Annotated in this window: 50 protein-coding genes and 2 tRNA genes; 32 read left to right on the forward strand and 20 right to left on the reverse strand. The window is 46.6% G+C overall.

What is annotated here, in order from left to right:
* The first annotated feature begins 574 nt into the window (after positions 1-574).
* The 4 genes from CBX96_RS04250 (at position 575) to CBX96_RS04270 (ending at position 5,028) form a co-directional block, all read left to right on the forward strand.
* Entirely contained in the window at positions 575-1,597 is a 1,023-nt protein-coding gene (locus tag CBX96_RS04250) for an IS110 family transposase (RefSeq protein ID WP_109285829.1), read from the forward strand.
* Positions 1,598-2,419: 822 nt separating this feature from the next.
* Complete coding sequence (locus CBX96_RS21745; protein WP_109285831.1) at positions 2,420-2,728, forward strand: DUF6980 family protein; 309 nt, start codon at positions 2,420-2,422, stop codon at positions 2,726-2,728.
* Positions 2,729-2,983: 255 nt separating this feature from the next.
* Entirely contained in the window at positions 2,984-3,961 is a 978-nt protein-coding gene (locus tag CBX96_RS04265) for a transposase (RefSeq protein WP_109285832.1), read from the forward strand.
* A gap of 626 nt (positions 3,962-4,587) precedes the next feature.
* Positions 4,588-5,028 (forward strand): hypothetical protein, encoded by a 441-nt coding sequence (locus CBX96_RS04270; protein WP_109285833.1) that lies wholly within the window; start codon positions 4,588-4,590, stop codon positions 5,026-5,028.
* Between the two features lie 314 nt (positions 5,029-5,342).
* Here the strand turns inward: CBX96_RS04270 and ylqF are convergent, their stop codons facing one another.
* Complete coding sequence (gene ylqF, locus CBX96_RS04275) at positions 5,343-6,284, reverse strand: ribosome biogenesis GTPase YlqF (RefSeq protein ID WP_109285834.1); 942 nt, start codon at positions 6,282-6,284, stop codon at positions 5,343-5,345.
* 136 nt (positions 6,285-6,420) lie between these two features.
* Positions 6,421-7,260: an isopenicillin N synthase family oxygenase gene (locus CBX96_RS04280; RefSeq protein ID WP_109285835.1), complete on the reverse strand. Its 840-nt coding sequence runs from the start codon at positions 7,258-7,260 to the stop codon at positions 6,421-6,423.
* Positions 7,261-7,636: 376 nt separating this feature from the next.
* Here CBX96_RS04280 and CBX96_RS04285 point away from each other — a divergent pair, with 376 nt between their 5' ends.
* Complete coding sequence (locus CBX96_RS04285) at positions 7,637-8,542, forward strand: bifunctional methionine sulfoxide reductase B/A protein (protein ID WP_109285836.1); 906 nt, start codon at positions 7,637-7,639, stop codon at positions 8,540-8,542.
* Between the two features lie 95 nt (positions 8,543-8,637).
* Here the strand turns inward: CBX96_RS04285 and hemB are convergent, their stop codons facing one another.
* Positions 8,638-9,636: a porphobilinogen synthase gene (gene hemB / locus CBX96_RS04290; protein WP_109285837.1), complete on the reverse strand. Its 999-nt coding sequence runs from the start codon at positions 9,634-9,636 to the stop codon at positions 8,638-8,640.
* A gap of 375 nt (positions 9,637-10,011) precedes the next feature.
* Here hemB and tsaB point away from each other — a divergent pair, with 375 nt between their 5' ends.
* The 7 genes from tsaB to rnd all read left to right on the forward strand — a co-directional run bounded on the left by tsaB (position 10,012) and on the right by rnd (position 16,759).
* Positions 10,012-10,722: a tRNA (adenosine(37)-N6)-threonylcarbamoyltransferase complex dimerization subunit type 1 TsaB gene (gene tsaB / locus CBX96_RS04295; protein WP_109285838.1), complete on the forward strand. Its 711-nt coding sequence runs from the start codon at positions 10,012-10,014 to the stop codon at positions 10,720-10,722.
* Between the two features lie 143 nt (positions 10,723-10,865).
* Positions 10,866-11,174 (forward strand): hypothetical protein, encoded by a 309-nt coding sequence (locus tag CBX96_RS04300; RefSeq protein ID WP_109285839.1) that lies wholly within the window; start codon positions 10,866-10,868, stop codon positions 11,172-11,174.
* Entirely contained in the window at positions 11,167-11,874 is a 708-nt protein-coding gene (locus CBX96_RS04305; RefSeq protein ID WP_023265577.1) for a M50 family metallopeptidase, read from the forward strand. The genes CBX96_RS04300 and CBX96_RS04305 overlap by 8 nt, the downstream gene beginning before the upstream one ends.
* A 130-nt stretch (positions 11,875-12,004) precedes the next feature.
* The gene (locus tag CBX96_RS04310) at positions 12,005-12,817 is read left to right on the forward strand and encodes a class I SAM-dependent methyltransferase (protein WP_109285840.1); all 813 of its coding nucleotides are present in this window, start codon (positions 12,005-12,007) and stop codon (positions 12,815-12,817) included.
* A gap of 21 nt (positions 12,818-12,838) precedes the next feature.
* A complete protein-coding gene (locus CBX96_RS04315; RefSeq protein WP_011717316.1) occupies positions 12,839-13,705 on the forward strand; it encodes an alpha/beta hydrolase in 867 nt (288 codons plus the stop codon).
* A gap of 199 nt (positions 13,706-13,904) precedes the next feature.
* Complete coding sequence (gene fadD / locus CBX96_RS04320) at positions 13,905-15,578, forward strand: long-chain-fatty-acid--CoA ligase FadD (RefSeq protein ID WP_086904114.1); 1,674 nt, start codon at positions 13,905-13,907, stop codon at positions 15,576-15,578.
* Between the two features lie 71 nt (positions 15,579-15,649).
* Complete coding sequence (gene rnd / locus CBX96_RS04325) at positions 15,650-16,759, forward strand: ribonuclease D (protein WP_181382146.1); 1,110 nt, start codon at positions 15,650-15,652, stop codon at positions 16,757-16,759.
* Between the two features lie 162 nt (positions 16,760-16,921).
* On the opposite strand, the gene minE is transcribed toward rnd, so the two are convergent.
* From minE to minC, 3 genes are read right to left on the reverse strand one after another with little or no spacing between them, the layout of a single operon-like run.
* Positions 16,922-17,179, reverse strand: a complete 258-nt coding sequence (gene minE, locus CBX96_RS04330; RefSeq protein ID WP_011622938.1) for a cell division topological specificity factor MinE — start codon at positions 17,177-17,179, stop codon at positions 16,922-16,924.
* A 2-nt stretch (positions 17,180-17,181) separates the two neighbouring features.
* The gene (gene minD, locus CBX96_RS04335) at positions 17,182-17,991 is read right to left on the reverse strand and encodes a septum site-determining protein MinD (protein ID WP_011717313.1); all 810 of its coding nucleotides are present in this window, start codon (positions 17,989-17,991) and stop codon (positions 17,182-17,184) included.
* A gap of 27 nt (positions 17,992-18,018) precedes the next feature.
* A complete protein-coding gene (gene minC / locus CBX96_RS04340; RefSeq protein WP_011622936.1) occupies positions 18,019-18,684 on the reverse strand; it encodes a septum site-determining protein MinC in 666 nt (221 codons plus the stop codon).
* Positions 18,685-18,807: 123 nt separating this feature from the next.
* On the opposite strand from minC, the gene CBX96_RS04345 reads away from it, so the two are divergent.
* The 3 genes from CBX96_RS04345 to CBX96_RS04355 are packed head-to-tail and all read left to right on the forward strand — an operon-like array spanning position 18,808 to position 20,610.
* The gene (locus tag CBX96_RS04345) at positions 18,808-19,086 is read left to right on the forward strand and encodes a YcgL domain-containing protein (protein ID WP_089067656.1); all 279 of its coding nucleotides are present in this window, start codon (positions 18,808-18,810) and stop codon (positions 19,084-19,086) included.
* A 24-nt stretch (positions 19,087-19,110) separates the two neighbouring features.
* Positions 19,111-20,112, forward strand: a complete 1,002-nt coding sequence (locus tag CBX96_RS04350) for a lytic transglycosylase domain-containing protein (protein WP_109285841.1) — start codon at positions 19,111-19,113, stop codon at positions 20,110-20,112.
* A gap of 57 nt (positions 20,113-20,169) precedes the next feature.
* Entirely contained in the window at positions 20,170-20,610 is a 441-nt protein-coding gene (locus CBX96_RS04355; protein ID WP_109285842.1) for a YcgN family cysteine cluster protein, read from the forward strand.
* Positions 20,611-20,817: 207 nt separating this feature from the next.
* Here the strand turns inward: CBX96_RS04355 and CBX96_RS04360 are convergent, their stop codons facing one another.
* A complete protein-coding gene (locus CBX96_RS04360) occupies positions 20,818-21,318 on the reverse strand; it encodes a peptidylprolyl isomerase (RefSeq protein ID WP_086904117.1) in 501 nt (166 codons plus the stop codon).
* A gap of 45 nt (positions 21,319-21,363) precedes the next feature.
* A complete protein-coding gene (locus tag CBX96_RS04365; protein WP_109285843.1) occupies positions 21,364-22,839 on the reverse strand; it encodes a DEAD/DEAH box helicase in 1,476 nt (491 codons plus the stop codon).
* 311 nt (positions 22,840-23,150) lie between these two features.
* On the opposite strand from CBX96_RS04365, the gene CBX96_RS04370 reads away from it, so the two are divergent.
* Complete coding sequence (locus tag CBX96_RS04370; protein ID WP_109285844.1) at positions 23,151-24,941, forward strand: DUF885 domain-containing protein; 1,791 nt, start codon at positions 23,151-23,153, stop codon at positions 24,939-24,941.
* Between the two features lie 199 nt (positions 24,942-25,140).
* Here the strand turns inward: CBX96_RS04370 and CBX96_RS04375 are convergent, their stop codons facing one another.
* Positions 25,141-25,461, reverse strand: coding sequence for a hypothetical protein (locus CBX96_RS04375; RefSeq protein ID WP_109285845.1), 321 nt, complete (start codon positions 25,459-25,461; stop codon positions 25,141-25,143).
* A 219-nt stretch (positions 25,462-25,680) separates the two neighbouring features.
* Here CBX96_RS04375 and CBX96_RS04380 point away from each other — a divergent pair, with 219 nt between their 5' ends.
* From CBX96_RS04380 to CBX96_RS04390, 3 genes are read left to right on the forward strand one after another with little or no spacing between them, the layout of a single operon-like run.
* On the forward strand, positions 25,681-26,175 hold the full coding sequence (locus CBX96_RS04380; RefSeq protein ID WP_109285846.1) for a putative 4-hydroxy-4-methyl-2-oxoglutarate aldolase: 495 nt from the start codon (positions 25,681-25,683) through the stop codon (positions 26,173-26,175).
* A 42-nt stretch (positions 26,176-26,217) separates the two neighbouring features.
* A complete protein-coding gene (locus CBX96_RS04385; RefSeq protein ID WP_109285847.1) occupies positions 26,218-28,038 on the forward strand; it encodes an AsmA family protein in 1,821 nt (606 codons plus the stop codon).
* A 2-nt stretch (positions 28,039-28,040) separates the two neighbouring features.
* Positions 28,041-28,700, forward strand: coding sequence for a BsuPI-related putative proteinase inhibitor (locus tag CBX96_RS04390; protein ID WP_109285848.1), 660 nt, complete (start codon positions 28,041-28,043; stop codon positions 28,698-28,700).
* A gap of 249 nt (positions 28,701-28,949) precedes the next feature.
* On the opposite strand, the gene CBX96_RS04395 is transcribed toward CBX96_RS04390, so the two are convergent.
* Together CBX96_RS04395 and gloB are read right to left on the reverse strand one after the other, a co-directional pair.
* Complete coding sequence (locus CBX96_RS04395; RefSeq protein WP_109286027.1) at positions 28,950-30,497, reverse strand: LysM peptidoglycan-binding domain-containing protein; 1,548 nt, start codon at positions 30,495-30,497, stop codon at positions 28,950-28,952.
* Between the two features lie 262 nt (positions 30,498-30,759).
* On the reverse strand, positions 30,760-31,563 hold the full coding sequence (gene gloB / locus CBX96_RS04400) for a hydroxyacylglutathione hydrolase (RefSeq protein WP_109285849.1): 804 nt from the start codon (positions 31,561-31,563) through the stop codon (positions 30,760-30,762).
* 183 nt (positions 31,564-31,746) lie between these two features.
* On the opposite strand from gloB, the gene CBX96_RS04405 reads away from it, so the two are divergent.
* Positions 31,747-32,481 (forward strand): class I SAM-dependent methyltransferase, encoded by a 735-nt coding sequence (locus CBX96_RS04405; protein ID WP_088211290.1) that lies wholly within the window; start codon positions 31,747-31,749, stop codon positions 32,479-32,481.
* 23 nt (positions 32,482-32,504) lie between these two features.
* A complete protein-coding gene (locus CBX96_RS04410; RefSeq protein ID WP_011717298.1) occupies positions 32,505-33,404 on the forward strand; it encodes a LysR substrate-binding domain-containing protein in 900 nt (299 codons plus the stop codon).
* Between the two features lie 48 nt (positions 33,405-33,452).
* Here the strand turns inward: CBX96_RS04410 and rnhA are convergent, their stop codons facing one another.
* On the reverse strand, positions 33,453-33,929 hold the full coding sequence (rnhA, locus tag CBX96_RS04415; protein ID WP_109285850.1) for a ribonuclease HI: 477 nt from the start codon (positions 33,927-33,929) through the stop codon (positions 33,453-33,455).
* A 70-nt stretch (positions 33,930-33,999) separates the two neighbouring features.
* Between rnhA and dnaQ the strand changes: the two genes are divergently transcribed.
* The 5 genes from dnaQ (at position 34,000) to CBX96_RS04440 (ending at position 38,989) form a co-directional block, all read left to right on the forward strand.
* Complete coding sequence (gene dnaQ, locus CBX96_RS04420) at positions 34,000-34,728, forward strand: DNA polymerase III subunit epsilon (protein WP_109285851.1); 729 nt, start codon at positions 34,000-34,002, stop codon at positions 34,726-34,728.
* Positions 34,729-34,738: 10 nt separating this feature from the next.
* Positions 34,739-36,313, forward strand: coding sequence for a TIGR03503 family protein (locus CBX96_RS04425; protein ID WP_109285852.1), 1,575 nt, complete (start codon positions 34,739-34,741; stop codon positions 36,311-36,313).
* 167 nt (positions 36,314-36,480) lie between these two features.
* Positions 36,481-36,557, forward strand: a tRNA-Asp gene (locus tag CBX96_RS04430).
* A gap of 56 nt (positions 36,558-36,613) precedes the next feature.
* Positions 36,614-36,690: transfer RNA gene (locus CBX96_RS04435), tRNA-Asp, on the forward strand.
* Between the two features lie 286 nt (positions 36,691-36,976).
* Positions 36,977-38,989, forward strand: coding sequence for a sodium:proton antiporter (locus tag CBX96_RS04440; protein ID WP_109285853.1), 2,013 nt, complete (start codon positions 36,977-36,979; stop codon positions 38,987-38,989).
* Positions 38,990-39,128: 139 nt separating this feature from the next.
* Here the strand turns inward: CBX96_RS04440 and fadE are convergent, their stop codons facing one another.
* Entirely contained in the window at positions 39,129-41,576 is a 2,448-nt protein-coding gene (gene fadE, locus CBX96_RS04445; RefSeq protein WP_109285854.1) for an acyl-CoA dehydrogenase FadE, read from the reverse strand.
* 243 nt (positions 41,577-41,819) lie between these two features.
* Here fadE and CBX96_RS04450 point away from each other — a divergent pair, with 243 nt between their 5' ends.
* Positions 41,820-42,599, forward strand: coding sequence for a class II glutamine amidotransferase (locus CBX96_RS04450; RefSeq protein WP_088211317.1), 780 nt, complete (start codon positions 41,820-41,822; stop codon positions 42,597-42,599).
* A 163-nt stretch (positions 42,600-42,762) separates the two neighbouring features.
* Here the strand turns inward: CBX96_RS04450 and CBX96_RS04455 are convergent, their stop codons facing one another.
* Together CBX96_RS04455 and CBX96_RS04460 are read right to left on the reverse strand one after the other, a co-directional pair.
* The gene (locus CBX96_RS04455; protein WP_109285855.1) at positions 42,763-43,575 is read right to left on the reverse strand and encodes a DUF3108 domain-containing protein; all 813 of its coding nucleotides are present in this window, start codon (positions 43,573-43,575) and stop codon (positions 42,763-42,765) included.
* Between the two features lie 129 nt (positions 43,576-43,704).
* A complete protein-coding gene (locus CBX96_RS04460) occupies positions 43,705-44,145 on the reverse strand; it encodes an MGMT family protein (RefSeq protein WP_109286028.1) in 441 nt (146 codons plus the stop codon).
* A 210-nt stretch (positions 44,146-44,355) separates the two neighbouring features.
* Here CBX96_RS04460 and def point away from each other — a divergent pair, with 210 nt between their 5' ends.
* The 5 genes from def (at position 44,356) to CBX96_RS04490 (ending at position 49,110) form a co-directional block, all read left to right on the forward strand.
* Positions 44,356-44,847: a peptide deformylase gene (gene def / locus CBX96_RS04465; protein WP_011622905.1), complete on the forward strand. Its 492-nt coding sequence runs from the start codon at positions 44,356-44,358 to the stop codon at positions 44,845-44,847.
* Positions 44,848-45,057: 210 nt separating this feature from the next.
* Positions 45,058-45,906, forward strand: a complete 849-nt coding sequence (rhlP, locus tag CBX96_RS04470; protein WP_109285856.1) for a rhombotarget lipoprotein — start codon at positions 45,058-45,060, stop codon at positions 45,904-45,906.
* Positions 45,907-46,029: 123 nt separating this feature from the next.
* Complete coding sequence (locus CBX96_RS04475; protein WP_109285857.1) at positions 46,030-46,470, forward strand: DUF4274 domain-containing protein; 441 nt, start codon at positions 46,030-46,032, stop codon at positions 46,468-46,470.
* A gap of 358 nt (positions 46,471-46,828) precedes the next feature.
* A complete protein-coding gene (locus tag CBX96_RS04480) occupies positions 46,829-47,458 on the forward strand; it encodes a hypothetical protein (protein WP_109285858.1) in 630 nt (209 codons plus the stop codon).
* Between the two features lie 149 nt (positions 47,459-47,607).
* Positions 47,608-49,110, forward strand: a complete 1,503-nt coding sequence (locus CBX96_RS04490) for an ATP-dependent endonuclease (RefSeq protein ID WP_109285860.1) — start codon at positions 47,608-47,610, stop codon at positions 49,108-49,110.
* Positions 49,111-49,148: 38 nt separating this feature from the next.
* On the opposite strand, the gene CBX96_RS04495 is transcribed toward CBX96_RS04490, so the two are convergent.
* From CBX96_RS04495 to CBX96_RS04515, 5 genes are all read right to left on the reverse strand, one after another.
* Entirely contained in the window at positions 49,149-49,358 is a 210-nt protein-coding gene (locus CBX96_RS04495; RefSeq protein WP_109285861.1) for a hypothetical protein, read from the reverse strand.
* 208 nt (positions 49,359-49,566) lie between these two features.
* A complete protein-coding gene (locus tag CBX96_RS04500) occupies positions 49,567-49,950 on the reverse strand; it encodes a VOC family protein (RefSeq protein WP_109285862.1) in 384 nt (127 codons plus the stop codon).
* Positions 49,951-50,068: 118 nt separating this feature from the next.
* A complete protein-coding gene (locus tag CBX96_RS04505; RefSeq protein WP_109285863.1) occupies positions 50,069-52,198 on the reverse strand; it encodes an alpha-amylase family protein in 2,130 nt (709 codons plus the stop codon).
* A gap of 87 nt (positions 52,199-52,285) precedes the next feature.
* A complete protein-coding gene (locus CBX96_RS04510; RefSeq protein WP_109285864.1) occupies positions 52,286-54,283 on the reverse strand; it encodes a glycoside hydrolase family 13 protein in 1,998 nt (665 codons plus the stop codon).
* Positions 54,284-54,412: 129 nt separating this feature from the next.
* Entirely contained in the window at positions 54,413-57,238 is a 2,826-nt protein-coding gene (locus CBX96_RS04515; RefSeq protein ID WP_109285865.1) for a TonB-dependent receptor, read from the reverse strand.
* Between the last annotated feature and the right edge of the window lie 433 nt (positions 57,239-57,671).

Consider the following 57,671-nt stretch of genomic DNA (forward strand, 5'->3'; position numbering starts at 1 on the left):
TGCATACCAACCTTCGTTACATTGTCAGAGCCGCTACTTTATTCAGGCTCCTAGGTTCATCTGGTGATACAGATGGTTCACTCATTAAGCGGTGAACAGCACTTCATACGACTTCACGTCGCACGCCCCATTCCGTGTTTCGGCTCGTTAGCTCAACCGAAAATTCCCACACCTGCTGCGATACATATTCTTATCTATTTGCCTATGTTTGGCCTTACCAGAAATCGGCTAAGAATGTATGGGTATACAGTCGTATTTAAATTTAGGTATTTTGGTATGATTTTTAGACAAAATCAGTGCGCACTAATTCCATCCGAAATAAATAAAACTCTATAAAATCAGGTGAATATAGTAACTGAATTTTAGTTAATAGGTTTGGAAAACGCGCATGCGCGTTTTTCCAGATGGATTACTTATATGAAAAGCGGCAGAAAGCTGATAACTTCTTTGCATACAGATAGTTAACCGTGCGCGTTTTCACTGGTCTAACGTGATAAACGCGCATGCGCACTAATAAAATAATGAAATGGACACCCCTTCTATACTGAGGAAGTCAGTTTAAAAGGAGACCGTCATGAGTGATATTTATACAATCGGAATTGATCTAGCAAAGTCTGTTTTTCAATTATGTGCGTTTGATAAGACAGGGAAAAAACTGATTAATAGATCACTAAAAAGAAATCAAGTCATTAAATTTTTGAGCAATATTGCTCCTTGTCTGATTGGAATGGAAGCATGTTCTAGTTCTCATTATTGGGCACGAGAAATAAAAAAGCTGGGTCATGAAGTCAAACTCATGCCACCTCAGTATGTTAAGCCTTATGTAAAAACAAATAAGAACGATATGGCTGATGCTGAAGCGATTTGCGAAGCAGTTCGCCGCCCCACGATGCGATTTGTTTCAGTTAAAAGTGAAGAGCAACAAGCTTTATTGCTGCTTCATCGAGAAAGAGAAGGTGTAATCAGAGACCGTACCGCATTAATCAATAGAATCAGGGCAAGCCTTCAAGAATTTGGTGTTAGTGTTCCTGCAGGAAGATTTCAGCTAAGAAAATGGTTTAGAGAAGGTTTTAGCTTGGTCGAGCATAAGTTGCCAAAGCTGCTAGTTGAGCACATTAGTTTAATGCAAACACGTTTGAGGGAGCTCGAACAGTATGCAGAATATTTGGATAAGCAGATAGATCTCACGAGTGAAGTCAGTGATGAGTGTCAGAAAGTAAGACAGATCCCAGGTGTTGGTCGCTTAACATCATCCGCATTAATTGCCAGTATTGGTGATGCAAAAGCGTTTTCATCAGGGCGTCAGTTATCCGCTTGGATGGGGTTAGTACCAAGCCAGCACTCTAGCGGAGGTAAGTCACTACTGCTAGGTATCAGTAAGCGAGGAGATACCTACTTAAGACGCATGTTTATCCATGGTGCTAGAGCGGTGATTAGGCATTTAAAAGAAGGAAAACCGTTCTTTGAATGGGTAACCTCGTTGCTCAAGAGAATGCATAAAAATAAAGTGATTGTAGCATTAGCAAATAAACTGGTTCGTATCTCTTGGGCCATATTAGCCAAAGAAGAAAGTTTTAGCGTAGGACGAACCTATTAAGTAAATAAAAGTACATCCAGTTTTGCTAAGTGAAAGCAAGTGATGACAAGACAGGTTAGACCGTGACTTGGAAACTCTGTGCCTAACATCGTTTCTTAGAAAACGATAAAATGATTAGAGCCAAGTCAGCGAAGTTCATCGGGGATCAAGAGCGAGTCTCTTACAAGGAATCCGAATAGATGGCTGCAAAACCACATTTGTTATCGGTTGATTTTTCTTGCAAAAAATGGGGTGTCCATAGATGTTAAAAGCCTCTAGGAACTATGGCTCGAAGAAATGAATTAGGAAGTATAGCTAGTGGATTAATCGGCTCTTTCAATAGCCGAAATAATGATGTGGATGGCTATTGGGGAATTGGGAAGCTACACAAGTTTGTCGAGAATGCTTCTAAAAAGGAAGTGTCAATCGAACTGCTATCAGAAAGCATCAAGCCTGAAACCAATGAGTTCGACTCGCTTATCAAGTTTTATCGAAATAGGCTAGAGGCTCACTTGAAGGCTAGGTCAATTCCCAGATCTTGGATAGTTGCAGTAGAGTTTACCGCGTTATTCGAGACTGAATATGAAAAGAAGCACCACTATTGGCGCTCCGGTTTAGGTAAGCCTTACAAGTTAAAGTGCGATATCCTAGATGACAATGGTAGGCACCATATTGCATATGCATACAATAATAGTCGGCCACATGACCCTAAAAGAGAGACAAGGAGCTGTCGTTAAGTCGGCTTTTAACAAGCAGCAACGAACTGTCAAACCTGTCACTCAAATTGCTGCGCAATTACGTGCCAGCTTTGCCAGCCGCAGTGCTGGGCGTTAAGTGACGTTTATGAACAAGCATTGTTGCAGAGACATGGAAGACGCAATCACATTAGATTGTGATCAACATATAGATGTACTCGAATGTCCTGATGTATTGGTTAGCTACATTCCAAAGTTCGATGAGTATGGGTTAATTATCCACGATGGTGGCAGTTCGTCGTTAGAGATACGGTTTTGCCCATGGTGTGGTTCGAAGCTGCCGGAGTCGAAAAGAGAGGCGTGGTTCGACAGGTTGGAAGAGCTAGGGGTCGATGATCCTAGTGAACAAAACATACCAGAGGAGTTTGAAAGTGATGCGTGGTATCGCAACACTTAACAAGGCCAGCCAGCATCGCTCCCTGCGGTCGCTGGACCTCGTTTCACTCGGCCGCTGCTGGCGGCGTTATGTTTATCGGAGGAATGATGCCTGAATATGCTTTATTAAATAATGTTGTCGACTATATGGAAGAGCATGGTCATACATATAAAACCGTTCATCTCGATATAGACTAAAACATAGACACCCAGCCTTAATAGCGCGGAAGTAAACCTCCTACTATGCTTTGGTTAAGCATTGAACAAGGAGGTTTGTATGCCGCGCCCTCGCCGAACTCAGATAAGTCTTGAAGACACACCTTATTACCATTGCTGTAGCCGCGTTGTTCGGCGGGCATTTTTATGTGGTGATGATAGTTACTCGGGTAAAAACTACGACCATCGCCGTGGTTGGGTAGAGTCATTATTGTTTGAACTTGAAGCGGTTTTTGCAATTGATGTAGCTGCTTATGCGGTGATGTCGAATCATCTGCATTTGGTGTTGCGGGTGGATATCGAGACTGCCAATCGCTGGACTGACCGCGAAGTGCTTGAGCAATGGCATAAGTTGTTTAAAGGCGATGAATTAACGCAAAAATTCGTTAAAGGTGAGTTGGTTGAGGCGCATCAGGTCAATCGATTAAAGCATTCAATCGCCCTTTATCGTAGTCGTTTGTGTGATATCTCATGGTTGATGCGCTGCCTTAACGAACCGATTGCAAGACAAGCAAATCAAGAGGATAACTGTACAGGTCGTTTCTGGGAGGGGCGATTCAAATCGCAAGCTCTACTCGATGAAGCTGCGGTATTAGCCTGTATGGCCTATGTTGATTTGAATCCGATTCGAGCGCAACTTGCTGATACACCAGAACAATCCGACCATACCAGTATCCAATTACGTATTCGGGCCGCATTAAAAGGTGAGCAGCCCAGCAATCTCCTGCCTTTTATTGGTAACGAGTGTGACGACCAAGCCAATGGCATTGCGTTTTCATTAATGGATTACCTTCAATTGGTGGATGATTCCGGCCGAATCATTCGCAATGATAAACGTGGACACATCAGTGAAAATAGCGCCAAGATACTGACAAGATTAAATATTCCCCATGACAATTGGCTCAAGCTGACCACCGAGTTTGGCAAGCTATTTCATGGTCCAGTGGGCACTCTGCAAGCACTAAGCGATTATTGCGAACATCTCGAAAAGCGACGACGGCATTTTGCGTCAAGCTGCCAACACTTTAACAGTAACTGACAACGGCTTATATCACTTCAAAAGCCACATTCAGAACACATTCCAAGCACTATGGGCCAATTTACCTCATCTGAAATGCTCCATTTTTTAAGGAATTAGCGTAATTTTTTGCCTTAGATGCTGTCTCCGCGATTGTTGATGGTCCCTATTTAAACCATTTTAACTCGGACAAGTTGTAGGCAAACATAAAGTGCATTATGTTATTGATTTATATTGGGTGGCTAAATTTATTTGAGTTTATTTCGTCATTAAAGTGTGAGGGTTATAGCATTAATCAAAAGTTTACTGAGTCAGAAGATAACCGCGGCCTAACGCAAGTTGCACAATAAAGGCACTTAATCGCAGGCAAGTTTCTTAACGTGGAACACGTTAATCCAAGGGCTTTTGTTCGGATTAAGGCTGCGTTTTATGGTTCTACCGAGTTTGTTGGAGAGGCGCAATTAACAACATGCGTGATGTCAGACGGATAAATCGGCTGCTGATGGATGTCGCTGCTCTGGGATATATGCCTAATTTTTTATCCCAACTATTTCCACTTTTAGTATTTCATCCCTAGGTGGTATGGGCACCAACGGGGTTTATCCGTATCTTTCCATGGACATTTGGCCCATTCTAAGGGAGGTATTATGGCCGAAATTAATGCAATATCTGAGGAAATACACAAAGAACTCGAACACTTAGCCGAAAAAGGACTCGCATTACTCAGTTTGACGGAGACGACTCCACCGCAGGAGATAGTGGCAGCCATTACGGAACTGACGCGTGACTATCGGGCAAATCAACGAATGATGGATGATGATGTACTGTACGCACTCGGTGCCTTACTTGGCTGGCAATATGTGAGAGGGCTCAACTGGCACTGGGGCTCAGTCGTGTGGGACTTTGATGAAGCCAACGGCGCCATTGGGGTATTAAATCACGATAACTCCTTGTTCAATAATCCGATTGGCTGGATGGATAATATTATGGCCTCGGAGGGTGGAGTGCCCTTTATGTTGAGTTACAACATGATAGCCGCAGGCCAAGCCCCAGTGTTCGAAGCCAATAGTGCTTCTGGTTTGTACTGATTGAATGGCCCCTAAGCATAAATGGCTTAAGGCTTATATTGTGGCTAATAGATGCTTGCCCACTTCACAGTTAATTTTGCTGTAGATTGAGTGAGATTGTTCAGCCAACCATGAATACGTGGGAGCAAATAAAAAGCCAGCGCTGAGATGGCGCTGGCTATACGTCAAGCAGGGGCTGTGAATACATTCTGCTGTGCGATAATTCTTAATATAAATAATGACTTTTAATCTAAATCATCACTTTTAATCTAAATCATCACTTTAATGAGTCACTTTAGTCCGCTATTGAGGGTTAAAGTGATTAAACACAGCGCTTAAACGTTATGTCGTTTACCTGAGCGTTTCAGTTTTTCCGCTTCTAGCTTAGCGGCTTTCTCGGCGGCTTTTTCTGCCAGAATGCGTTCCACTTCGGCTTTCTCGATTTCGGCCATCGCTGGCGTTTCGAGGGATAATAGGCCAATTCGACCTGAGCGGTAATCGTGTAACACGACTTCCGAGGCTTTATGTAAATCGATGCGACCACCGGGACGCAGGGCACCGCGTTTACGGCCGATTTCTTCGAGTAACGCCATATCATCCCTAGGTAATTCGCTGATGTTATAACGCTCGCAAATTTCCTTCGGGTACGCCTTTAAGAAATAACCTGCGGCAAACAGTGCCACATCTTCGTATTCCATGGCGGTATCTTTAATGGCACCCGTGACGGCGAGGCGATAGCTACTGGCTTCGTTATCGACTTTAGGCCATAAAATCCCTGGCGTGTCCGAGAGCACAATGCCATTACGTAGGTTAATACGTTGCTGGCTTTTAGTGACGGCGGGTTCGTTACCGGTTTTAGCGATAACACGACCGGCTAAGGTATTGATAATGGTGGACTTACCCACGTTAGGGATCCCCATGATCATAGTGCGAATGTCTTTTTCGGTCTTATCGCGACTCGGCACTAACTTACGGCACAGATCCGGCAGCATTTTCAGCATCCCCGGTTGCAGTGTAGTAATCGCAGTGGCTTTGACCCCTTGTTCACGCTCAAGGTATTCAATCCATTGGGCGGTGATCTCAGGATCGGCTAAGTCGGATTTATTCAGTAGCTTAATACAAGGTTTGTCGCCGCGAAGCTTTGACACCATGGGGTTTTCACTACTGTAGGGAATACGGGCGTCCAGCACCTCAATCACCAGATCGACCTGAGGCATAGCCTCTTCGATCTCTTTGCGTGCCTTGTGCATGTGCCCCGGATACCATTGAATTGCCATGATAGCGCCTTGTTCTAAATGACCTAAAGACGCTTATTCTACCTTGAAGGCGACGAATGTCATAAAAAAAGCGCCCGAAGGCGCTTTAATTGCTTAATCTTGATGCGAATTTGAGCATCTATTGCTTGGGGCTGAGTTAAAGTACGCCCAGTTCGCGCAATCTTTCCATTAAGTAGCTGTCGGCGGTATAACGCTCAGACAGTACGACCGCAGGATTTGGGTGTAAGAATAAGGGCAGCGAAATACGCGACTTAGTCTTATCCGTGCCTTCAGGGTTAATCACGCGGTGTGAGGTCGATGGGAAGTAACCGCCCGAGGCTTCCTGCAACATATCACCAATGTTGATGATAATGTTGCCAAAATCACTTGGCACATCTAACCAAGAGCCATCTTTGGCTTTGACTTGCAGCCCTGGCTCGTTGGCCGCGGGCAGCACAGTGATAAGGTTAATATCTTCGTGGGCCGCAGCGCGGATAGCGCCCATTTCCTCATCGCCCGTCATCGGAGGGTAATGCAGAATGCGCAGCAGAGTTTTGTGGCTGTCGGCAATCATTTCTGGCAGCGGGATAGAGAATTTGGCTTTAACCTCGTCTGGCGAGTAGGTTTCAATCCACTCTAACAGTTCAGAGGCCAGCGCATTGGCTTTTTCATAGTAGGCCAGAATATTGGCACGCAAAGAATCTGGAATACGACCCCAAGGGTACACGTGGTAATACTCTTTGATGTCTTTAACCGTGTGACCTTTTGCGGTTTCAGAAATCGACGCGGGGAAGAAGCCATCGTGGGTTTCACGATTGAACATAAACTCGTTCTTAGCGTCAGATTTGAAAAAGGCTTGCCACTCAGCGTAAATGCTTTCGACCAGCTCTTTATCGATAGGGTGGTTAGAGAGCACACCAAAGCCCGTTTCACGTAGGGATTCGACAAAGCGTTTGGCGCTATCGGCTGCGCGATAATCAATGGTTTCTAATTTCATATTGTTTCTACTTGTTATATATGGTTGTTAACCAAACACTTTCTAAGGATAAAGGTAAGGAGTCATTGCCACTTATCTCATTATCGGTATGGTGCGCTAAGCCCTAGTGCAAAGCGGCCAAAATAGAAAGCATTTGGGTAGAGAATTGACCCGCAGCAAGTGTAGCTTTGCACTCTGCTTGGTGCAAACACTCAAGAGGATGGACTGAGATTACTGCTGAATTTTCCTCCAGTTATTTAAGCAATGGCTCAATCAACAGGATTTTATCGACTAAAGCGGCTACTATGCCAAAAAGCCAATTCAGGCCGAGGCGCAATAAACCTAAGGAATAAACGGTCCTATGCGGCGAATACCTTAGGAGCTAAAGGAGACTTTTATGAACAAACTGACTGATTTTGAACGCTATGTCATAGAAGAAAAGGGCACAGAACGTCCCTTTAGCGGTGAGTACTATAAACATGACGCCAAAGGCGTGTATTTGTGCAAAAAATGCCATGCGCCTTTGTATCGTTCAGAAGATAAGTTTAATGCCCACTGTGGTTGGCCAGCCTTCGATGATGAAATTCCGGGCGCAGTGAGTCGCCATGTCGACGCCGATGGTCGCCGTACCGAAATCGTCTGTAGTCAGTGTGGCGGTCATTTAGGCCATGTGTTTGAAGGGGAATATTTAACGCCGAAGAATATTCGTCACTGCGTTAATTCTGTCTCCATGGTGTTTCAAGCGGCCGATGAAGCGGCTGCATCGACGCATAACACAGCCTTTGCCACCTTTGGCGCGGGCTGTTTTTGGTGTGTTGAAGCGATTTTTAAGAGCCTTAAGGGCGTGCTGAACGTCAGCTCAGGTTACTCGGGCGGCGAGGCGAGCGATGCCGATTATAAGTCGGTGTGTTCGGGATTAACTGGGCATGCCGAAGTGGTGCACATCGAGTTTGACCCCGCGCAAATCAGCTTTACAACGCTGCTGCAGGTGTTATTTGAGAGTCACGATCCCACCACGCTTAATCGCCAAGGCAATGATAAAGGGCCGCAGTATCGCTCCGTCGTCTTTGCCCACGATGCGGCGCAGATTGAAGAGACTAATGCCATGATTGCCAAATTAACCGAGGCAAGGGTATTTGATGCGCCGATAGTGACCCAAGTGGTGGCTTTTGAGTCATTTTATCCCGCTGAGGATTACCACAATGACTATTTCGCCCTGCATGGCGAGCAGCCCTATTGCCAAATTGTGGTGCGGCCAAAGGTTGAAAAGATCAGAGCCATTTTTGCAGAGCTACAAGCATAGGCTTAATGTGCGACCAAAATGACGGATAAAAAACGCCACCGATTAGGGTGGCGTTTTCGTTAATTGCTTGCCTTATAGGCTGAAGACTCAGTGCATTAACGGGATTGCGCTAACCACTCGGCATATTGTTTTGCGTAATAACTAACAATTAAATCGGCGCCGGCACGCTTTAACCCGATAAAGGTTTCGGTGACGACGGCGCGCTCATCGAGGGCGCCCGCCAGGGCGGCAAACTTAATGCCGGCATATTCGCCGCCGACTTGATAAGCCGCTAAGGGAAGGTGGGTTTCTTGTCTTAGGCGACTTAACACATCCAAATAGGGCGTGCCGGGTTTCACCATCAAAATATCCGCGCCTTCCTCTTCATCGAGCAGCGCTTCGAGCAAGGCTTGGCGACCATTGGCGTAATCGAGTTGGTAGCCTTTACGGTTTCCACTAAGTTCACAATCCACCGCGGCCCTAAAAGGCCCATAGAATGATGAGGCGAATTTGGCTGCATGGGCCAAAATGGCAATGTGTTCAAAGCCTGCCTCATCCAGTCCTTGGCGAATGGCTTTAATCTGGCCGTCCATCATCGCCGATGGCGCCAGCATATCGGCTCCGGCTTTGGCGGCGGTAATGGATTGTTTGACTAAGTTAGCCACGGTTTGATCGTTACAGACTTCGTCATGGTGCAATACGCCGCAGTGTCCGTGGTCGGTATATTCACAAAAACAAATATCGGGGATCAGCATCATCTCTGGCGCGGCGGTTTTGATGGTGCGGATCATCCGCGCGAGTAAGCCATTGTCATCCCACGTGTCGCTGCCCTGCGCATCTTTGGTGTGTGAAATGCCAAAGGGCATCACATAGCGGATCCCTAATGCGTAAAGCCTTTGAATTTCATCAGCAAGCGCACTCTCGGGCAGACGGCTGATCCCCGGCAAGGTTGAAATGGGCACGGCTTGGGTGATGTGCTCTTCGATGAAGAGTGGGTGAACCAAGTCGCTTAGGGAAATCTGGGTTTCACGCACGAGGTCACGCATCGCTTCTGTGCGGCGTAGGCGTCTTAAACGGCGAAGGGGTTTAAGGGGATTATCTCTGGTACTGCTCATTGAATTTCCTTATTAACAGTGTAAAAGCATCACGCGAAGCTTCGCGTCAAGGGGAGAGAGTTAAAACGATGCTTAGGACGTGCCTGTTGCTTTGGTGAACTTGATTAAGTGAGACAAAAGCTTCAGCACTGTTTGCTCTGACCTAAAATAGGGCAAAAGTTTCCCAGTATTTGGACAAAGGCAGAAGAGGTTGTTGAGTTAGTGATGGCGATCACAAACCCAGCGCTAAGCTAATCGATCTATTAGCCGCTGTTTTTAAGCCTTTGCTTTCGATTATTTGATGTTATCATTTGCGCCAATTTACACTTGGTATAGTGCAGGATTTCGATAAGTCGCTATTCGTCTGCTCAACTATACCCACAGCGCGGTTTTTATATGACAACACCCCAAGACTCTGTTTGTATTCTCGCCCTCGACACTTGTACCGAAGCTTGTTCGGCTGCCCTGTATTATCAAGGACAGGTTTTTGCTGAGTTAGCCGATGCGCCTCGGGAGCATAGTCAGCGGTTATTGCCTATGGTTGAAGCCGTATTAAAACAAGCCAATGTCGGCTTAGATAAACTGGATGCCATTGCCTACGGCCGTGGGCCAGGCAGTTTTACGGGGATCCGTATTTGCACCAGCATGACTCAAGGTTTAGCCCTAGGGTTAGACTTACCCGTTATCGGCATTTCAACCTTAGCGGCCATGGCACAAATGGCGATTGCTGAGCACGCTGCCGAGCAAGTGCTCTGTTGTATCGATGCGCGCATGGGAGAAGTGTACTGGGGCCAATTTGTGGCTGTCGATGGTATTGCCACCTTAATCGGTAAAGAGGTAGTGAGCGCGCCAGAGCAGGTTGAGCTGACATTCGATCTTAACAAAGCGATTGTAGGCTGTGGTACGGGGTTTGATGCCTATCCCGAGTTATTAGCGTTAGGCAGCGGGATTACCACCTTAGCGGCGGTGAAGTATCCCGATGCCCGTGCCATGTTAGCGCTGGCCGAAGCGGGTATCAAAGTGGGATTAACCACCAGTGTCGATGAACTTGAGCCTGTGTACCTACGTGATACTGTGACATGGAAAAAGTTACCGGGACGTGAATAAACTGTTCATTCTTCCCTGTGATACGTTAGAATCTAGATTGTCTGCATGGGTTCTCGATGCAGACATCAATTCTTAGTTAGGCATCCGTCACAACCGCCTAGCAAGGTTAACCAGGGTAAATAGGATATAAACTGGGCATTTTGATGCAGGTAAATTCGCTTCAAACTAGTTTGACACAAGCGGTTGCGAGTAATCGCCCCGCGATCATACAGGGAATGTCGCCCACGGAAGCGCCGCGCCCTGTGATTGAGCTCGATGCGGTTTCAGCTTTAGCCCTTGATGATACCGATGAAGGATCATCACAAAACCTACAATCTAGACTCGGTGCCCAACTCGAATACGAGCAAAGTACCCTAGGACATCAAGGGGCTATCGCCCAATACCTACAAACGCAACATGCCGCCAAACGTGAAGAGATTCAGCAGATGGTGGGTGTGGATATTTATGCCTGATAGTGCGCCCGTGTCTTCTCAATCCCGTTTAACTCCTCGTTTAACTGGCGGTCTTCCGAGCCGCGGCTTGTTTATTATCGAACTGATGCTGGCACTCATATTGACGCGCATTCCTTACCTGAGTGTGCCTTTTAAGTGGTTAGAGAGCTATTTCCACGAGTTGTCCCATGGGATAGCGACAGTGCTTAGTGGCGGTATAGTGAGTCATATACAACTCTTTCCCAATGGTGCGGGTTTTTGCTTTAGCCAAGGTGGCTCGCCACTGGTGATTGGATTTGCTGGCTATTTTGGCGCAGCCTGTTGGGGATACCTTATTTATCTGCTAGCAACGTGGCCTAAGGGCATTCGCCTAAGCTTTGCGTTTTTAGGCGGTTTAGTGGTGTTAAGTGGCCTACTATGGGGGCGAGATTTACTGACCTTAGCCATTTTAGCAGTGCTGACGATTGTGTTGTTACTGCCGTTAAAACTCAGCAAAAATAAAATCCTCACGCAATTTTTACGCATTATCGGCCTGATGATCATGCTCAATGCGCTGGCAAGCCCGACGGTATTGCTCGGGCTCGAAGGGCAGGGCGATGCAGTGCTGCTGGCCGAGCGTTCATGGATCCCTGCGTGGATTTGGGTCGCCATTTGGCTATTTTGCAGTATCTGCGCCTTGTTTATGGCGTGGCGGCGGGTGGACTCAGCCACGTCTCGCTAATCTATGGCGGCATCCTGTCGCTGTGACTTCACAAATATTTACAGCCTAAATGGTCAACTTGTGTGGCTAATTCTTGGATTTTTTTATATTGGCTGCTAGCTTAAGCCTTCGGTATCCAAGGAGAATTATTATGAAAAAAGTCACACTCGTCGCCAGTATGCTGATTGCTGGTTTATGTTCAGGTATTGCCTATGCCGATGAAGGCTTAGATAAGGCCATTAAGAGCGAATTTCGCCAAGCGAAAAACGCCAGCCGCGATATTTATCGTCATCCCGCAGAAACCCTCACATTTTTTGGTATCACCCCGACCCAAACCGTCATTGAACTCTGGCCAGGTAATGGCTGGTACACTGAAATCCTTGCTCCTTATCTTGCGCCTAAGGGGCAGTATATTGCCGCCAGTTTCGAAACGACCCCCAGCACCGACACCCCAGGTAATCGCTATCGCGCCAATGCGGGCGTGAAATTCGATACTTGGATGACGGCCAATAAAGCCTTATTTGGTAATGCGAAAATGGTGGTTCTCGACCCTCCGGCCAAGATGAATTTAGGTGCTGATGGCAGTGCGGACTTGGTATTAACCTTCCGTAACTTACATAACTGGGCCTCAAGCGATCAGCTCGAAAACGTGTTTGCCGCCTCCTATAAAGTGCTGAAAAATGGCGGTGTGTTTGGCGTGGTCGAACATAGAGCCAATAAAGGCATGAATATGAGCACGGGCTACATGGACCAAGACGAGATGATCGCGCTGGCCAAAAAAGTGGGTTTTACCTTAGCCGAAAGCTCAGAAATCAACGCCAATCCGAAAGACACTAAGGACTACGCAAAGGGAGTCTGGACGCTGCCACCTTCGTTTGCCTTGGGCGATACCGATAAGGAAAAATACCAAGCAATTGGTGAGAGTGATCGCATGACGCTCAAATTTATCAAAAAATCGCGCTAATCACCTGACATTAGAGGCAATATGTGGCAATCTTTCGCCCCCAAAAATCAAGTCGAGTTTGTATTACCCCATATCAAGCTGAGTGGTCGATTGTGGGGAGCGAAAGATAAGCCGTTATTGCTCGCGTTACATGGCTGGTTAGACAATGCGAACAGTTTTGAGCCTCTCGCTGAGTATTTGCCTCATTATCAGATACTTGCCATAGATTGGCCCGGTCATGGCTTTTCAGCGCATCGGCCGGGACATTATCCATTGCATTGGATTGACTATTTATACGATCTCGATGCGTTACTGGCGATGTTGCCGCAAAAGCCGTTGGCCATTATAGGGCATTCGTTAGGGGGCATTATTGCCTCGGCGTATACCGCTACCTTTCCTGAAAAGGTCAACAAACTGATTTTGATTGAGGCGCTAAGCCCATTGTTTGAGTCGGCGACTCAAGCGAAAACGCGGCTGCGAAAGAGTTTTTATCAGCACGAGAAGTTTTTAGCGCAAAAGCATAAACAGCTAAAAGTCTACGACAACATGGACACCGCAGTAAAAGCCAGAGTGCACTTAACGGGGCTGGCGGAGCCTTGGTGCCGCTTGTTACTCGAGCGCAATATGCAACCTACCACCGATGGTGTTGCGTGGCGCAGTGATCCAAGATTAAGGCTCGACTCGCCCATGCGGCTGACCTTTGAGCAGGTCGATGCATTGATGCAGCATATTTCGGTCTCGACCTTATTAATCTGCGGTAAACAGGGCTTTAGCCAGTTACAGGCGGCGCTGCCTAAGGCGAGGAAATGGTTCACACATTTGTCGGAACATATGCTCGAGGGCGACCACCATGTGCACATGGATAACGCCAAAGGGGTCGCGCACTTGATCCAGCAGTTTGTCGAATAATCGCTTTTGCTTACATAAAAAAGACGCTAGGTTTTTTGTTTTTTTTATGTGATGATGATCAAAATTAAAACGCCCGTATGATTTATGCGGGTCAATCAATAACAATAAAATGTAAGTCGGTATTTTAACTCGGTATTTGTCGAGTATTGACGGTAGTAGGGATACCGTGTCCGCAGTTGTGGGGATTTAGGAGAAAGTAGTGGATCAGCCTTGGATTAATCATTTGCCAAAAGATGTACCTGCTGAGATTAATGCGGATCAGTATTCATCGCTCGTCGATATGTTCGAGACGGCGGTGGCCAAATATGCGGATCAACCGGCATTTATCAACATGGGTGCCACGCTAACTTACCGTAAACTTGAAGAACGCAGCCGTGCGTTTGCCGCTTATCTGCAAAATGAATTAAAGCTACAAAAGGGTGACCGTGTCGCCCTGATGATGCCGAACCTGCTGCAATATCCCATTGCGCTATTTGGTATTTTACGAGCGGGCATGGTGGTGGTGAACGTTAACCCGCTTTACACTCCCCGCGAATTAAAGCACCAATTAGTCGACTCTGGCGCTAAGGCCATTGTGGTCGTATCAAACTTTGCCCGTACCTTGGAAGAAGTTGTTGATCAGACACCAGTTAAAAGTGTGATTATCACCGGGCTTGGGGATCTGCTGAGCGCGCCAAAACGCACCTTAGTTAACTTTGTGGTCAAGTACATCAAAAAACTGGTGCCTAAATACGATTTACCCCATGCACTTTCAATGCGCGAAACCCTCTCAAGAGGGCGCAGAATGCAGTATGTCAAACCCGTTATCACGGGTGATGACTTAGCCTTTTTGCAATACACAGGTGGAACGACTGGGGTGTCAAAGGGCGCCATGTTGACCCACAGAAACGTGGTCGCAAACGTATTACAGGCCAATGGTGCCTATTCACCGGCACTGCGTGATGGCAACGAATTTGTGGTAACAGCCTTGCCGCTTTACCATATTTTTGCCTTAACAGTGAACTGCTTATTGTTCTTACATAAGGGCAGTCAAAACCTGTTAATCACCAATCCGCGGGATATTCCAGGCTTTGTGGCCGAACTGAAAAAATATCCTTTTACGGCGCTGACAGGTGTTAACACCCTGTTCAATGCGTTAGTGAACAGTAGCGATTTTGCGGAACTGGATTTTTCTCGCCTAAAATTATCCATTGGTGGCGGGATGGCAGTGCAAAAGGCTGTGGCCGATAAATGGCAGAGCATCACTAAAACCCGCTTACTCGAAGGTTATGGCTTAACCGAAGCGTCGCCGCTACTCACTTGTTGCCCCTATAACTTAGACGGTTACAACGGTTCTATCGGTTTCCCTGCGCCATCGACACTCATTCAAGTACGTGATGATGCGGGTAATGTGTTGCCACAGGGCGAGACAGGTGAGCTGTTTGGTAAAGGTCCACAGATCATGAAAGGCTACTGGCAGCGTCCAGAGGAAACAGCCAAAGTGATCGATAAAGACGGCTGGCTTGCCACCGGTGATATCGGCAATATGGATGAACAAGGCTTCTTCTATATCGTCGACCGTAAGAAAGACATGATTTTGGTTTCGGGCTTCAACGTCTTCCCCAATGAAGTCGAAGAAGTGGTTGCGTTACATCCTAAAGTGATTGAAGTGGCCGCCGTAGGCGTGCCAAATGACGCCAGTGGCGAATTAGTGAAGGTGTTTGTGGTGGCAAAAGATAAATCTTTAACCGCTGACGACATCATTAAGCATTGCCGCGCGCATTTAACGGGATATAAAGTACCGAAGCTGGTAGAATTTAGGGACGAGTTACCTAAAACCAACGTGGGTAAGATCTTGCGACGAGAACTTCGAGACGAAGTGAAGCGCGCGTAAGATTGAAGCCGGCAATGAGCCGGCTTTTGTTTTTATGGACGGTGCTTAACCCACAGGAACTGGAGAAGAATTTGTCAGTGTTTCAGTATGTGAGCGACGAAGCGAGCCTCAATGCCCTCGTCGCTCAATATCAACAGAGTCCGCTGCTCGTATTAGATACCGAGTTTGTGCGCACACGTACCTACTACGCTAAGCTTGGCCTCATTCAAGCCTATGATGGCAAAACCTTAGCCTTAATTGACCCGGTTGCGCTGCCAGATCTCAGTGCATTCTGGTCTTTGCTGGATAATCCCAACATCATCAAATTGGTGCATTCGTGCAGCGAGGACTTAGAAGTCTTTGCCCACTATGGTCAGCGTCAACCTACGCCTTTGTTCGATAGCCAAATCGCAGCCTCTTTATGTGGCATGGGCCATGGCCTAGGTTATGCCAAGTTAGTTGAAACCTGCTTAGGTGAAGTGATTGATAAAGGTGAGTCGCGCACCGACTGGATGCGCCGCCCCTTGACTGAGGCGCAGCTGAGCTACGCCGCGAACGATGTGTTGTATCTATATCAACTCTATCCGCAACTCGCCGACAAGCTTAAGGCGCAAGATCGCTTAGGCTGGCTGTATGAAGAAGGCGAGCGGATGACAGAAGGGCGCTTAGCTGCGCCAGATATAGATACTGCGTACCTGAGAGTGAAGAATGCCTTTCAGCTTACTGAGCATCAATTGGCTTACCTTAAAGTATTGGCGAAGTGGCGCTTAGAAAAAGCCTTAGCGCGGGATTTAGCCTTAGGGTTTGTGATTAAAGATCACGGCCTGATCGCGCTAGCGAAGAAGCAGCCTAAGAGCATGGGCGATTTGCTAAAACTGAACGATTTGACCGAGCAAGAGAAACGCATTCACGGTAAAGATATTTTACGGGTGATGCAGACCGCGGATTTAAACAATCCGCCAGAGTTAGTGGATGTCTTAGCGCTCAAACCTGGCTACAAATCGGCCTTTAAGAATATTAAAACCTGCTTAACTGAACTGTGTGAGCAGCATGCCATCCCGATGGAGATGCTGGGCTCTAAACGTCATATTCATGAGTATTTACAATGGCGTTGGGATAAACAGCAGGGTGAGTTACCAACGGTCTTAAGTGGCTGGCGTGGACACATTGCCGCCGAGTCGTTGGCAAAGCTTGAAGTCTAATTTGAGGGCTGATTAATACATCATCAGCAGTAATATTGAGGTCTTGGCGTGTTGTTAAGGCCTTTCTCTCTTATATCAAGGCTTAGCTTATTTCGCTTAAGATTCGACAAACACGCAGCAGAAAGCGTCATCCCCGTGATGAGGATGACGCCAACGCTCGACTTATCTGTCAGGCAGTGTGACGTTAAGTTCGAGTACCGACAGGTTATCGTCGTTCTGATCTAACTGCACAGAAACTTGATCATCAGAAATATGCACATATTTGCGGATAACGGCGATAATTTCTTGTTTCATCTGTGGAAAATAATCGGGGGTATCCCGTTGTCCACGTTGATGGGCCACAATAATTTGTAGTCGCTCTTTTGCCATTACCGCAGTGCTAGGCTTTTTCTTGCTTTTGAAATAGTCGAGTAAAGACATAATTAGCTACCAAATATCCGTTGTAAGAAACCTTTTTTCTCTTCCGTAATGAAGCGTACTGGCACATCTTCACCCAGTAAACGCGCGACCGTATCACTGTAAGCCGCACCTGCATCACTCTCTTGATCGATAATCACAGGCACACCCGAGTTAGAGGCCTTGAGTACAGATTGTGATTCAGGGATAACACCAAGTAATTCAATGGCAAGGATTTCTTTTACATCGTCAACACTTAACATTTCGCCCGATTTTACGCGACTCGGCGAATAACGAGTCAGCAGTAAGTACTCTTTTATCGGCTCTAAATTCAGTTCGGCGCGGCGCGACTTGCTCTGCAGCATGCCCAGAATACGGTCAGAGTCGCGAACCGAGCTCACTTCAGGGTTGGTGGTCACAATAGCGATATCGGCAAAATACAGTGCCATCATTGCGCCTTGCTCAATCCCTGCGGGAGAGTCACAAATAATAAAATCAAATTCTTTCGCTAAATCATCGAGCACACGACCCACGCCTTCTTTGGTCAGTGCATCTTTATCGCGGGTTTGCGATGCAGGCAGTACAAACAGTTTTTCACAGCGTTTGTCTTTAATCAGTGCCTGATTTAAATTGGCTTCGCCGTTAATTACATTGACAAAGTCATAGACAACGCGGCGCTCGCAGCCCATGATCAAATCTAAGTTACGTAAACCAATATCGAAATCGATAACAACAGTTTTATGCCCTTGTATTGCAAGTCCAGTTGCAATCGCCGCACTGGATGTGGTTTTACCAACACCACCTTTACCTGAAGTGACAACAATAATTTGTGCCATGTTTCTCTCTATCCTTTTTTATGCCATTTAGAGGGGCAATGATTCAACGATAAGCGACTCGCCATTTAAGCGAATGCAGCCGCTTTTATCTGAGCTATGTTGTTGTAGATTTTCAGCGAGCCAATATTGCCCTGCTATTGAAACTAATTCAGCCTCGAGGGAATGGGCGATGATCACCGCGCTGCTGTCGCCGGCCGCGCCCGCCATGGCTTTTCCTCGTAATGCGCCATAAATATGAATGCTACCATCGGCGATGACTTCAGCGCCATTACCTACGGCACCAAATATGATTAAATCGCCATTTTTTGCATAGACCTGCTGGCCTGAGCGGATATTTTGCTTCAAAACCTTCGTTTGACGAGGCGCGGGTGGAGGTGTCACGCTTTGTTTGCCCGCCTTGACGATGGCAAGTCCTAGGGTTTTGGCTTGATTACTGAGAGCGATGGTTGCCCCGGTGATCCCGACGATAACTAACTGGCGGGAAAGTAATAACTCTTTTAAGCCATGTAAATTGAAATCGTTATCTTGGATGGCGCTGAGGTTGACGACTAAAGGGGCACCCAGAAAAAATTGAGGGGCTTGTGCCAATTTGCTATCTAATTCAGCCATGACAGCATTTAAGTCGCTGCTATTGATATGAAGCACTGAAAGAGTAAAAGAAGCGCCTTTTAACTCTAAGCTAGGTTTTGACATCCCGGCACTATTCTCCAGAAATCATCAGACGGTTCGCTGATTTTACAATTAAATTACTAGGCGACCATGTTATAGTGTGCCCCATTGACTGGCAAGTTTGAACTATTGGATATTTATACTCTTATGCTATGTGCGGTTTATAAAAGTAGTCGAAAGGCTGAAACTTATTTATTTGTGAACAAAAGGGACTGCTTTGATGATGTTCCCCAAGCGCTGTTGGATATGTTTGGCGTGCCTCAGTTAGTGATGGTGTTCCCCATCGCTAAGCGTGAATCCCTCGGTATCGCCGATATTCAAAAGGTCAGAGCAGCACTCGAGGAAAAGGGTTTTTATTTACAAATTCCGCCACCGCAGGTTAATTTATTGGCCGAACACAGAGAAAGTCTTGGGATTAAAGACTAGCCCATAAACTGCGGACAAAGGTATATGCCAAAGACCCTCCTTAAACGCGTTGCAGCATGTACATTGATTTTCTTGCCCTTGATAAGCCATAGCGCGCGAGGGCAAGACGCTTCCTTCAACGATTACCTCCTTAAGCTAAAACAAGAGGCAAGTGCCCAAGGCATTAGCCAAGCGACGATCAACGCCGCTTTCCCGCAGATAAAACGCTTTAAAAAAGCCAATGTGGCCGCAGCGCCAAGCCAATCTAAAACCCTTGAAACCTATTTGCCAGAAGTCGTTCCAGAATGGAAGGTGGATACGGCGCGCGTGCTCTTTAACGAGCATGAGGTGCTATTGAGCAATATTGCTGATAAGTATCAAGTGCAGCCGCGGTTTTTAGTGGCGCTCTGGGGCTTAGTGTCTAACTTTGGTGATGCGTCGGGGGATTATCCTGTGCTGTCTGTGATGGCGTCGTTAGCCTTTACGGACGAAGATACGGCGCGTTACCAGCGGGAGTTTATGGCTGCGCTTTCCATCATGGATAAAGAGCATCTTAAGTTTGAAGATCTTAAAAGCAATGACAAAGGCTTTATGGGGCAAACCCAATTGCTTCCGAGTGAATATTTAGCCTACGGCCAAGATGGCGACGGTGATGGCAAAAAAGACATTTGGCACAATGTGGCCGATGCCTTTGCCTCTGCCGCGAACCTGCTTAAGCAGCAGGGCTGGAATGGGGAGGATACCTGGGGACGTCAGGTTCAAGCACCGGTGGATCTGAAGGCCGAGTTTATCGGACTCAATCAATCCCAAACCTTAGCCAAGTGGCAACAGCTAGGTGTCAGGCGTTTCGATAATACGGATTTACCGAATCGTGAGGATATTCACGCTTCGCTTATCATGCCCGACGGTGCCAAGGGCCGAAAATATTTGGTCTATGGCAATTACCGCGCCTTAATGCACTGGCAAGCGGTGAATTATTTAGGCGAGGGCGATTATTTTGGCATCTCTGTGGTGCATTTATCGGAGAGAATTAAGACTCCCCAGTAAATTGGTGTAAAATGGCCCGCATTAAGCGGGTTTTTTATTATGAAGATAAGCGTAAACATGGCATTTTGGCAGAATAAAGCGTTAACCGAGTTGACATCGCAGGAGTGGGAGTCCCTCTGCGATGGTTGTGGTAAGTGTTGTTTAAACAAGTTGATCGATGATGAAACTGAGGAGTTGTATTACACCAATGCAGCTTGCCTATTGCTCGATCATCAAAGTGCCAGCTGCAAGCATTATAGTGACCGTTTTAGCCATGTTCCCCAATGTACTGTGATCACACCGCAAAACGTCCATGAACTGACGTGGTTACCCGATAGTTGTGCCTACCGTCGTTTAGCAGCTGGTCGAGAATTGCCAAGCTGGCATCCATTACTCACTGGCTCTAAAGAAGCTATGTACCTTGCGGGGATGTCGATTCAAGGCAAAGTGGTGGATGAGCGCAGGGTTAAAGATATTGAAGATCATATCGTGCTGTGGCCGCTGAAAGATCTAGATTAACGCTATTACAGCAGCGTTTGTCTCTAATAACTGACGTTAATAAACAAAAAGGAGCAACTAACCATTGGGTTGAGTGCTCCTTTTTTCTCTCTAGGCTTTAAAACCAAAGTTTTATCTATCAAGGAATTGCGGTGTTATTGCTGGTCACAGCTAAGTAACGCCACACTCTCCCTCGATTAGATAAAGTAACTTATTCAACGAGAATGACTATTTTTCAACAATAGTTACTTTTTCGATAATAATCGGCTCACGGGGCACGTCCTCATGGCCTGCAACACGGGTGGTTTTTACGCCTTCAATTTGCAGCACGACCTCGAGTCCCGCGGTGACTTTACCAAATACCGCATAACCCCAACCGTTGTTGGTGGTTGCCGTGTGGTCGAGGAACTCATTGTTGGCCGTATTGATAAAAAACTGCGCGGTCGCCGAGTGCGGTGCATCGGTACGGGCCATAGCGATAGTGCCAAACACATTCGATAGGCCTTTGTTGGCTTCGTTGACAATCGGCTCGTGGGTGGGCTTTTCCTTCATTTTGGCGGTAAAACCACCGCCTTGGATCATAAAGCCTTTGATCACTCGATGGAAAATCGTGTGTTCATAAAAACCTTCTTGGCAGTAGCGGATAAAGTTTTTGGCGGTAACGGGCGCGCGCTCCATATCGAGTTCGATACTGATATCACCGAGGTTGGTTGTAAAAATAATCGTCATATTTGCTTCTGCTATTTTGAGTTAATTCGTTAATAAACTGCTAATTCACTTAGTGCTTTTGTGCCAAGGATTTGCCTGGGGTTCGGTATCCCCCTGCGGCTTGATGCTGTTTTGCCATGGATTAGCTTGCAGTGGATTCGCAGGGCGGCTATCTGAGTAAGCACTTGAGTGAGTACCTGAGCGACTATCCGTCCCTGTCTTTGGGGCCTTAGGCGCAGGAGTCGTTTTGGCACTGCGATGCTTCTTGGCTTGTGTCGCCTCAAAGGTGCCCGGCTTGCCACTCGAATAGGGGCGGGGTTGAGCACTTGTGTCGGCGGGTTTATGGGGTTTACGCTCTGTTGTCGATGCCGATTTAGGCACAAAATCGAGTATGGAAATCGGCACGACTTTTTTCGGCTCAAAGCCTGCTATCTCCCTGCGTACGATAACATGACCTAAGCGGCGCTCAATGGCGCATAGGTTTCTGAAATCATCCTTAGAAACAAAGGAAATCGCTTCACCTTGGTTACCCGCACGTCCGGTACGGCCAATGCGGTGAATATAGTCGTCGGCTTCATCGGGTAAGTCGTAGTTAATCACCCGCGCTAAGGCATCGATATCAATACCGCGTGAGGCGACACCCGTAGCGACCAAGAAGGAGACTTTCCCCGCTTTAAAATCGATAAGCAGTTGCTCACGCACCGCTTGGCTACGACCACTGTGAAAAGCCTCCGCAACAATGCCACGCTTTTCTAACTGGCTAACCAATTTGGCGGCGCCGTGTTTGGTTTGGATAAAAATTAACGCCTGTGACCAGTTATTTTCTTGGATCAAATGACTCAGCAACGCTGACTTTTTATCTTTATCGACCGTGGTCAACCATTGGTCAATATGAGTCGACGCCGCGCTCTTACGGCTGATTTCAATTTCGATGGCGTCCGGAATAGCGGATTTTGCCAGCGCTTTCACCTGTTTTGATAAGGTGGCTGAAAATAAGAGATTTTGTCTCTGCTCAGGCAGCTTTTCGATGATGCTATTAATGTCTTCGATAAAGCCCATATCGAGCATGCGGTCGGCTTCGTCGAGCACCAATACTGAGACTTCATCGAAACGGATGGCCCTTTGGGTATACATGTCGAGTAAACGCCCGGGTGTGGCCACCAGTAAATCGACGCCTTCAATCAGCCGTTTCTTTTGCGGCGCGGCGTCGACACCACCGTACATCGCCATGGCCGTTAAAGGTAAATACTTGGCGTATTGGTTGATATTTTCTTCGACCTGAAGCGCTAACTCACGCGTGGGGGTGAGTATGATGGCGCGCACTCGCTTAGGGCGGATCTTGGGGGCATCGGCGAATCTGTGTAGCAGCGGCAGCACAAAACTGGCGGTTTTACCTGTGCCCGTTTGCGCCGCGGCAAGCACATTCTTGCCCGCTAAAATGCTGGGAATGGCCTTTGTCTGTATCGGCGTGGGGGTCGTGTAACCCAGTTCAGTCACCGCTTTGACAAGCGCGCTGTGTAATCCAAGTTGGGAGAATGGCATTGAGAGTCTCAACTAAATGATTTATTGGCAAACTGTAAGCCTGAGGCGAACAGCGAAGCAGGTAGCTATTATAGCAGTAGCGATAGTGGAATAGGGGATTATCTCACGCAGGTTGATAGCTGAGCGCTATCGGCACTCGAGCTTACAAATTTGTAACTGGGCATGTATTCGCTTGCAACACAGCTGCAATTAGGCGGCTGATATGATTAACTTAAGTCCTTTTATTGGCATCTTATGAGTTAAGTTTTAGATGCTTACGGTCGCCTCGAGGCACTGGAATTAACGCATAAATATAAAAAGGACGAAAAAGAATGAAGAAAACCGCCATCTCTCTTGCGATCTTGTTATCGCTCACAGGCCTAGCGGGTTGCCAATCGCAATCAACCCAAGCGTCAGCCGATACCACCAAATCAAGCGCCGTCAGTGCTGATGTGAAGACCAGCGCCTTTGCACAATTTAGCCAGACCTTTATCGATGATCTGTGGCAATTAGCGCCAACCTGGGCACTCTACAGCGGCAAACACGTTAATGATGGCTATTTAGAAATCCCCAATGAAGCGAGCCGTGTTAAGACGCTTGCCTTTGCAAAAGCCCAGCAGGCAAAGCTGAAACAGTTTGAACTTAAGTCACTGAGCTCTAACGAAACCATCGATTATCACTTGATTGATAATCTACTAAACAGCATGGCGTGGGAAATCACTGACTTTAAATCATGGCAATGGGATCCCTCGAGCTATAACGTAGCGGGCGGCTTTGCACAAATCATCAATGAAAACTTTGCGCCACTGGATGACAGATTACGTTCCGTATTGGCCAGAATGGAAAATATCCCTGCTTATTACGCCGCTGCGCGCAGCAATATTCAGCAGCCAACCCTAGAACACACTGAATTGGCTGTGATGCAAAACCAAGGTGCGTTTTCGGTCTTCTCCGATGATTTATTGAAGCAAGTGGCGGATTCTGGTCTGTCAGATGCGGAAAAATCGCTGTTTAAATCCCGTTTCGACACGACAACGCAAGCGATTAACGAACATATTACTTGGTTAAATGCACAGGTTAGCCAACTGAAAAAAGACGGTGCCCGCAGTTTTAGAATTGGTGAAGAATTATACGAGCAAAAGTTTGCCTTTGATATCCAAGCGGGTATGACAGCAAAACAGCTCTATCAAAAAGCCATGGCAGATAAAGAAAGAGTGCAAGGTGAAATGGCGAAGATCACCGACAAGCTGTGGCCAAAATATTTCACTACGCCAAAACCTGCCGACAATAAAATCGCGATTCGCCAATTGATTGATAAATTATCGACAGAGCACGTTAAGCGTGATGACTTTGTGAGCGAAGTACGTAAACAAATTCCTGAGTTGATTGAATTTGTAAATCAAAAAGACTTAGTGACCTTAGATCCTAAAAAACCATTAGTCGTGCGTGAAACCCCTGAGTATATGCGTGGTTATGCGGGAGCTTCGATTAGTGCGCCTGGCCCTTATGATAAATTAGGCAATACCTATTATAACGTCACGCCACTCGATGGTATGAGTGATGAATCTGCAGAAAGCTATTTACGCGAATATAACCACTGGATATTACAGATTTTAAATATCCATGAGGCGATTCCTGGACACTACACCCAATTAGTTTATTCCAATGAGTCACCAAGCTTAGTGAAAAGCTTATTTGGTAATGGCGCTATGGTCGAAGGTTGGGCTGTTTATACCGAACGCATGATGCTTGAAGAGGGTTATGGTAATTTCGAGCCTGAAATGTGGTTGATGTATTACAAGTGGAATTTACGTGTTATCTGTAACACTATCTTAGACTACAGCATTCATGTTAAAGGCATGACTGAAGAGCAAGCCATTAGTCTGATGATGGATGAAGCGTTCCAGCAACGTGCTGAGGCGGAAGGTAAATGGCGCCGTGCCACCCTAAGCCAAGTGCAGCTGACCAGTTACTACTCGGGTTACCGTGAAATTTACGATTTCCGCGAAGAATATAAGCAGCTCAAAGGCAAGGATTTTGACCTAAAAGCATTCCATGAGAAGTTTTTAAGTTATGGCAGTGCACCGGTGAAATATATTCGCCAATTAATGTTAGAGCAGTAATCCATCACCCAGATATAAGGCGCTAACTGAGCGCCTTATATCTGTTCTCTAAACGCCATTCGCTAAAATCATGCATTAATCATGAATGATGTCTAATGACGCTTAAGACCGCCGAAATCACTCAAGCAAAAATCCTGTTATTCCGTATTGAATCGAGATGTTTGCGGAAAGGGTAAGAAGTGCTGATTATCGAAGAGGGTTATTTCTTAGTGCTAGACTCTGCCATGATGGCTAAAACTTCTTCGTAGGAAAGGTTTAATTCGCGAGAGAGGTTAATGATTTTGGTTTTATAGGTTTGAATGTTTTCTTGTTGTGCGAGCTGATGTTTCTTTTCTTCTACTATTTCGTTAACAGTTTCTTGCAATATCAATAATCGACGTAAACTGTAGTCTAGGGATTTGATATATTTCCCCATTTGTTGTTTATTACGGGCTTGCTCAAGATCCGTTGAGGCTTTTTTCTCATATCCATATTCATCCAGCGCGGCAATAGCGCTTTGCAAATCAAGATCTGTTGTCATTTGGTGTTCACTTTATTACAAGAAGTTGAGAAGCTAAATAATGAATTAACGTACCCAAGCGGGTGTCATAGGAGGTTAACTATCGCAGATTATCATGTTTATGCCAATGCTCATAAACTATTTAAAGTGTAAACCTCATTAAAAAGTCGAGTTTCGCATTGGGCTTGTAGGGGTCTACAATAATGGTTAGTCTAAACTTTTCACTTCGCGGAGATCCAAATGCTTGATCTATTGCCTGATTTGTTCGATCACTACCCTACAAAACTGTCGCTGTTACCGCTCGAATTTCGCAGTTTTGGTGGTAAGCGTTTGTTTTGGGGTGAAGTTGTAACGGTCAAATGTTTTGAAGATAACTCCAAAGTGAAAGAAGTGCTGGCCCAGCCCGGTCATGGAAAAGTATTGGTCGTTGATGGTGGCGGCTCACCCCGGCGGGCGTTATTAGGGGATTTGATCGCGCAAAGTGCCCTCGATAACGGTTGGCAAGGTGTGGTGATTAATGGCTATGTCCGTGATGTGGCAAGGCTTTCTACTTTTAATCTTGGCGTTTATGCCTTAGGGGCTATGCCCATCAAGACCGAAAAATTAAACCAAGGCCAAATCGATGTGCCGATTGAGTTTGGCGCTGTGACAGTAAAACCCGGCATGATGCTTTATGCCGATGAGAATGGCATTGCCGTGAGCGAGGCGTCATTAAACTTTGCCTTTCTAAGTTAAGTGTTATCAAAAATTCAAGATGTTATTGATAAGGATGTTTCTATGAAATTCATTAAGCGGCTTTTAGCTCTTCTGGTGACCTTAGTGGTTGCAGTCACCTTATATCTCACCGTATTTTTCGACCCTAATGATTTTAAACCAGAAATTGTCAACGCCGTTAAAAAGCAGACTGGGCGTGAGCTTGTCATCGGTGATGATTTGTCGTGGACATTTTTCCCGACGGTTGGGATTAATCTAGGGGGGATTTCACTCTCTAATCCCGAGGGATTTACACCCAAAGCGATGCTTGAAGTGAATAAGGCTGTGGCAGAAGTTGAGCTTATGCCACTGTTTAGCAAGCAAATTGAAATTGCGCAGCTAAGCCTTGATGGTGCAAAAATCAATCTGGTCACCCGTAAAAATGGCAGTTCGAGCCTCGATGGCTTAACGGGCAAGGGCGCTGAAAAACCAGCAACGCCTGCCGAGCCAAGCGCCAAAGCACAATTAACGAGCATTGATGTGGGCGGCGTTTCGATTACCAACACCGAAATCAATTTGATTGATGAAGCGAAGGGACAAACCCAAACCTTAACCTTGAAGCAATTTACGCTGGGGGCATTTTCACTCGATAAATTTGCGCCTATGGCCTACGAATTTGCCGCGACTCTGCCGGATATGACAGTGAGCAGCAAAGGCGAAGGGCAGATCAAGTTAAGCCATGATTTTAATCAGCTGGTGATTGAGAAGCTGGATATTGAGACTCAAGTTGAAGGCGAGGGGATCCCCAATAAAAAACTGACTGCTGAGGTTAGCCTAAACAGCCAAATCGCATTAGATAAAAAGCAGCTGTCGGCAGACATCAGTAAATTAACGGTGATGGATATCAATGCAGCGGGTAAGTTGGCGGTGAATTACGGCGGTAAAGTGCCGCAAATTAACGCGGATTTCCAACTGGGTGACATTGATCTCGATGCCTTATTGCCAAAATCTGATACGGCGGAAAAGCAAGCTGCTACCACGCCTTCACAGACTCTGGCGGTAGAGCCAGACCTTACCGCGCTCAATGGCTTAGATGCTAAACTGACATTAGCGGTCAAATCCATCAAGGTGGCGAACCTGTCAACGCAGAACTGGTTGATGGATTTAGGCATTAAGAATGGGGTGGTTGACCTTAAGCAACTGACTGCGGATCTTTACCAAGGTAAGTTGATGCTGAATGCGCAGGTTGATGCCCGCTCGAAAGTTGCCAGTTACCAATTTGATAAGCAAATCTCGGGTGTTCAGATCCGTCCATTACTTAAAGATGCCGCCGAGCTGGAAATTCTGGCGGGGACGGCCAATTTCAACGTTAAGGGTAAAGGTAAGAGTTTAATTCCAGAGCAGTTGAAGAAAAACCTACTTGCTAATGGCCGTTTTGATATTACCGACGGTGCCCTTTACGGGGTGAATATTCCGCAAATGATCCGTAGCGCGCAGGCCAAGTTAAAGGGGGATATGTCCGCCGACACCAAAGAAGAGCGTAAAACCGACTTCTCGAGCCTGACGGGTAACTTCAGCCTAGAGAACGGTGTGGCGACAAATCCTGATCTTGCCATGTCATCACCGCTATTACGGGTGGCGGGTAAGGGCAGTGCAAACCTGCTGACCGAAGGCTTGGATTACCGATTGACCACGACCTTAGTGAACTCCCTCAAAGGTCAGGGCGGTAGCGAGAAAAATGCCTTGGCTGGTATTGATATTCCACTTGCGATCACTGGCACCTTCCAAAAACCTGAATATGCTTTAGATACCCAAGCGCTGCTGAACAATCAGTTGAAGGAAGAAACGGATAAAGCCAAGGATAAATTAAAGGACTCCCTACTGAAAAAACTCGGTGGTTTTTAGACATGGGAAAACACACCACTAAGCAAGTGTCAGGGAGTAAGCTTCAACCTAAGCAGGCATTAACGCGTATTGCGCGCCCGCTTGGGATGGCATTGGTGGCGGGGCAGCTGTTTGGCTGCTTTGCCCCGCAAGCCCAGACTAATGTGCCAAAAACGGATATTCGTACCGAGGCGGCTAAACAACCTGAAGTGGTACAGACCGCCGATTTAGCGGCGAAACTACAGGGAATTGAAGCAAAATCCAGCTTAAAAGTGGAACAGGTATCGAACAAACCGTCTCAGGCTTTGCTCACGGGGACGCTTTCCCTCGATACTTTTGTGGATTTTAAACAACCCCTTAAGGCGACATTAACGGTTCGCAATCCCTCGACTCAGGCGGTTGCACTGCGTTATCACTCGGGCATGACTGCCGATTTGCTACTGACCACAGTGCAAGGAAAGCGTCTTTGGGCTTGGTCTGACGATATGATGTTTACTCAAGCTCTGCGTGATACTCAGTTAGCCGCAGGTGAGGAGTTGGTGGTCAGGTTTGCGATCCCGCCAAAAGCCTTGGCAGGGATCCCAAATGAAGGAGCCCATCTTGAGGCGCAATTTGCCGCTAAGGCGCTGGAAAGCGAATTGCCAGCAATGGCGCGCGTCGTGTACTTGCTAACCCTTGAGTAACGCGAGCTAAAGATTGCGCCATTCTTGTAAACTGCAGTGTATTTTACATTGCTGATTTAAAGACAGCGGGCTACAAGGATAAGACTCGAGGCTATTTAGTCTGGATCCTTGCGAATGAAAAAGGCAGTAACCTAGGGTTACTGCCTTTTTGTTTACCATTATTACAAATGGTTTAAGTGTTAATGCTTGTGGCTCTTTCGCCGATGAGTCAGACTTAACTCAATATCTAAGTCGTTTTCAAACTCAGCATTAGGCATTTAAATTGCTTTCATCCACCACCAGCTTTAACACTTGGCCGGGTTGAATATATTGTGATGAGGTTAAGCTGTTCCACTCGAGTAGCTCGGCAACCGTCACTTTAAACTTGCTGGCAATACGCGCTAAAGAATCGCCAGATTTCACCTTATAGCTGACGGTGCGAATTTGCTCTGCTTCCGCTTGGGTTTGTGGCGCAACGATCGTCAGTTTTTGGCCCATCTGCAATTTACTGTCTTTGCTTAAATGGTTCCAAGCGGTGAGCTGCTTCACCGATACCTTATGATTTTGTGCGATTTGCCACAGGGTATCGCCGGATTTCACTTGGTAAGTCAACTTATTGCCAGAGGTTGAAGTTGCCGCTTTTTTAGGTAACTTCTGGCTGGTTGACATCGCATACAGCTGTTTATCGTCGGCAGAGACCGGAATAATCAGGTGTCTACCCGCGACGATATTGTTATTTTTCATACCATTAGCTGCACGGATCGCATTGACTGTGGTATGGTGTTTCTTGGCAATGGCACCGATACTGTCACCGGATTTAATGGTGTATCTGAGCCAACTTACACGGGCTTCACTCTCGGTTTCGGCCAGTGCTTTTTTAAACTCTTCTGACTTATCAATCGGCAATACCAACGTATGGGGTCCCGTCGGTGCGGTGGCCCAGCGGTTGTATCCTGGATTGAGTTTTAATAGCTCATGGGTCGTCATATTGGCGAGCCCAGCCGCCATGGCCAAGTCAATTTGGCTATCGATATCAACCACTTCGATAGAAGGGCTGTTTTCAATTGGCGCTAGTGTGATGCCGTACTCGTCGGCATGTTTAATCACTTCGGCGAGGGCCAATAATTGTGGCACATAACGCTCAGTCTCTTTAGGGAGATCCAGTGACCAAAAATCGGTTTTAAGGCCTTTATCTTCATTGCGTTTAATCGCATTGAGGACCCGTGACTCGCCCGAGTTGTAGGCTGCAATCGCATAAAGCCAATTGTTATTGGTTTTGTCGTACAGATATTCGAGCATGTCCAACGCGGCCACGGTGGAGGCGGGCACATCACGACGACCGTCGTACCACCAGTTCATCTCTAACCCAAAATGGCTGGCCATTGGGGTCGTAAATTGCCAAAGCCCTGAGGCGGCACTGGCTGAGGATGCGCTGGGATCGAAGGCGCTTTCGATAATAGGCAGCAACGCGATCTCAATGGGGAGATGGCGCTTTTCAAGCTCTTCGACGATCAAATACATGTAAGGCGCCGCACGCTCAGAAATCACTTCGAGGTGTTTGGGGTTCTTGATGTACCAATCGCGATAATAGTTAACTAATTTCTTGTCAGGAATGGGGAGTTGCATTCCTTGACGAATTCGCTCCCATACATCAGTAATTTGCGCCGACTCAGGTTCGGTTGCGAGATAATACTGTGGGACGGTATTTTCAGTTGTGACGGTTTCAGCTTCAGGTTTGGTCACCTGATGGTTGTCTAAAGTCTGACAACCTGTGAGTAGGGCAAATCCCCCTACTACAACATAAAGTGATACTCTCATGGAAAACGATAGTCCTCTGTTAGTGCATTGCCACAGCACAATCTCATCGAGCCTCATCGAGCCTCATTGAGCTAACGAATTGATTATTATGTAAATAGTGGCAACACAGAGCGCAAAGTATTCACGCAAAAACGAGCCATTCTATGGGATCTTTTCGATCTTGTCCCTAAATTATCGTACATCTTGTAGGGTCACTTTTGATTTACATCATCAAAAATGGAAAAAACTGTATAAATTTCAGCCATAAATAGATCGTTTTTTACTAAAAAATATCTTTCCACTGCCTGAGTAGGGTAAAACAGGTCAGTTCATCTGCTTTAGTCAGATCTTGATCACAAAACTGATTTTTTATGCTGTTGACTATGGTGGGCGCCAACGGTCTAAGGAAGGGATTAATGGCTCGCTCTAATCCGATCGTGGAAGGAATGGTGGCTTTGCCTTGCACGCGAAGGTTTTTTGCTTGCTCCGCATAGGCCTTGAGCGCTTCATTATCCGCATCGACCGCTTGGGCAAATTTTAAATTGGCGAGGGTGTACTCATGGGCGCAATACACTCGGGTTGTATCGGGCAGCGCCGCGAGCAGACTTAAGGATTGCCACATCTGCGCTGGCGAGCCTTCAAATAAACGGCCGCAGCCTGCACTAAAGAGCGTATCACCGCAAAATAATGCGCCATCAACCAGATAGGCGATATGCCCAGCCGTATGCCCGGAAACGGACAGGATACGCACGGGCGAGTCAATAAAAGGCACGGTGAGTGTATCACTCAGCGTTGGGTCAATTGGCTGATTGATGCCGTGAATATCTTCACTTTGTGGACCATAAACCGCTAAGTCATGACCTGTGGTCTGCTTAACATGGGCCGCGAGGGCGGGGATCCCACCCGTGTGATCCCTATGATGATGGGTGATCAAAATACCCGCTAGTGAGAGTTGCTGGGTGCGCAAGTAGTCGAGCACGACATTGGCATCGCCCGGGTCAACCACATACACGGCTTCCTGGGAGTCTTGTCGCAACACCCAGATATAATTGTCATTAAAGGCATTAATCGCTGATATAGTGAGCATAGCACCGCCGATCGCTGTATTTCGTTTTGAAGATAAGGTTATTATCCATAAGAGGGGCTCACTTGGCGACAGTGCATGATAATTGCTCATGACAAACATTAGGGACAACGCTAAGGCGGCAAAGGGTAAGATGGGTGATTGTATCCACCATTAAGTTAAGAGTAACGGGAAGGGAGGAGACTTGTGTCGTATAACAGTGCTATGCGCAAACCCGAACAATGGGACGATTTGCCCAATGGTCCTGCACTCCAACAAGCCGTTGCCGATAAGCTTGCCGATTGGTGGCCAAGGGTGTTTGGCTACCACTTACTCAAACTCGGCCCTTTAAGCGCCGATCTCTCGAGTATGGCATCCCCCGTTGCGCACCATTTCTCTCTGTGCTCAGAACCTAATGCCTCGTTAATTGGCGATTTTTGCCATTTACCCCTACAGAATGGGGTGATCGATGCCGTGCTGATGAGTCTGTTGCTCGAATTTGAAGCCGATCCTTACCGTATCCTGCGGGAAACCGACAGGGTGCTGATCGCTGGCGGATACTTATTTATTGTAGGTTTTAATCCCTTAAGCCCAGTGTTTCTCGGTAAGTTATGGCCAAAGTATCAGGATAATCTACCCTGGTGTGGGCGTTTTTTCATGCCCTCTCGAGTACGAGACTGGTTAGGATTATTGGGCTATCAAGTGGTCAGCGATGAACGTTTAGTCTACCACCCGTTAATTGGTGAGTTTAATGACGGCCGTTTTATGCAGCAAACCTTGGCCTCATGGCTACCCAGTGCAGGCAGCTTATATTTAATTGTAGCGCGTAAATTAGAGTCGCCATTAACGCCCATCCGCGACAAACGTAAAGTGTTACAGCCGAATTGGACCACGGCCCCGAGCGCGGGTCGAACCGGGCATTTATCCGAACATACCAAATAATTTCATTCATTGATGAGTCTGTTATGCGAATAACCTTAAGGCAACTTGCGGTATTTGAAGCCGTTGCACGCAGTGGACAAGTGGCAAAAGCGGCGGAGCAAGTTAATCTGTCGCCGCCTGCGACCTCTATGGCCTTGGCCGAATTAGAAAAGCAGCTCAACGCCCGTTTATTTGAGCGGATTGGCAATCGATTACAGCTCAACTCCCAAGGGAATTTGTTACTGCCACTGGCGACGGACTTGTTACATCGAGTCGAGCAAATCGAGCAAGCGTTCACGCGCCAAGACGGCGATTTAGTCGGGCATTTAAGCGTGAGCGCCAGTTCCACGATTGGTAACTATTTGTTAGCAAAAGCGGCGGTGGCCTTTTGTCAGCAACATACGCAGACCCATGTGGATGTGGCCATTACCAATACCCAAGAAGTGATCCAATCGGTCGCGCAATTTCGCGCCGAAATGGGGTTTATCGAAGGACATTGCACCGATAACCGCTTGAATATTGAACCTTGGCATAAGGACAGACTATTAGTCTTTTGTCATCCGGCGCATCCCCTCGCGGGGCAGACGGTTAAACCCGCAGCGGTCAAAGGCCAATCTTGGGTATTAAGGGAAGAAGGCTCTGGCACACGTGAATATTTTGTCAATGCAGCCAATGAATTAGGTATGCAGCCCGAGGCAAAATTCTGTTTTACCACGCCCGATGCCATCAAGCTTGCGGTTAAACAAGGCGCTGGATTGGGCGTGCTCTCTGAGTTGGCTCTGGATAAAGACATTAGCCGAAAAGAGCTGGCCCTAGTAACCATTGAAGGCTTAGTGCTGGAGCGACAGTTTTATCGCATCACCCACAAGAGCCGCCAAGCCACGTCATTAGGTCTAGCCTTTGTACAGTTTTGCGGTAATTTTTTCCATTTATCTCGGGAGTAAACGGCGCAACGTTAACCGCCGAAATGAGCGCCGAAATGAATGCAGGTATTAGGACTCTGCCTGATAGCCTTCATCGACTTGGGTAGGGCTTGCTTCAGCGGCGGCGCGGGCGAGTTGATCGCAGCGCTCGTTTTCGGCGTGACCCGCGTGGCCTTTTACCCAACGCCAATCAATTTGATGCAGCTGGGCAGCTTTGTCTAACCGTTTCCAGAGGTCGACATTTTTCACCGGTGTACGATTCGAGGTCATCCAGCCTTTTTTCTTCCAGCCATGGATCCAGGTGGTGATCCCTTGGCGCATATATTGGCTATCGCTGGTTAAAATGACTTTGCAAGGCTCTTTTAACGCCTCGAGGGCAACGATGGGGGCTAATAATTCCATGCGATTATTGGTCGTCAGGGCAAAACCATCTGACATCTCCTTTGTATGGCCCTTATAATTCATTACAATGCCATAGCCACCGGGGCCAGGGTTGCCTAAGCAAGAGCCATCGGTGAAGATGTGGATCAGTTTTAGTTCAGTCATCAAATGGTTATCCGCAGCGTAAATACCGGCCGAGTATAACCAAAAAATGTCATAAGAAGCGCATAAAAGTATGAATATTATCTCAAACGCGAGCCGTCAGGTTATTTTGGATACTGAAACCACGGGTATGAACCAAGGCAGTGGTGCAGTGTATTTAGGCCACAGAATTATTGAGATAGGCTGTGTTGAGGTGATCAACCGCCGTTTAACGGGACGTTATTACCATCAATATATTAATCCCGGCCAAGCGATTGACCCAGAAGCCATTGCGGTTCACGGGATCACCGATGAGCGCGTCGCCAATGAGCCTAGGTTCCATCAGATAGCGCAGGAGTTTATCGATTTTATCAGTGGCGCAGAAATTGTGGCCCATAACGCAAACTTCGACGTGAGCTTTATGGACCATGAGTTTTCACTGCTGCAGCCTTTAGGGCCTAAGACCAGTGAAATCTGTGAGATTTTAGACTCCCTCGATATCGCAAAATTTTTGCATCCCGGCCAAAAGAACAACTTAGACGCCCTGTGTAAGCGCTACGGTATCGATAACTCCCGCCGCCTGTACCACGGAGCATTACTCGACGCCGAGATCTTGGCCGATGTGTATTTGGCGATGACAGGCGGACAGACCAAGTTCAATCTCTCCAACGATGAAGTCGGTCAAGAGGCGGGGGGCATCCAACGCTTTGATCCCTCATCACTTAATCTTAAAGTGATCAGCGCATCGGCCGATGAACTCGTTATGCATGAAAAGCGTCTTGATTTAGTTGCAAAATCAGGAAAATGCCTCTGGAGAGGATAATTTATTGCCTATGACGATGTCGCTGCGAAAATCCCTACGAAATACCACATTAGTGCTCGGCGGCCTCTGCTTGAGCACCTCTTTGCTGGCGGCCGATGCCGAACCTGCAGTTAATACCGCTCAGCCGTCCGCCAATATGGCGCCAAAGGCCCAAGAGGCGCAGCCCAGTGCCGCAAAACCCAATGATGCTCAAGTCAGTGCGTCTAAGGTTAGTGAGCCCAAAGTCAGTGAGGCTAAAACGAGTGCAGATAAACCCGCTGACGTGAAAGCGAGCGCCGAAAAGCCAGTTGATGCCAAGCCGAGTCAAGCCACTCAAGCCAAGCCGACCAAGCCTGCTACTCGAAAAGTGGTGCCCGTCGATACCGCCTCTGAGCTTAAAAATCGCTTTCGGGTGGATCATATGGTCAGCAGCATGACACTGTTGATCCAGCGGGAGTACGGCTCTGCGCCTGTGGTCATCGTATTGCCCGACGGCAGCAAGTGGTACGCCAATCGTCACCCTGAAACGGTGAAATGGGTCGATGGCATTACTGGCGACATTATATATATCGAGTCGCCTCAGCCTGGCCCTTGGCAGCTGGTGGGTAAGGTAGTGCCGGGATCGCAACTTAAGCGGGTTTCTAAACTTGAGATTGAAGTGCAGCAATTGCCACAGCCGTTATTCCAAGGTGAAGAAACCAAAGTTGTTGCTCAATTGATGGGTGATGCGGAGCGTGTGCGCATGCCGGGGCTCGATTATCTTGTCGAGTGGACCGCGCATTTTGTCAGTAAACATCGCGCAGGGGATGAAAACTTTGCCGCCGGTGACATTATCGTCGGCTCTTACAAAGATAATGGCGAAAAGTTCGATGAAAGACCCGACGATGGCATGTTTACCAGCGATATCAATCTAAAACAGCCCTGGGGTGAGTATGACTTTGTGGTCCAAGCCCGTAATAATGTGTTTGAACGACAGGTTTCTTTTCCCTTTACCTTATCGCCACGCCCAGTGAATGCCGAGGTGATCACCCCAGATGATCCGTTAACGGGGCGATGGAAAATAATGCTGCACGCCGATAGCAGTGTGCTGCAATTGGCTGAAACCCATTTTTCATTCGAGCTTGTTGGACCAGCTGGTTTGCAACTTCCCCTCGTCGTTCATGGGCTTAAAGAGAGCGACACTGAACTGCCAATACCGCCTGTGACTGAGTTTGGCAGTTATCGAATTAAAGGCACAGTGGCGACCACCACAGTCACAGGCCGTGAAATCCTGCTCGATTTGCCTGAACTTTTCTTTAACTTAGTGCAGCCACCCGAACCGCCGCCGAGTGCCGAGGAGTTAGCCGCCGTTGCAGCGCAAAAGGCCGCTGAAGAAGAAGCCGTGGCAAAACAGGATGCACTGTTTTGGATCATCACCATCAATGCTGTGTTACTACTGCTTGGGGTTGTGGGGCTGATAGTCTGGCGTAAGCGTCAAAGTCTCGCGCAGGCACTGGCTGCCGCAGAGCAACGGATGTTAGATGAAGCAGGGCAGAATAAGCCAGAGGCGCCATCGCTAGATGAGATTGATTTGACCATGCCAGACAAGCCGGATCATCGCCGCTAAATCAACGGTCAACAGTCAGGCGTTTTAGAAGCCAGTTTGAAGATATTTTGTTCATTTATCATGGGGTTTTGTTAAGTTTGGCGAAATTTTAACTAAACGATGCAATTGAGTGAAAAAAACGGTTGACGCTTCGAACGCTCAACCGTATTATTCACCGCAACTTGAGTGGAGCGGTAGTTCAGTTGGTTAGAATACCGGCCTGTCACGCCGGGGGTCGCGGGTTCGAGTCCCGTCCGCTCCGCCAGTCAAGTTGTTGAAAGTTAAAATTATAGTGCTCTAGTAGCGGTATAATAAAAGTTTGGAGCGGTAGTTCAGTTGGTTAGAATACCGGCCTGTCACGCCGGGGGTCGCGGGTTCGAGTCCCGTCCGCTCCGCCAAATAGAATAAGCCTCATCGGAAGATGGGGCTTTTTTCTATCTATCTTTTCAGAGTATTTGCCTCTGTATTTCTGCTTAATACCTTTACCTAATGCCTAAGGTATTGTTTCTTGTTACCCCTTTATTTCTACTGAAAGCTGAATATTCGCTGTCAATCGGCATATTCGAGTTACAGGACTGCATTTTTTGCTGCTATTGTTATCACCAATAGTTCATTTTTCTGTATGAAAAAAGCGTGTTAGGTTGGGTTAATAAAGACCACTCCATGCCAACTAAAGGAAGTTATATGGTTGAAAAAATCACTGGGATGTTAGCACTTATCGGGGTGCTTTCGTTATTTTGTCAATGGGTTGGTTGGAAGCTTAGGTTACCTGCAATTTTACCGTTATTACTCTGTGGTTTGATGTTAGGCCCAGCATTTGGGGTACTCAATCCCGATGAAATCTTTGGGGATTTATTGTTTCCTATCATTTCACTCGGTGTCGCCGTGATCCTGTTTGAGGGGGCATTGACCCTCAATTTTAAAGAGATTAAAGACCATGGCCGCATGGTGACTCACTTAGTGAGCATCGGCATGGTGATCACCTGGGGCTGTATCAGTGTCGCGACCTTTTATTTGCTCAATTTTAGCTGGGAGGTCGCATTGTTATTTGGCGCCCTCGTGGTGGTTACGGGCCCGACCGTGATTGTACCTATGCTGCGCAGCGTGCGGCCTAAGTCGCAACTGGCGAGTATTTTACGCTGGGAAGGGATTGTGATTGATCCCATTGGTGCGCTGCTGGCGGTATTAGTGTTTGAATACATTACTGTATCTGGCGATCAAACCAGCCATGTACTTTATGCACTAGGTTCTATGCTCACGCTTGGCTTAGGTTTAGGCGCAGCGTCAGGTTACTTAATTGGCCAAGTGATCCGCCGCAATTTATTGCCGCATTATTTACGTAATACCGCAGTATTAACCCTTATGCTGGGGATTTTTGTCGGCTCCAATCTACTGCAGGAAGAGTCCGGATTACTCACTGTGACAGTGATGGGGATTTGGCTAGCGAATATGCGCGGTGTGGATATTGCTGAAATCCTTGAATTTAAAGAAACGCTGACAGTGCTGTTGATTTCAGCCTTATTTATCCTGTTAGCCGCAAGACTCGATTCGAGTGCCATGATGGATTTAGGCTGGGGCGGCGTAGGAGTGCTCGCCGTGACCATGCTGATTGCTCGGCCGCTCAGTATTTGGGTGTCAGGCATTGGGACGTCACTCTCAAGAGCCGATAAGTGGTTCCTATGTTGGATTGCCCCGCGGGGGATTGTGGCGGCGGCCGTATCTTCCTTATTCGCCATTAAGTTAGAGGCAACCAATGTGCAGGGCGCCGATGCCATCGTGCCCTTGGTATTTTTAATCATTATCGGCACTGTCGTTATCCAAAGTTTAACCGCGGGCCGCTGGGCGAAATACCTTGGAGTGACGTCGGGTTCGGCGCAAGGATTATTAATTTTCGGAGCCTCGAAGTTTTCCCGCGAGCTGGCAAAAATCTTAAAAAGCAAAGATGTCAAAGTGCTACTGGCCGATAGCAACTGGGATAACATTCGTCTTGCGCGGATGGATAATATCCCCGTCTATTTTGGTAATCCTGCCTCAGAACATGCTGAAACCTATATGGATTTAACTGGGATTGGTCGAGTGCTGATCATGTCGCCTTATAAGCAGTTAAACCCGCTGGTGACCTTTTATTTTCAAGATGTGTTAGGTTCTAAAAAGGTCTTCGGCCTTAATAATGCCGAGCAGGGCAGCGCGCGCCATCAATTATCTGAGACCTACAAACAGCGATTATGTTTGTTTGGTGATGCGGTGTCCTACGCCAAAATTGCTAGTCAAATGGCGAAAGGGGCGCAGCTTAAAGTCACTAACTTAACTGAAAACTTCACCTTCGAGCATTTCCGCAAACGTTATGGCGAAACAGCATTGCCATTAGTGTATCTGACCAAAGAAGGCAAAGTGGTGATTGTTTCAGGCAATGATACCCAATTCCCCAATGGCATAGAGTTAATCAGCCTATTGCCCGTTGAGGCGCTTGAAGAAGCGAAGATCCAACAGGCGATTGCCGAGCAAGAGGCGTTAGTTGCACAGGCCAAAGCGGCGGAAGAAGCGGCCCTTGCGAAAGCCAAGGCCGAGGAGGAAGCTGAAGCTGAGCGCCAAAGGCTTGAGCAGCAAGCGAAAACCAAGGCCGAAGAACCATCGCAATCTGAGGTTGACGCACAAGATAACATCAACACCGCGGATGAAACGTTGGCGAAGGGATAATGGGCGAGGCCAAGGTTAGCTAAGGTGAGCTTGGTATTTGCGAAGAGATAAGCCTGTTAAGTGAGGCGAAAATTAAAAAGGCACTACTATGTAGTGCCTTTTTGTTTATTAAGAGGGGCTTAGCAGTACAGCTTAGCGATTAAGCGGCGCGTTCCTGTGACGTCGTTGCGACGACTTCAGGGCGCAGCTCTGCTGGGTCAAAGTCATCCACATTGATAGACTTCATACGGCCGATTTCGGCACGTTCCAACAGTTGTACTTCGCTGTCACTCAATACACCTAAGGCTTTACCTTCAGCGGCGACTTTATCTAACCACATGAAAGGTAAACGCTTGCCACTGGCCTTACAGACTTTGTCGAATAAAGGTTCGGCAGCCAGAATATCCTTCAGCGTTTGCTCTTGGATGCCCACAGCATTGTGCTCAGAGTTAGTCCAGAATTGGCCTTTACCTAAACGATCACGGCTTTCACAAGGGGTTTGCATGATCTTAGCCACTTTATGGTCTAACACATCGCTTGGACGTTTCAGTGGACGGCCGAATGGGAACATGATGGCGCGTAATACGCCGCCTAGACCCATAGGGAAGTTATCCAGTAAATCGTCTAATGAAGCCTGTAACTTGTACAGAGCATCTTCAACCGCCCATTGTACCAGTGGCAGATCGTCGGTTTGACGGCCTTCATCTTGGTAACGTTTTAAGGTCGCAGAAGCAAGGTATAACTGGCTTAGCAGATCGCCTAAGCGGGCAGAAATACGCTCTTTACGTTTTAAGTTACCGCCTAAGGTTGCCATGGCTAAGTCTGACAGCAGGGCTAAGTTGGCACTGAAACGGTTCATATGTTGATAATAACGTTTGGTTTTATCTGAATAAGGCGCGTTAGAGAAACGGCTTGATGTCAGACCTAACCAGAAGCTACGGACAAAGTTACTGGTCGCAAAACCAATGTGACCGAAGATGGCCGCATCGAAGTTGGCTAAGCCTTGGCCAGACTCAGTGTCAAACGCTGACTCCATTTCAGCCAATACATAAGGATGACAACGGATTGCACCTTGACCATAGATGATCATCGAACGTGTCAGGATGTTTGCACCTTCAACGGTAATCGCAATCGGAGCCGCTTGATAGCCACGACCTAGGTAGTTGTTAGGGCCTAAACACACACCTTTACCACCGTGGATATCCATGGCGTCGATAACGCATTTCTGCATACGATCGGTCAGGTGATATTTCACGATAGCCGAGATAACCGAAGGTTTTTCACCTAAGTCGATACCTGTGGTAGTTAATGAGGTCACTGCATCCATCAGGTAGGCGTTACCACCGATGCGTGCCATTGGCTCTTCAATCCCTTCTAACTTACCAATCGGCAGTTTGAATTGACGACGAATACGTGCATAGGCACCCGTTGCAAGCGCGGCTGTTTTCACGCCACCGGCAGAGTTTGATGGTAGCGTGATACCACGGCCAACAGACAAACACTCAACCAACATACGCCAGCCTTGGCCAGCCATTTTCGGACCACCGATGATAAAGCTTAATGGTACGAATACGTCTTTACCGCGAGTAGGACCGTTTTGGAACATACAGTTCAGCGGGAAGTGACGACGACCCGTTTCAACGCCTTCAACGTCAGTTGGGATCAGCGCACAGGTAATGCCCAGCTCTTCTTTATCGCCTAACAGGTGATCAGGGTCACGCAGTTTAAACGCCAGACCTAATACAGTCGCAACTGGCGCTAGGGTGATATAACGCTTGTTCCAGGTTAAGCGCATACCTAAGACTTCTTCGCCTTCCCATTGACCTTTACACACGACACCAAAGTCAGGGATAGAACCCGCGTCGCTACCAGCCTCTGGGCTAGTTAACGCGAAACAAGGGACTTCTAAACCTTTGGCTAAACGTGGCAGGTAATGATTTTGCTGCTCAGGCGTACCATAGTGTTGTAACAGTTCGCCAGGGCCTAAGGAGTTAGGCACACCTACAGTGGATGCGAGCTCGCTGCTTAAACCCGCAAGCTTTTGCAGAACGCGTGATTGGGCGTAGGCTGAGTACTCTAAACCGCCGTATTTTTTCTTGATGATCATGGCGAAGAAGCCGTGATCTTTCAGGTATTGCCATACTTCAGCAGGCAAATCAGCCAGTTGATGTGATACTTGGTGTTGGTTCACCATGCGGCACACTTCTTCAACTGGACCGTCTAAGAAGGCTTGCTCATCGGCACTTAAACGAGCGACAGGGTAGTTGTGGAGTTTTTTCCAGTTTGGGTTACCCGCAAACAGATCGGCTTCCCACCAAGTGGTACCGGCTTCAATCGCTTCTTTTTCGGTAGAAGACATTTCGGGCATGATGCCACGGTACATCTTCATCAGTGGGCGACTGATAACATTTTGTCTAAATGCACTGATATTGAGGGGCAGCGCGATCACTAGGAAGATAATCCAAGAGATAGGGCCAACAACATCGAGTGTCCATCCGGCTGTCATCACAACAGCGGCTGCAATAGTGGCAGTGAGCAAAGATACCCGAAGGTAAGCTAGGGCTCCTAGCACTAAGATCATGGCGATGATCCAAAGTAGGGTAGTCACTGTATTTCTCCTTAAGTATGACCGAGTGCCAATCACAGGTCATAACGAGTTTTGTTGATTGCGATCACAATTATAGTTTGTGGTCTGACCTGTGTCGCATAAAAGTTAAACCTAAGGCAGTTTTAATACAAGTATTTTTCAAACAATTGTTTAAATTTTTTGTCACCTTTGATCATTCCACAAATGTCATCAACTAGTTACAATGCAAAACCGTGGATATTTGGATTGAGAAAGGCGAGAAATATGTGTGAGTTACTGGCGATGAGCGCCAATGTGCCGACCGATATTGTGTTTAGTTTTACGGGATTAGCACAGCGTGGTGGCGTCACTGGGCCCCATGTCGACGGTTGGGGGATCACTTTCTATGAGGGCCGTGGCAGCCGTACGTTTAAAGATGCCTGCCCGAGTAGTGAGTCGCACATTGCAAAATTAATCAAATCCTATCCGATTAAAAGCGAGGTGGTGATAAGCCATATTCGTCAGGCCAATCGCGGCTGTGTTTCCCTTGAAAATACTCATCCTTTTACCCGTGAGTTGTGGGGCCGTTATTGGACCTATGCCCATAATGGTCAGTTAAGCGACTATCAGGCGAAGTTTCAGGTGTCCCGCTATCAGAGTGTCGGCGATACCGACAGCGAGCTGGCTTTTTGCTGGATACTGGAGCAAGTCGCGGCCAAGTTTGGTGACCGTCGCCCAGAGGATATGCAAGCGGTGTTTCGATTTGTGGCTACGCTTGCCGAACAAATCCGCGCCCTTGGGGTGTTTAATATGATCCTCAGTGATGGTGAATACTTGATGAGCTATTGCAGTAATAATCTGTGTTACATCACCCGCAGGGCGCCGTTTGGCAAGGCAAAATTAATTGATACCGATGTCGTGATTGATTTTGATAAAGAAACCACGCCACACGATGTAGTGACTGTCATTGCCACTCGGCCGCTCACCGAAAACGAGGACTGGCAAGTGATGCAGCCTGGCAATTGGAAGTTGTTCCGCTTAGGTGAGCTGCTTATCGATTTGTAATAGGGCGCTGTCGCTGTCATTCCACTTTGACGGCATTAAATCTGAAACAAAAAGGCCAAACGGAGTCACTACGTTTGGCCTTTTGTGTTTTGTGCTGCGTTGTTACGGCATCTTAGCAACAGCACTCAATCCGTCTTAAACCAGCGATAGCTGTATATCAGGCTTAATTCGCGCCTGTGCCGAGGAGTTTAGGGACTTTCTGCTCCGTTGGAACTTCAGTATCAACGGCTGCGGCTTCAACGGCAGCGGGTACGACTTCAACTGGCACATCGTCGAAATGATAATTCAGCAGTTTGATATCCAGCTGTTTGCTGCCTTTTTCAAAGTGCGTTAGACGAACGGGGAGGTAGGCTAAATCCGGCGCCATCCAGAAGAAGGTTTGGCGTTTATTATTGTCCCGCACGACCTCAATTTTGACTGTATCGTAACTGCCGCTCTCAATTGTCATCCGTTCCTTACCTATCACATGGAACTTATACTCATCGAGTTCGTTAGATTTAATCATCTTATAATCAAGCACTTCTTTACCAGCGCTGATATCTAGACGAAACTGCAGCTGCACCATTAACGGATCGAAAATATCGCCTTCGAAGGGGAATTTACCTTTTTCATCCTTATAACGGGTGTGGATCATCCCTTGCCCCTTGGCAAAGGCGGTTTGCTCGATAAAATTCGGGCCGACACCTTGGCGCTTATGCAAATAGCGCAGGGGTAATAATTGATTGCCATCCTGAGCAAATTCACTCAGCACATGGCGCACATCGGTCAGTAATAACAGGCTAAGATCGCTGTCGAAGCGATATTTGTAGATCCCATCCTCCATGGCGGGCAGTTGATACTTGGCCTTACCCAACTCAATATCACCATAATTAACTTGATATTCAGCAGTTTGAGGCGTTAAAGGCGTTGGCGCCGCCATCGCAAATACGCTGTGGGTGAGTGCGAGACTCACGAATAACGTTGGAATTGTGCGCAAGTAATGCTCCTTTATATCGCAAACAGATTGCGGCTAACACCGCTTATCCCATTGGCTGAACTGCCAAGCTTAATTGTTTATAGCTGAGGCCATATCGGGTGTAAACAGTTTATAGATCAATATATTAAACTAGAAGGGGATTGACATCACTAAGGTTGCCATATCCGGTTGCCACTCAAACTCAGACAAGTCTACTTTGCCACAGTTCACTGTAACGCCTTCAATACGCAATAATTCCATCTGTTCCTGAAAGGAGACTGAATGCTTTTCGAAGGAAATTTTCCCTTGGCTGTTGAGTACTCTATGCCAAGGAAGTGACAAATGTTCGGGGGCTGATTTGAGCGCCTTTGACACATAGCGAGCACGCCCGGGTAAACCGGCAAAATCGGCCACCTTGCCATAACTGCTGACTTTGCCAGGCGGGATCATCGCGACAATATGCCAAATCTTCGCCATTGGCGAGAGGGTGTTTTGTGTCTCTTGCGTGCTATTCGTTTCGTCTGGCGTAATGGCCTTATCTTGCTCTAAGTAGCGATAAAGTGGGGATTTATCTTTTGCAAACCGCATGATGATGCCAAGTAAAACCATGAAAGAAGTGAGCCAGTGTAGCGTTAAATAGCGCCTAAGTGAAACAGAGGACGGCTGATATTGCTGCAATTTAAATCTAAAAAACCGATTGTAATGATTTTTATTAAACTATTTAGTTTTGAATATTGAGAAAACACAGGAATAGTTCATAATAGCGCCAAATTTTTTGACTCACTAAGAGATGAAACAGGCATGGCTGTACTCGATATTCTGACAATTCCCGATGAGCGTCTAAAGCGCAAAGCACAACCCGTAAAAGACATTGAAGCGATTCAGGGATTTATCGATGATTTAATCGAAACCATGTACCACACCGACGATGGTATCGGTCTGGCCTCGACCCAAGTGGGCAGTACTGATGCGGTGATTGTGATCGATTTATCCGAAAATCGGGACCAACCCTTAGTGCTGATTAATCCAGAGATTGTTGAAAAGTCTGGCGAATATGTGGGTGAAGAAGGCTGCCTTTCTATCCCTGGCTATCGCGCCAAAGTGAGCCGTTTTGAAAAGGTCAAAGTCACTGCCTTAGACAGACAGGGTAAAGCGATTGAAATCGAAACCGATGACTTTTTAGCCATTGTTTTGCAACACGAAATCGACCATTTACACGGTAAAGTGTTTATCGAACATTTATCGGCATTAAAGCAGCAAATCGCGTTGAAAAAAGTGCGTAAATACGCCTAAGCAGATGAATTTGCGCGACTGATTGTCGTCATTATCTAAGTCAAAGCCGCATTCCGATGTGGCTTTGTTGTATCTAAGCCTCTAAAAAGCCAAACAAAAGCGCGATATGTGAAGTTAACGGCTTGTTTTTACAGCAGTGACTCGCTAAGGTAGCGGCAATATGCACGGGTTGCATGGCCTGTGCGCAGTAAGGATACGGTAGGGAAACAAATGAAGACAAAATTCATAGGGCTTGTGGGTGCGCTGGCATCAATTAGCATCTTGCTTGGTGGTTGCAGTGCTTTTTTTAACGGTAACACCACCGAAAAAAACGTGGTTTCCAGCAGTCTGGTTGAATATCTCTATCCAGATGATAAACAACGTGAGGCGCAGCAACCCAGTATTCCGGTATTGCGTCTTCCCATCACGGTTGGCATCGCCTTTTTACCTTCCACCCATTGGCAATCCGAAGCCCTCGATAGCAGCTCGCAAATTGCCTTGCTGGATAAAGTAAAACAATCCTTTGTTAAATATGACTTTATTGACCGTATCGAATTAATCCCCAGCACTTACCTTAAAAATGGCAAAGGTTTTAGCACCTTACAGCAGGTCGCCCGCTTACATGATGTCGATGTGATGGCACTGGTGTCTTACGATCAACTGTTACAAAGCAGCGAGAATAAGGCTTCACTGCTGTATTGGACCATAGTCGGCATGTATATGGTGCCCGGCAATGAAAACGCGATCCAAACCTTTGTCGATACCGCCGTATTTGATATGCGCAGCCAAAAGATGCTGTTTAGGGCGCCCGGTATCAACCAACTTACTGATACTTCAACCGCGGTGACCGTCACCAACGTGCTACGTGAAAAATCAGCTGAAGGTTTTGAACTGGCGGTAAACGATATGATCACTAATTTAGACGCCGAATTAGCCCGTTTTAAAACCCGCGTGAAAGAAGAACATATTGCGACCATAGAACATAAACAAGGTTATAGCGGCGGTGGCAGTTTATCCCTATTAATCCTTTCGCTACTGGGCATATTTGCAATTCGCCGTTTAACTATTTGTAGAGAATAATTAAACCTATTTATTAGGATGATTTGAGTGAAATGGAGTTTCGATGTTTTGGCTTTTTTAAGTAAGCATGCCTCTTTTCTCTATGTTTAATGGGCCGAATGAAGCATTAAGGATCTTATAGTAATGACAGACATTACGGATAGAATTTGTTATGAAATCGAAGATATTCAAGAGGCAGTTAACCTAGTAAAAACTATTTCTTCTGCAGCTGAATTATATGAATTATTAAGGCATTACAATTGGGATGATGGTTATGAGATCCCGATTACGATTGCTGACCACCCATTATGTGAGTTAGCTATTGCAATAAGGATGTTTTGGCTTGCTGAAGCGATGGATTGGTTAGAAATGAATGAACAAAATGAATTAATTCCAGCCAATAACGTTATTGAGCCTTATCAACAGAAAGATTATGATTTCGCAGTCATGCTGACAAATCGAATTTTAACTGGTTACTACCAGATAAAAACAGTTTCTCATACTGAAAAGATATCAAAGACGATGCAATACCTTTTTAAGAAGCGTGGCGTGCCTGAGATTTTATACAAGCCAATAGTGGTATGAGTGCAGATGTATAAAATTTAGATAGATTAGGCCGATTTATTGCCGTTTCACCCAAATGAGGGAGATTACTAGGCCATAACCGACGGATTAATTTCCAATAAGCCGAGTAGAATTGTATTTTTCACTCAAACAGAGGGCTTCGGACGAGTTTAATTCGTAATCTACAATCACTCAGCTTGATAATGGTGTGCGCGTTTTTCCAGATGGTGCATTTAGTATAAAACTAATAAGTTCTTTGCATACAAATAGTTAACCATGCGCGTTTTCACTGCTCCAAAGAGGTAAACGCGCATGCGCACGAATAAAATGTTAGCTTCACTTAAAGTTTGTGTTCTTCACAATAGGAAAAGGAATATATATGGGTTTGAAATGGTGGGAAAAAACGGTTGAATACTTTTTTATCCGTAACTGTATTGGTGATTCAATGGTTATTGCCCCATTAGACGCTAAAGAAGAGAGTGCGGGTGACTCGATTTTTTCCCAAGGTAACAAGTGGGTGCTGATCGAGTTTAAAAAGAAATTCGAAAGTCTAAAGAGTGAAGAAGATAAATTTAGTGATTTTGCAAAAGCCAAAGCACACTTTATGGACAAAGATTCACATCACTTTCTAGTGTATGGCGCAATGTTTGAAAACGAACTGCGAAATGGACAGAAGTTTGGTGTTTCGGCTACGACTTACTTTTCTAGGAAGTCAACAAATAGTATTGAAGCAATGCTATCAAGTGGCTTGGAGGGAAAAGACTTTTTCGCTTATGTGAAAGACTTTACTTCATTCAAAAAAGCTACAGGCGAATCAAGTGGAGGTTTAAGTTTTGAATCATATGGTTTGGTCGCTGGCGTAAATAGTGAAAATAAGGTTGTTGAATGCATCAGCCTTGCAGAACTTGGAAAGGAACTAGGATTAGATCTTACTCCTGAAGTAACCCCAGATCCTCCTACTTCATCTCCTTCTCACTCAATGGGAAGGTCGGGGCTTGGTGGGCGGTAAAGCTAACAATCTGTTTAAGAGTGATTCGCAACGCGTGGCATTTTTACTATGCGTTGCGGTTAGTGTTTAAGGTGACATGCGGAGGCTTTTGTGTTGCGTTGCTCACACCTTAACAGGGCGTTATACGCAATTCATGAAGTGAGTAATAAATGAGAGTTGAATTAGAAAATCTGAAAGGCATCTCCAATCTCAAGTTTGATATTCCAAGGACTGGACTCTGGCTTCTTACCGGCCTAAACGGCTCAGGTAAAACCAGCCTGCTAGCCGCCTTATATCGAATAAGGCATGGCCGCGCCTTTCAAGACCACTACAAAACCACCGCCACGCAAGAAAAATTGGATACGTTTAAGGATGCGAAGGTACGGTACACAATTAACGGACAGGAAGTTACATACTCCTATGGAGGAAAACGCTGGCCGCCAACGCCAAGGAGTAATGCAAATATTCTCCAGCAGTTTCCATATCCAAGCATTCATTTTATTCAAGCAGATGGAAGCAGAGTAGAGCCGTACGCGGAAGAAATAGTTCCAAGGCGAATTAATCATGCAAATAGTGATATTACAGACTTCTTATCTTCCGTGCTTCACGACAATAAGTGGAATGACTTAAAGTTCGTTAACACCAGAAGAGGGACGGGAAGCCAAGCATTTCTATTACCATATAGAGCAGGAAGAGAAACCCACTACTATTCAGAGAAAAACTTTAGTCTTGGCGAGTTATGCGTACTTAAACTCGCCCAAAAAATGGCTGTCGCTGAAAACAACTCATTAATATTAATTGATGAAGTTGAGATGGCCTTACATCCTCAAGCGCAAGTGAGGCTGCTAAATAAAATAACTCAAACAGCCACAAACAAAAACTTAACAGTTATATTTTCCACACACTCATCAACTCTGATAAAAAATATCAACAGAAGAAACATTATTTTCATTTCTAGAGATGAGCAAGGATCGTACACAACAAAAACAGATGTATTTCCGGCTCAAGTTCTTGGTGAAATCGCATTTGACGAAGAGGTCAAAAGCGATTTCATATTTTTTGTCGAAGATGAAGAGGCAAAATTATTACTTGAACAACTTTTCGGAAAGTATGAGGAGAATAGGAATACCCATAAGCCAATGTACAAAGTTGTGCCCGTTGGCGGCTACTATCAAGTCATGCAGATGCTAGAAAGATCAGTGTTGATTATCCCGCCCCACGTTAAGCGCTATGTTTTCTTGGATGATGATGTTCGAACAGAAGCAATACCAGCAGCCAGAAGAAATAACTCTCGGCCTATAACAGATTTATATGATCGGGTCAGAGATTCGGTTTCGTTCCTTCCATGCACGCCCGAGATTGGTGTTACAGGCATGTTAGAGGATTTTCATACAAGCATGAACGTCAATGAACTGAATATCGACTTTTATGGAACAACAGTAAACCTAACCAACCATATCATGCTCCCTGAATATCAGAACATTACTGGAGATGCGCCGCGAAAGGTAGCGAAAAGCAAACTAGACTCAATTGTGGAATACATTCGTAATTCTTGTGGAACTGATGAAACAACAATTCGCAGAGTTCTATATCGCAAATATATAGATCACCTATATTCTGGCGGCAACGGTCCTCTTAAGGCCCTTTTAGGGCCCGTATTTAATGCGCGGTAGTTTGCGTATAACAAACGAGTATTGCTACTACTTAAAAATCATATCCTTACAAAATAGGGGAGTGCGATAAGGGCTATTCCGATGGCGATAAGTAGTGCGAGATTGGTGACAAAATAAGGGTAAATGATCAAGGTGAGGCCGACGGCCAGAGGGATGGGGGCAGCTTGGCGCTTGCCGTAGGTGAAAAAGCCAAGACCAAAGAGGCCAAAGACTAAACTCCATAACAATAATGCTGGATTATCAAACACCTTGAATTCCTCAGTAGTTAACCTTGGCAAGCACTGACCTGTTACTGTGTCATATTGGTCAAACGATGGACTAGTGCTGCGCCGCTGAATTGAGTCTACTGCTAAATATCCCTTGGCGTAATTAAGCTTTATTCATCTTATTCGTTGCGTGAATCCACTATTTTAGTGCGCTGTTTTATTTATATTTTTAATACAGTGAGGATTCAGGTTATAGCTCATATAACTCTAGGGGTAAGCCGTCGGGATCGCTAAAGAAGGTGAACTTTTTGCCTGTGTATTCGTCGATGCGGACGGGTTCGATGGCGATATCATGGGCCGTAAGATGCTCGATTGCCGTTTCAATCGATGCGACGCGAAAGGCGAGATGTCTAAGGCCGCAGGCTTCGGGATAACTGGGGCGTTTGGGAGGATTGTCGAAGGAAAACAACTCAATTTGACTCATATCCGGCAGTTGTAAATCGAGTTTGTAAGACTTGCGCGCCTCACGATAATGTTCTGCAAGCACGCTAAGGCCAAGAATAGTCACATAAAAGTGTTTGGACTTTTGATAGTCACTGCAAATAATCGCTGCATGGTGAATGCCGAGTAACATGGCTTGCCTCTGTACTGTTTAACTGATGTTTACGCTAGTGTGTTTTAAAAAAGCCAGAGTCACAACTAAGTGTGACTCTGGCGCTAACCTAAGATTTTTATCTTACTTCGCTAGCGGGCTAATGGACGAGTTCAAATATCGCGGAGGTGAGTGGTGCAAGCTGCAACTGAACTTGACCTTCACCTCGCTCGACAATTAACTGCGCTGTATGGTCTTCCAGCAAATCCTTAAGCGAATAGCTTGCATCGGTTAACTGCCATTGCGCAATCAGAGATTGGGGCAGTTTAAGGGAAAATGATTTGGTTTGGGTTTGACTAAAGTTACTGACAATAATCAGCTTTTGACCTTTGTTATCGGCGGTATGGGCCTCAAAGCGGACAAAGGCAAAGGTTGAGTCATCATAACCCGTTGCGCTGCCATTGATTGTCTTATTGTTCGCCTTATTGCTAGTCTTTGCAGCCGATACCGCGCTGCGGTTAGTTTCATCCAGCGAGAAATATTGCCCTAAAAGCGCGGGCGCATTTTTCCCCGTGCTGAGGTTCAATAATTTTTGGTAATAGGTGCGTAGCGCAACCTCTGTGGCGGTTGATTGGCCACCATCAAATTTACCTTGATTCATCCAGCGCTGATGGGTGGGGACGCCTGCATAATCAAAAATACTGGTACGTGATGCATGGTCAAAGCCTAGGTTTTGCGTCGCCGATTCACCTACTTCTTGACCAAAATAAAGCAAGGTGGGTGAGGTACTTAAGGTTGCTGACACCACCATGGCGGGCAGGGCGTAGCGAGGATCGACCGAATCTGTCGAGGTGTTACCAGTTAAGGCACCTAAGAAGGCGGCATTGGCGATGCGCTGCTCGTCGTGGTTTTCTAAAAAGTGCAGCATATGCGAGTCGATATCTTGCACTTTGGCCTGATCCGCGGCGATCTGCGCGGTACTTTTTTGTCCTGCCATAATGGCTTTGAGGGTGTCGTAAAGATCGACCTTGTCGTAGAGGTAGTCCATTTTGCCGAGATGAATATAGTCGCGATACAGCGCAGGGTTATAGACCTCTGCTAAGATAAAAGCTTCTGGATGGCTATGTTTTATATGACTATTTAAATAGCTCCAAAACTCGACGGGCACCATTTCGGCCATATCGTAACGAAACCCATCGACTCCCATCGCTAACCAATACTGGGCAATTTGATTGAACTTGATCCAAGAGTTCGGTAATTCATGACTATGTTGCTGCCAAAAAGCATAGTGCTGCTCGGCGCCGAGTGTGGCATAGCGTGGCGGCAGTGCGGGGAAATCATGGCTGCCATCGGGGCGGACACCGTAATTGATTTTAACGGTTTCATACCAGTCGTTCATATCCGGCTTGGCGAGGCGTGAGCCGTTGCCCGTCCATTTGGCGGGGATTTCCTTAAATTGACCATCACTTAGGGGATGCGACTCGCCGCCTAACGGTTTGAGGCTATCAGGCAAATCGGGCACTTGAAAGCCAGAGAATTGCTTTTTATCAGTCACATAGTAAAAGTTATTATGCTTTCCATATTCAAGGGTTTGATTATCATCTTCACCAAAATCGCGTACGCCCTCGGGCTTAGTGATGGAATGGTAATTACGCGCCACATGGTTGGGCACTATATCGATAATCACCTTTAAGCCTTGCTTGTGGGTGCGCTCGATCAGTGCCTGAAACTCCTGTAAACGTTTTGCGGGATCGACAGCTAAATCGGGGTTTACGTTGTAATAATCTTTAACCGCATAGGGCGAACCGGCGCGGCCCTTAACCACATCGGGATCATCGTGACTGACGCCAATTGCACTGTAATCGCCAATTAAGGCGTGGTGGGGCACACCCGTATACCACACATGGGTAACGCCTAACTCTTTGATACTTTTGAGCGCTGTGTCATCAATATCATTAAATTTACCCACACCGTTTTCGCTAATCGTGCCCCAAGGTTTATTGGTGGTGTTTTTATTGCCATAGAGTCGGGTAAAAATTTGATAAACAACGGGTTTAAACTTATTTGCTTGCTCACCATTGTGATGGGTTGGCAGGATTTCGCCATCGGCCACATTTGGATTTTCAGGCATGGTTTTAGCCGCCCCTGCCTGTAACGCCGTTGCTTGAGTGGTGATTGCTGGTGCGGCCATGGCGCAAAAGGTGCTAATGCTGCTGAGGGCCAGTATGCTAAATCCCTGTTGCCAGCGATAAGCGCGACGTTTGCTGCTGTTAGATAATAGAAAATTCAACCTAGGTTCCTTTACTGACTTGGCGGCCAAACTATGGTTTGGCCGCGCTGTTAGCTAAGTATGTTTAGCAGTTTGATTGAGTATGGGTTATTGGTGATTAAGCTCAAGCAACATCACGCCAGCATGGGGCAGAGTAACTGATTGATTAAGCTTGAACTTATCCCCAGTGAAGACTGAGTTCGCCGAGGTATTGCCCGCCAATACCTTACTAAAGCGGCTTAACTCCAGCGTTTGTGCTTGGTCATTCTTGTTGTAAATCACCATCACTTTATCCGCATCGGCTTGGTAGCAGGCATTGCCCTCGACGGCATGTTTTGCCGCGCATCGAAATTGCACATAAATGCCGTTTTGCGGCACAAAGTGCAGTAAATCGCCCGTTTGCAGCGCGGTTGAATGTTTACGGTAATTGAGCAGGGTGCGCACAAACGCAAGCGCTTGTTGCTGTTTTGCGTTTAGCCCTTTACCGCTAAAACCGTTGACCTTGCTATTGGCAAAGCCACCCGGAAAATCGCTACGCACTACACCGTCGTGGCGGCCTTCGGTTGGGCTGGTCATTAATACTTCTGTGCCGTAAAACAGCTGTGGAATGCGTTTTGCCGTTAACACATAGGTGAGGGCCATTTGGTACAGCGGCAGGTTTTCTTTCAGCAGACTATAAATCCGATTGGTGTCGTGGTTGCCTTCAAAGAGGACTAACTGGCTTGGGTTAGCATATACCACATCATTCGCTAACATCTCGTAAAGCTTGATAAAACCTGTATCCCAGCCTTCGGGCTCGTTTAGGCTTTCAACCAGCTTTTCATAGAGTGGAAAGTCCATCAGGCTAGGTAAATCTGAGGTATAGCCATCGGCATTGATTTTGCCTTTTTGCCAATAGGAGACGGTAATGGGATTGGCGGTCCACTCTTCGCCGACAATATTAAAATGTGGGTATTCGGCCATTAAGGCCTTTGACCATTGGGCTAAAAAGGTTTTATCAGCGTAGGAGTAGGTGTCTTCGCGAATGCCCGAAAGCCCTGCGTATTCCACCCACCAAATGCTGTTTTGAATTAGATAAGTCGCAAGTTTTGGGTTGCGCTGATTGAGATCGGGCATCGAATCGACAAACCAACCGTCGACAAAGTCACTTTTATCCTGTGTGTCGGCGTAGGGATCTTGCACTGTGGTGCGTCTATGACTGGTAAAACTCGGGCTGGTAGAACTAGGGCTGGTAGAACTGGCCGCAGGAGCCGTATTAGCGTCAGTGACATTGGGCTGCTGTGGGACATTGAGCCAGTCACTGCTCGGTAAATCCTTTAACCACCAATGGTTTGAGCCGATATGGTTAAGCACTACGTCTTTAATCACCCCAAGACCATGCTGTTTGGCCTCTGTGACTAACTTTTGGTAATCCTGATTGCTGCCAAAACGCGGGTCGACCCGATAGAGATTGGTAATGGCGTAACCATGGTAGGAGTATTGGGCTTGGTTATTTTCAAGCAGTGGGTTGATCCACAGCTGAGTGACACCTAATTTGGCTAAGTAATCTAAGTGCTGGCGTATACCTTCGATATCGCCGCCATGGCGACCATCGGAATTATCAAGCGCCGCATGCTCGAGCATATCGGCCTGATTGTCATTGCTTGGGTTGCCATTGGCGAATCGGTCTGGGGTGATAAGGTAAATCACATCTTTATTGCTAAAACCTTGGCGTTCGCGGCTGCCATCTGCCCGCGCAGTTAAAGTGTAGGGCAGTTGGAAGAGCTGCTTGTCGCCAGCGAGAATGCGGATATCAAAGGTCTGCGGTTTGGCTTGGCGCAAGTCTAAATTGATAAACAAATAATGGGGATTATCCGTCTGCTCAACCCCTTCAAACACCACATCTTGGCCAGCAATCTCAACCTTAAGTTGCGCAGCATCTGCGGGCAGTGCATCGCTGTGCAGCATCAGTTGCAGCTTAGGATTATGCATGCCCGCCCACCAAGAGAGTGGCTCAAGATGAAAAGATGCTGTACTACTGACGGGGCTATTGTTGGTCTGCGCCGAAACACATAAGGGAGAAGAAGCGGTTAACACAAGGACGAAGAGTAGACTGTGACGTATCATACTATGGGCCTTTTATCGGGTAGGTTTTAAGTGTGACTTTAGAAATAAAGAGCGGCGTATCATCTCACTATTATTATGGGTAAAAAGAAAAGCCTGCTTCACAGTGAAGCAGGCTTTTACGATGACAACTTACAGAGAGTAGGTTAAACCAAGGAAATATTGTCTACCGAAGTATTGAATTGTTCCGGTTTGATGCTCTTCACCAAAGTAAGTTTTATTAGGCTCATCGGTGAGGTTATTTATTTGGAACAGGAACTTAAGGCCGTTGTCCAGCGCATAAGAAGCCTGATAATCCACAATCGTTTCTGCATCAAAGAACGCCAGTTGAGATTCAACCGCAACTTGCTCTGACACATAACTACTACGGTATCTCATGCTTACACGGGTATCGAAACCATCCAAGGTGTAGAACAGGGTAGTGTTCAGCACGTTTTCTGACAGACCAGGTAATGGAATGGTCAGGTTAGAACCGCTTAAGTCTGTGGTGAATTCCACTTCACTGTCTGAATAGGAATAGCTACCAGTGAAACCTAAACCATCTAAAGGTGACGGTAGGAAATCAAACACTTGGGTATAGCCTAACTCGATACCACGGATATAACCGCCTTTATCGTTGTTGATGGCTGTTTGATATTGGCCTTCATCTTTAACGACAGGGAACTCAACGCCATTGTCGATAATGGTATCGGGCACGATAAAGCCATTTGCTTCAAAATCGTAGTTTTGAATGGTGAAGTCGTTGATGAAAGATTTAATATCTTTATAGAACAAGGCCACAACGACCGCACCTTCAGACTCTTCAAAATAGTGCTCGTAGGACAAGTCATATTGATCCGCATAGAAAGGATCTAATAACGGACTGGTGTTACCCCACGCATTGTATTTTTTATATCCTTCTGTGGAGGCATTATCGTACCAAGATCCCATACCTGACTTTAATTTGTTAATCGGAGGACGTGACATCACTGAGGCCGCAGCAAAACGCAGTTGATCGTTTTCAGTCAGGTGGAAGGTTAAGTTCAGCGACGGTAAGTAGTCGGTATAGGTTTTACCGACTTTATTGCGGATATAATCCGTGCTTACGACGCCTTGCTCATCGGTAATCGCTTCACCTAGACCGTAACCCACTTGTTGCAGACCTGTACTGCTTTGATCTGTGTGTACGACACGTACACCTAAGTTACCTGTGACTTTAACATCGCCGATATCGAAGTCTAAGTTTGCCTGCACATAGCCTGCTAATACATCTTCATTGACCGCGCCGCTTTGGATCATGGTCCAGTTATTTGACCAGTTAGCCGTTGGAGTGAAAGGTGATTGGCCTGTTGCCGCCAGTTGCGCATTTACCAACTCAAGTGCTTTATTAAAGTCAATGGCAAGGAAACTTGGGTAACCTGCTAATTCACCACCAAAATCAACCACTTTGGCCATATCGTCGTTCAGTGCTAGGACTGGTTGGTTACTTGGATTTTTATCAAACTCAAAACCGTAGCCTGCTTGTGAACGTTGAGCATTAAACTCGCGCTCAGCATAACGCACACCAAAATCAACTGAAGAGACAAAGCTGGTGTCTAAGACATAGTTAAAATCGAGTTTGTAGGCAATCAGATCGTTTTGCTGATTATAGGGCCACATACCCACTTCTTTCAGACCTAGGGTCGAGGTATTGGTGTAGTCGTTAGCAAAGCTGACATCCGCAGGGCTTAAGCCATTCAGTTGATAAGTAACAGATTCAGCAGAGCGTACTTCATTTCCAAAGTCATCGTATAATATGGCGCGGGTGCCGCCGTTAACGAATTCACCATCGGCTTTGGAATAGCTGACATCGGCTGCCACTGTCAGTGCGCCGCCATTATTCCACTCAAGGTTTATAGAGCCTGAAGTGAGTTCTGAGTATTTTGAGTCATTATCGTTAATGACGAAAACCGCAAAGTCATCAGTACTATCGGTAGCTACAGAAACAGTACCGCCCGTCATAGAACCGTTTTCGACAACGGCATCACTGATAGTGCCGTTTTTCAATGACTTGACGCGGAAACCACGGGCAAAGTTTTCAGAGGTAAATTTAGAGTGGAACAGATCGCCCTTCACACTCAGGCTATCACTCGGTTGCCAATGGATAGCAGCCATATAACCATCACGGGTATCGTCGCCGCCTTTTTGTTGCAGCTCAAAACCTTCACTAATCGCTTCGGTTACACCGTCACCGTTAACGTCTTTTTTATCATCATTAAAACGTAACCCAATGAATTGGCTTGCAACATAAGGTTGATAAAGGTGAGCATAGCCTACAGCCACCCCTAAGGTGTCTTCGAGGAATTTACCTTGATAAGCGAGACTTAAACGATTGCCGTATTGCTCTGCATCAGAGATTTCATCGGCGCGATCGTTAAAGCTGCCGCGGGCATTGATATTGAATGATTGATCTTTGTCATTCTTCAGCGGATCGGCGGTTTTTAATTCAACCGTACCGGCCACGCCGCCTTCGATCAGTGAGGCTTTAGGTGTTTTGTAAACCGCTGCCTGACTAATTAATTCGGATGGATATTGGTCAAACTCAATGGCGCGTTTACCACCAGTGGTCACCTGTTCGTGGCCATTGAGGGTTGCAAACACGAAATCGCCATCCAGACCACGGATGTTCAAACCACTGGCTTGGCCGCCAGTACGAACAGCGGTGACGCCTGGTAAACGGGTTAACGCATCGGCGATAGATTGGTCGGGTAGGGCGCCGAGGTCGTCGGCAGAGATAGATTCAGATACGGTATCGCCAAAACGTTTTTCATTAAGCGATTTGATCACACTGGTTCTGAAGCCTTTAACTTGGATTACTTCAATTTCGGCATCTTTGGCTTTTAGGTCTTTTTCTTTTACATCATCTGCTGCGTAGGAGTGCATACTGGCGCCTGCAGCAACGAGTGCTAAGGTCAGCAAGCTGGGTTTAAATCGCATCATTTCTATCTTCCCCTTGAAGTCGCTTTTTACCGCTTATGTAGAGCGTTTTATCGTTATTACCGCATTGTTTTTGCGGCATTTTTTTGGTATCTCGGCGCTTAATTGACTGCATAAGTGCTGCGTTTATGACCAAATTGTTATGCAACGGTGAAGATACTACTCCCGAGAATCTTGGCGTCACAATATTGTGCATACGTATTCAATAGGTCATTGGCCTGCCAAAACCGGCATTTCGGCCAAAAAAACTCCGATTTTATCTCTGGCTATTTCAACGCAACCTTATGTTAGTAAAGGGTTAATTTTATCTTTATCAGACAAGTCTAATGATAGTCCGTTTTGCATACGTATGCAGGCGTATTGAACCTTATTTCCCTGTTCACGTATGCTCGTTGCCACTAATACAAGCCGTAGCGCCTTTACTCCGCAGTAACAT

This window comes from Shewanella sp. BC20 (genome assembly GCF_003129585.1).
Classification (GTDB): Bacteria; Pseudomonadota; Gammaproteobacteria; order Enterobacterales; family Shewanellaceae; genus Shewanella; species Shewanella seohaensis.

Coding starts and splice junctions, on each gene's coding strand:
- CBX96_RS04250 (WP_109285829.1), top strand. CDS start 575: ATGAGTGATATTTATACAATCGGAATTGATCTAGCAAAGTCTGTTTTT.
- CBX96_RS21745 (WP_109285831.1), top strand. CDS start 2,420: ATGAACAAGCATTGTTGCAGAGACATGGAAGACGCAATCACATTAGAT.
- CBX96_RS04265 (WP_109285832.1), top strand. CDS start 2,984: ATGCCGCGCCCTCGCCGAACTCAGATAAGTCTTGAAGACACACCTTAT.
- CBX96_RS04270 (WP_109285833.1), top strand. CDS start 4,588: ATGGCCGAAATTAATGCAATATCTGAGGAAATACACAAAGAACTCGAA.
- ylqF (WP_109285834.1), bottom strand. CDS start 6,284: ATGGCAATTCAATGGTATCCGGGGCACATGCACAAGGCACGCAAAGAG.
- CBX96_RS04280 (WP_109285835.1), bottom strand. CDS start 7,260: ATGAAATTAGAAACCATTGATTATCGCGCAGCCGATAGCGCCAAACGC.
- CBX96_RS04285 (WP_109285836.1), top strand. CDS start 7,637: ATGAACAAACTGACTGATTTTGAACGCTATGTCATAGAAGAAAAGGGC.
- hemB (WP_109285837.1), bottom strand. CDS start 9,636: ATGAGCAGTACCAGAGATAATCCCCTTAAACCCCTTCGCCGTTTAAGA.
- tsaB (WP_109285838.1), top strand. CDS start 10,012: ATGACAACACCCCAAGACTCTGTTTGTATTCTCGCCCTCGACACTTGT.
- CBX96_RS04300 (WP_109285839.1), top strand. CDS start 10,866: ATGCAGGTAAATTCGCTTCAAACTAGTTTGACACAAGCGGTTGCGAGT.
- CBX96_RS04305 (WP_023265577.1), top strand. CDS start 11,167: ATGCCTGATAGTGCGCCCGTGTCTTCTCAATCCCGTTTAACTCCTCGT.
- CBX96_RS04310 (WP_109285840.1), top strand. CDS start 12,005: ATGAAAAAAGTCACACTCGTCGCCAGTATGCTGATTGCTGGTTTATGT.
- CBX96_RS04315 (WP_011717316.1), top strand. CDS start 12,839: ATGTGGCAATCTTTCGCCCCCAAAAATCAAGTCGAGTTTGTATTACCC.
- minE (WP_011622938.1), bottom strand. CDS start 17,179: ATGTCTTTACTCGACTATTTCAAAAGCAAGAAAAAGCCTAGCACTGCG.
- minD (WP_011717313.1), bottom strand. CDS start 17,991: ATGGCACAAATTATTGTTGTCACTTCAGGTAAAGGTGGTGTTGGTAAA.
- minC (WP_011622936.1), bottom strand. CDS start 18,684: ATGTCAAAACCTAGCTTAGAGTTAAAAGGCGCTTCTTTTACTCTTTCA.
- CBX96_RS04345 (WP_089067656.1), top strand. CDS start 18,808: ATGCTATGTGCGGTTTATAAAAGTAGTCGAAAGGCTGAAACTTATTTA.
- CBX96_RS04350 (WP_109285841.1), top strand. CDS start 19,111: ATGCCAAAGACCCTCCTTAAACGCGTTGCAGCATGTACATTGATTTTC.
- CBX96_RS04355 (WP_109285842.1), top strand. CDS start 20,170: ATGGCATTTTGGCAGAATAAAGCGTTAACCGAGTTGACATCGCAGGAG.
- CBX96_RS04360 (WP_086904117.1), bottom strand. CDS start 21,318: ATGACGATTATTTTTACAACCAACCTCGGTGATATCAGTATCGAACTC.
- CBX96_RS04365 (WP_109285843.1), bottom strand. CDS start 22,839: ATGCCATTCTCCCAACTTGGATTACACAGCGCGCTTGTCAAAGCGGTG.
- CBX96_RS04370 (WP_109285844.1), top strand. CDS start 23,151: ATGAAGAAAACCGCCATCTCTCTTGCGATCTTGTTATCGCTCACAGGC.
- CBX96_RS04375 (WP_109285845.1), bottom strand. CDS start 25,461: ATGACAACAGATCTTGATTTGCAAAGCGCTATTGCCGCGCTGGATGAA.
- CBX96_RS04380 (WP_109285846.1), top strand. CDS start 25,681: ATGCTTGATCTATTGCCTGATTTGTTCGATCACTACCCTACAAAACTG.
- CBX96_RS04385 (WP_109285847.1), top strand. CDS start 26,218: ATGAAATTCATTAAGCGGCTTTTAGCTCTTCTGGTGACCTTAGTGGTT.
- CBX96_RS04390 (WP_109285848.1), top strand. CDS start 28,041: ATGGGAAAACACACCACTAAGCAAGTGTCAGGGAGTAAGCTTCAACCT.
- CBX96_RS04395 (WP_109286027.1), bottom strand. CDS start 30,497: ATGAGAGTATCACTTTATGTTGTAGTAGGGGGATTTGCCCTACTCACA.
- gloB (WP_109285849.1), bottom strand. CDS start 31,563: ATGCTCACTATATCAGCGATTAATGCCTTTAATGACAATTATATCTGG.
- CBX96_RS04410 (WP_011717298.1), top strand. CDS start 32,505: ATGCGAATAACCTTAAGGCAACTTGCGGTATTTGAAGCCGTTGCACGC.
- rnhA (WP_109285850.1), bottom strand. CDS start 33,929: ATGACTGAACTAAAACTGATCCACATCTTCACCGATGGCTCTTGCTTA.
- dnaQ (WP_109285851.1), top strand. CDS start 34,000: ATGAATATTATCTCAAACGCGAGCCGTCAGGTTATTTTGGATACTGAA.
- CBX96_RS04425 (WP_109285852.1), top strand. CDS start 34,739: ATGACGATGTCGCTGCGAAAATCCCTACGAAATACCACATTAGTGCTC.
- CBX96_RS04440 (WP_109285853.1), top strand. CDS start 36,977: ATGGTTGAAAAAATCACTGGGATGTTAGCACTTATCGGGGTGCTTTCG.
- CBX96_RS04450 (WP_088211317.1), top strand. CDS start 41,820: ATGTGTGAGTTACTGGCGATGAGCGCCAATGTGCCGACCGATATTGTG.
- def (WP_011622905.1), top strand. CDS start 44,356: ATGGCTGTACTCGATATTCTGACAATTCCCGATGAGCGTCTAAAGCGC.
- rhlP (WP_109285856.1), top strand. CDS start 45,058: ATGAAGACAAAATTCATAGGGCTTGTGGGTGCGCTGGCATCAATTAGC.
- CBX96_RS04475 (WP_109285857.1), top strand. CDS start 46,030: ATGACAGACATTACGGATAGAATTTGTTATGAAATCGAAGATATTCAA.
- CBX96_RS04480 (WP_109285858.1), top strand. CDS start 46,829: ATGGGTTTGAAATGGTGGGAAAAAACGGTTGAATACTTTTTTATCCGT.
- CBX96_RS04490 (WP_109285860.1), top strand. CDS start 47,608: ATGAGAGTTGAATTAGAAAATCTGAAAGGCATCTCCAATCTCAAGTTT.
- CBX96_RS04500 (WP_109285862.1), bottom strand. CDS start 49,950: ATGTTACTCGGCATTCACCATGCAGCGATTATTTGCAGTGACTATCAA.
- CBX96_RS04510 (WP_109285864.1), bottom strand. CDS start 54,283: ATGATACGTCACAGTCTACTCTTCGTCCTTGTGTTAACCGCTTCTTCT.
- CBX96_RS04515 (WP_109285865.1), bottom strand. CDS start 57,238: ATGATGCGATTTAAACCCAGCTTGCTGACCTTAGCACTCGTTGCTGCA.